General features: G+C 58.6%; 59 protein-coding genes (2 of these 59 only partly in view). 46 read left to right on the top strand and 13 right to left on the bottom strand.

The annotated features are described in order from the left end of the window. The 20 genes from mnmG to IEV40_RS11465 form a co-directional block, all read left to right on the top strand. Window positions 1–572, top strand: the final stretch of a protein-coding gene (mnmG, locus tag IEV40_RS11560; RefSeq protein WP_188421813.1) for a tRNA uridine-5-carboxymethylaminomethyl(34) synthesis enzyme MnmG. The gene continues 1,366 nt to the left of window position 1, outside the view; 572 of the gene's 1,938 nt are visible here — the last part of the coding sequence; the start codon falls outside the window, past its left edge; the stop codon is at window positions 570–572. Then, window positions 569–1,231 (top strand): 16S rRNA (guanine(527)-N(7))-methyltransferase RsmG, encoded by a 663-nt coding sequence (gene rsmG / locus IEV40_RS11555; RefSeq protein ID WP_188421811.1) that lies wholly within the window; start codon window positions 569–571, stop codon window positions 1,229–1,231. The genes mnmG and rsmG overlap by 4 nt, the downstream gene beginning before the upstream one ends. Then, window positions 1,228–1,764, top strand: a complete 537-nt coding sequence (locus tag IEV40_RS11550) for a lipocalin family protein (RefSeq protein ID WP_188421809.1) — start codon at window positions 1,228–1,230, stop codon at window positions 1,762–1,764. Before rsmG ends, IEV40_RS11550 begins: the two co-directional genes overlap by 4 nt. 13 nt (window positions 1,765–1,777) lie before the next feature. Beyond that, complete coding sequence (locus IEV40_RS11545; RefSeq protein ID WP_188421807.1) at window positions 1,778–2,548, top strand: ParA family protein; 771 nt, start codon at window positions 1,778–1,780, stop codon at window positions 2,546–2,548. A 51-nt stretch (window positions 2,549–2,599) separates the two neighbouring features. After that, window positions 2,600–3,493 carry a ParB/RepB/Spo0J family partition protein gene (locus tag IEV40_RS11540; RefSeq protein WP_188421805.1) on the top strand — a complete coding sequence of 298 codons (894 nt, stop codon included), beginning with the start codon at window positions 2,600–2,602 and terminating at the stop codon, window positions 3,491–3,493. Between the two features lie 320 nt (window positions 3,494–3,813). After that, the gene (locus IEV40_RS11535; protein ID WP_188421802.1) at window positions 3,814–4,152 is read left to right on the top strand and encodes an ATP synthase subunit I; all 339 of its coding nucleotides are present in this window, start codon (window positions 3,814–3,816) and stop codon (window positions 4,150–4,152) included. Between the two features lie 2 nt (window positions 4,153–4,154). Then, window positions 4,155–4,997 (top strand): F0F1 ATP synthase subunit A, encoded by an 843-nt coding sequence (gene atpB, locus IEV40_RS11530; RefSeq protein ID WP_229724085.1) that lies wholly within the window; start codon window positions 4,155–4,157, stop codon window positions 4,995–4,997. A gap of 50 nt (window positions 4,998–5,047) precedes the next feature. After that, a complete protein-coding gene (atpE, locus tag IEV40_RS11525; protein WP_188421800.1) occupies window positions 5,048–5,290 on the top strand; it encodes a F0F1 ATP synthase subunit C in 243 nt (80 codons plus the stop codon). Between the two features lie 74 nt (window positions 5,291–5,364). Then, the gene (locus IEV40_RS11520; RefSeq protein WP_188421798.1) at window positions 5,365–5,835 is read left to right on the top strand and encodes a F0F1 ATP synthase subunit B; all 471 of its coding nucleotides are present in this window, start codon (window positions 5,365–5,367) and stop codon (window positions 5,833–5,835) included. Between the two features lie 2 nt (window positions 5,836–5,837). Continuing rightward, window positions 5,838–6,371: a F0F1 ATP synthase subunit delta gene (locus tag IEV40_RS11515; RefSeq protein WP_188421796.1), complete on the top strand. Its 534-nt coding sequence runs from the start codon at window positions 5,838–5,840 to the stop codon at window positions 6,369–6,371. A 46-nt stretch (window positions 6,372–6,417) separates the two neighbouring features. Beyond that, window positions 6,418–7,953: a F0F1 ATP synthase subunit alpha gene (gene atpA, locus IEV40_RS11510; RefSeq protein WP_188421794.1), complete on the top strand. Its 1,536-nt coding sequence runs from the start codon at window positions 6,418–6,420 to the stop codon at window positions 7,951–7,953. 30 nt (window positions 7,954–7,983) lie between these two features. Continuing rightward, window positions 7,984–8,853 carry a F0F1 ATP synthase subunit gamma gene (gene atpG / locus IEV40_RS11505; protein ID WP_188421792.1) on the top strand — a complete coding sequence of 290 codons (870 nt, stop codon included), beginning with the start codon at window positions 7,984–7,986 and terminating at the stop codon, window positions 8,851–8,853. 67 nt (window positions 8,854–8,920) lie between these two features. After that, complete coding sequence (gene atpD / locus IEV40_RS11500; RefSeq protein WP_188421789.1) at window positions 8,921–10,321, top strand: F0F1 ATP synthase subunit beta; 1,401 nt, start codon at window positions 8,921–8,923, stop codon at window positions 10,319–10,321. A gap of 82 nt (window positions 10,322–10,403) precedes the next feature. After that, window positions 10,404–10,826: a F0F1 ATP synthase subunit epsilon gene (locus IEV40_RS11495; protein WP_188421787.1), complete on the top strand. Its 423-nt coding sequence runs from the start codon at window positions 10,404–10,406 to the stop codon at window positions 10,824–10,826. A gap of 65 nt (window positions 10,827–10,891) precedes the next feature. Next, a complete protein-coding gene (locus IEV40_RS11490) occupies window positions 10,892–11,335 on the top strand; it encodes a CoA-binding protein (RefSeq protein ID WP_188421785.1) in 444 nt (147 codons plus the stop codon). A gap of 11 nt (window positions 11,336–11,346) precedes the next feature. Then, window positions 11,347–12,162: a PPK2 family polyphosphate kinase gene (locus tag IEV40_RS11485; RefSeq protein WP_188421783.1), complete on the top strand. Its 816-nt coding sequence runs from the start codon at window positions 11,347–11,349 to the stop codon at window positions 12,160–12,162. A gap of 234 nt (window positions 12,163–12,396) precedes the next feature. Beyond that, window positions 12,397–14,541, top strand: a complete 2,145-nt coding sequence (locus IEV40_RS11480) for a TonB-dependent receptor family protein (RefSeq protein WP_188422399.1) — start codon at window positions 12,397–12,399, stop codon at window positions 14,539–14,541. Between the two features lie 70 nt (window positions 14,542–14,611). Beyond that, entirely contained in the window at window positions 14,612–15,718 is a 1,107-nt protein-coding gene (locus IEV40_RS11475) for a PepSY-associated TM helix domain-containing protein (RefSeq protein ID WP_229724084.1), read from the top strand. Between the two features lie 246 nt (window positions 15,719–15,964). Then, on the top strand, window positions 15,965–18,259 hold the full coding sequence (locus IEV40_RS11470) for a catecholate siderophore receptor Fiu (protein WP_188421781.1): 2,295 nt from the start codon (window positions 15,965–15,967) through the stop codon (window positions 18,257–18,259). 77 nt (window positions 18,260–18,336) lie between these two features. Further along, window positions 18,337–19,017, top strand: a complete 681-nt coding sequence (locus IEV40_RS11465; RefSeq protein ID WP_188421779.1) for a Fe2+-dependent dioxygenase — start codon at window positions 18,337–18,339, stop codon at window positions 19,015–19,017. A 101-nt stretch (window positions 19,018–19,118) separates the two neighbouring features. Here IEV40_RS11465 and IEV40_RS11460 read toward each other — a convergent pair whose 3' ends face one another. The 5 genes from IEV40_RS11460 to IEV40_RS11440 all read right to left on the bottom strand — a co-directional run bounded on the left by IEV40_RS11460 (window position 19,119) and on the right by IEV40_RS11440 (window position 23,592). Further along, window positions 19,119–20,483 carry a sulfite reductase subunit alpha gene (locus tag IEV40_RS11460; RefSeq protein ID WP_188421777.1) on the bottom strand — a complete coding sequence of 455 codons (1,365 nt, stop codon included), beginning with the start codon at window positions 20,481–20,483 and terminating at the stop codon, window positions 19,119–19,121. 10 nt (window positions 20,484–20,493) lie between these two features. Continuing rightward, entirely contained in the window at window positions 20,494–21,510 is a 1,017-nt protein-coding gene (locus tag IEV40_RS11455) for an FAD:protein FMN transferase (protein WP_188421775.1), read from the bottom strand. A gap of 61 nt (window positions 21,511–21,571) precedes the next feature. Further along, window positions 21,572–22,405 (bottom strand): DUF4198 domain-containing protein, encoded by an 834-nt coding sequence (locus tag IEV40_RS11450; RefSeq protein ID WP_188421773.1) that lies wholly within the window; start codon window positions 22,403–22,405, stop codon window positions 21,572–21,574. Window positions 22,406–22,423: 18 nt separating this feature from the next. Further along, a complete protein-coding gene (locus IEV40_RS11445) occupies window positions 22,424–22,933 on the bottom strand; it encodes a DUF2271 domain-containing protein (RefSeq protein WP_188421771.1) in 510 nt (169 codons plus the stop codon). A 20-nt stretch (window positions 22,934–22,953) separates the two neighbouring features. Continuing rightward, window positions 22,954–23,592, bottom strand: a complete 639-nt coding sequence (locus IEV40_RS11440; RefSeq protein ID WP_188421769.1) for a PepSY-associated TM helix domain-containing protein — start codon at window positions 23,590–23,592, stop codon at window positions 22,954–22,956. Between the two features lie 303 nt (window positions 23,593–23,895). Between IEV40_RS11440 and IEV40_RS11435 the strand changes: the two genes are divergently transcribed. Beyond that, window positions 23,896–24,348 carry an Hsp20 family protein gene (locus IEV40_RS11435; protein WP_188421767.1) on the top strand — a complete coding sequence of 151 codons (453 nt, stop codon included), beginning with the start codon at window positions 23,896–23,898 and terminating at the stop codon, window positions 24,346–24,348. Window positions 24,349–24,503: 155 nt separating this feature from the next. Here IEV40_RS11435 and IEV40_RS11430 read toward each other — a convergent pair whose 3' ends face one another. Continuing rightward, a complete protein-coding gene (locus tag IEV40_RS11430; protein ID WP_188421765.1) occupies window positions 24,504–25,706 on the bottom strand; it encodes a BamA/TamA family outer membrane protein in 1,203 nt (400 codons plus the stop codon). 80 nt (window positions 25,707–25,786) lie between these two features. Further along, window positions 25,787–27,376, bottom strand: a complete 1,590-nt coding sequence (glpD, locus tag IEV40_RS11425; protein WP_229724115.1) for a glycerol-3-phosphate dehydrogenase — start codon at window positions 27,374–27,376, stop codon at window positions 25,787–25,789. Here glpD and IEV40_RS11420 point away from each other — a divergent pair. Together IEV40_RS11420 and hemE are read left to right on the top strand one after the other, a co-directional pair. Beyond that, on the top strand, window positions 27,260–28,003 hold the full coding sequence (locus IEV40_RS11420) for a hypothetical protein (protein ID WP_229724133.1): 744 nt from the start codon (window positions 27,260–27,262) through the stop codon (window positions 28,001–28,003). The two genes, glpD and IEV40_RS11420, sit on opposite strands and share 117 nt — an antisense overlap. A 93-nt stretch (window positions 28,004–28,096) precedes the next feature. Beyond that, window positions 28,097–29,179, top strand: coding sequence for a uroporphyrinogen decarboxylase (gene hemE / locus IEV40_RS11415; RefSeq protein ID WP_188421761.1), 1,083 nt, complete (start codon window positions 28,097–28,099; stop codon window positions 29,177–29,179). A gap of 861 nt (window positions 29,180–30,040) precedes the next feature. On the opposite strand, the gene IEV40_RS11410 is transcribed toward hemE, so the two are convergent. Beyond that, on the bottom strand, window positions 30,041–30,223 hold the full coding sequence (locus IEV40_RS11410; protein ID WP_188421759.1) for a hypothetical protein: 183 nt from the start codon (window positions 30,221–30,223) through the stop codon (window positions 30,041–30,043). An 88-nt stretch (window positions 30,224–30,311) separates the two neighbouring features. Between IEV40_RS11410 and IEV40_RS11405 the strand changes: the two genes are divergently transcribed. The 9 genes from IEV40_RS11405 to IEV40_RS11365 all read left to right on the top strand — a co-directional run bounded on the left by IEV40_RS11405 (window position 30,312) and on the right by IEV40_RS11365 (window position 37,994). Further along, complete coding sequence (locus IEV40_RS11405; protein WP_188421756.1) at window positions 30,312–32,348, top strand: primosomal protein N'; 2,037 nt, start codon at window positions 30,312–30,314, stop codon at window positions 32,346–32,348. A 75-nt stretch (window positions 32,349–32,423) separates the two neighbouring features. Continuing rightward, window positions 32,424–32,840: a lysozyme inhibitor LprI family protein gene (locus IEV40_RS11400; protein ID WP_229724083.1), complete on the top strand. Its 417-nt coding sequence runs from the start codon at window positions 32,424–32,426 to the stop codon at window positions 32,838–32,840. Then, on the top strand, window positions 32,837–33,307 hold the full coding sequence (locus IEV40_RS11395) for a GNAT family N-acetyltransferase (RefSeq protein ID WP_188421754.1): 471 nt from the start codon (window positions 32,837–32,839) through the stop codon (window positions 33,305–33,307). The genes IEV40_RS11400 and IEV40_RS11395 overlap by 4 nt, the downstream gene beginning before the upstream one ends. A 198-nt stretch (window positions 33,308–33,505) precedes the next feature. Continuing rightward, entirely contained in the window at window positions 33,506–34,018 is a 513-nt protein-coding gene (locus tag IEV40_RS11390) for a MarR family winged helix-turn-helix transcriptional regulator (protein WP_188421752.1), read from the top strand. A 74-nt stretch (window positions 34,019–34,092) separates the two neighbouring features. Continuing rightward, entirely contained in the window at window positions 34,093–34,614 is a 522-nt protein-coding gene (gene ectA, locus IEV40_RS11385; protein WP_188421750.1) for a diaminobutyrate acetyltransferase, read from the top strand. Window positions 34,615–34,653: 39 nt separating this feature from the next. Further along, the gene (ectB, locus tag IEV40_RS11380; RefSeq protein WP_188421748.1) at window positions 34,654–35,946 is read left to right on the top strand and encodes a diaminobutyrate--2-oxoglutarate transaminase; all 1,293 of its coding nucleotides are present in this window, start codon (window positions 34,654–34,656) and stop codon (window positions 35,944–35,946) included. Continuing rightward, window positions 35,943–36,353 (top strand): ectoine synthase, encoded by a 411-nt coding sequence (locus IEV40_RS11375; protein ID WP_188421746.1) that lies wholly within the window; start codon window positions 35,943–35,945, stop codon window positions 36,351–36,353. Before ectB ends, IEV40_RS11375 begins: the two co-directional genes overlap by 4 nt. Before the next feature lie 26 nt (window positions 36,354–36,379). Then, window positions 36,380–37,309: an ectoine hydroxylase gene (thpD, locus tag IEV40_RS11370; protein WP_188421744.1), complete on the top strand. Its 930-nt coding sequence runs from the start codon at window positions 36,380–36,382 to the stop codon at window positions 37,307–37,309. Between the two features lie 58 nt (window positions 37,310–37,367). Then, window positions 37,368–37,994, top strand: a complete 627-nt coding sequence (locus tag IEV40_RS11365; RefSeq protein WP_188421742.1) for a MarC family protein — start codon at window positions 37,368–37,370, stop codon at window positions 37,992–37,994. Here the strand turns inward: IEV40_RS11365 and IEV40_RS11360 are convergent. Beyond that, complete coding sequence (locus IEV40_RS11360; RefSeq protein WP_188421740.1) at window positions 37,972–38,520, bottom strand: hypothetical protein; 549 nt, start codon at window positions 38,518–38,520, stop codon at window positions 37,972–37,974. The two genes, IEV40_RS11365 and IEV40_RS11360, sit on opposite strands and share 23 nt — an antisense overlap. 263 nt (window positions 38,521–38,783) lie before the next feature. Between IEV40_RS11360 and IEV40_RS11355 the strand changes: the two genes are divergently transcribed. After that, complete coding sequence (locus tag IEV40_RS11355; protein WP_188421738.1) at window positions 38,784–39,116, top strand: BON domain-containing protein; 333 nt, start codon at window positions 38,784–38,786, stop codon at window positions 39,114–39,116. 120 nt (window positions 39,117–39,236) lie between these two features. Here IEV40_RS11355 and IEV40_RS11350 read toward each other — a convergent pair whose 3' ends face one another. Next, on the bottom strand, window positions 39,237–39,710 hold the full coding sequence (locus tag IEV40_RS11350) for an SRPBCC family protein (protein ID WP_188421736.1): 474 nt from the start codon (window positions 39,708–39,710) through the stop codon (window positions 39,237–39,239). 132 nt (window positions 39,711–39,842) lie between these two features. Here IEV40_RS11350 and IEV40_RS11345 point away from each other — a divergent pair, with 132 nt between their 5' ends. The 6 genes from IEV40_RS11345 (at window position 39,843) to IEV40_RS11320 (ending at window position 46,151) form a co-directional block, all read left to right on the top strand. Continuing rightward, a complete protein-coding gene (locus IEV40_RS11345; RefSeq protein WP_188421734.1) occupies window positions 39,843–40,493 on the top strand; it encodes a potassium channel family protein in 651 nt (216 codons plus the stop codon). Window positions 40,494–40,545: 52 nt separating this feature from the next. Further along, window positions 40,546–41,907 (top strand): TrkH family potassium uptake protein, encoded by a 1,362-nt coding sequence (locus tag IEV40_RS11340; RefSeq protein ID WP_229724082.1) that lies wholly within the window; start codon window positions 40,546–40,548, stop codon window positions 41,905–41,907. Between the two features lie 124 nt (window positions 41,908–42,031). Further along, a complete protein-coding gene (locus IEV40_RS11335; protein WP_188421732.1) occupies window positions 42,032–44,086 on the top strand; it encodes a UvrD-helicase domain-containing protein in 2,055 nt (684 codons plus the stop codon). 85 nt (window positions 44,087–44,171) lie between these two features. Beyond that, window positions 44,172–45,611, top strand: coding sequence for a chloride channel protein (locus IEV40_RS11330; protein ID WP_188421730.1), 1,440 nt, complete (start codon window positions 44,172–44,174; stop codon window positions 45,609–45,611). After that, window positions 45,608–45,811 (top strand): SlyX family protein, encoded by a 204-nt coding sequence (locus IEV40_RS11325; protein WP_188421728.1) that lies wholly within the window; start codon window positions 45,608–45,610, stop codon window positions 45,809–45,811. The genes IEV40_RS11330 and IEV40_RS11325 overlap by 4 nt, the downstream gene beginning before the upstream one ends. Window positions 45,812–45,836: 25 nt before the next feature. Next, window positions 45,837–46,151, top strand: coding sequence for a DUF2288 domain-containing protein (locus IEV40_RS11320; RefSeq protein WP_188421726.1), 315 nt, complete (start codon window positions 45,837–45,839; stop codon window positions 46,149–46,151). Between the two features lie 21 nt (window positions 46,152–46,172). Here IEV40_RS11320 and IEV40_RS11315 read toward each other — a convergent pair whose 3' ends face one another. After that, on the bottom strand, window positions 46,173–46,847 hold the full coding sequence (locus IEV40_RS11315) for a hypothetical protein (RefSeq protein WP_188421723.1): 675 nt from the start codon (window positions 46,845–46,847) through the stop codon (window positions 46,173–46,175). Between the two features lie 252 nt (window positions 46,848–47,099). On the opposite strand from IEV40_RS11315, the gene IEV40_RS11310 reads away from it, so the two are divergent. The 4 genes from IEV40_RS11310 (at window position 47,100) to IEV40_RS11295 (ending at window position 50,065) form a co-directional block, all read left to right on the top strand. Further along, a complete protein-coding gene (locus IEV40_RS11310) occupies window positions 47,100–47,405 on the top strand; it encodes a hypothetical protein (RefSeq protein ID WP_188421721.1) in 306 nt (101 codons plus the stop codon). Window positions 47,406–47,553: 148 nt separating this feature from the next. Then, window positions 47,554–48,651, top strand: a complete 1,098-nt coding sequence (gene dinB, locus IEV40_RS11305; protein WP_229724081.1) for a DNA polymerase IV — start codon at window positions 47,554–47,556, stop codon at window positions 48,649–48,651. A gap of 101 nt (window positions 48,652–48,752) precedes the next feature. Next, the gene (locus IEV40_RS11300) at window positions 48,753–49,271 is read left to right on the top strand and encodes a sigma-70 family RNA polymerase sigma factor (protein WP_188421717.1); all 519 of its coding nucleotides are present in this window, start codon (window positions 48,753–48,755) and stop codon (window positions 49,269–49,271) included. A 23-nt stretch (window positions 49,272–49,294) separates the two neighbouring features. After that, on the top strand, window positions 49,295–50,065 hold the full coding sequence (locus IEV40_RS11295) for a thioesterase II family protein (RefSeq protein WP_188421715.1): 771 nt from the start codon (window positions 49,295–49,297) through the stop codon (window positions 50,063–50,065). Between the two features lie 72 nt (window positions 50,066–50,137). Here IEV40_RS11295 and IEV40_RS11290 read toward each other — a convergent pair whose 3' ends face one another. Together IEV40_RS11290 and IEV40_RS11285 are read right to left on the bottom strand one after the other, a co-directional pair. Beyond that, window positions 50,138–50,707 (bottom strand): Dps family protein, encoded by a 570-nt coding sequence (locus tag IEV40_RS11290; protein ID WP_188421713.1) that lies wholly within the window; start codon window positions 50,705–50,707, stop codon window positions 50,138–50,140. Window positions 50,708–50,890: 183 nt separating this feature from the next. Further along, window positions 50,891–51,583, bottom strand: a complete 693-nt coding sequence (locus IEV40_RS11285) for an epoxyqueuosine reductase QueH (RefSeq protein ID WP_188421711.1) — start codon at window positions 51,581–51,583, stop codon at window positions 50,891–50,893. Window positions 51,584–51,842: 259 nt separating this feature from the next. Between IEV40_RS11285 and IEV40_RS11280 the strand changes: the two genes are divergently transcribed. The 3 genes from IEV40_RS11280 to IEV40_RS11270 all read left to right on the top strand — a co-directional run. Further along, complete coding sequence (locus IEV40_RS11280; RefSeq protein ID WP_188421709.1) at window positions 51,843–52,370, top strand: sigma-70 family RNA polymerase sigma factor; 528 nt, start codon at window positions 51,843–51,845, stop codon at window positions 52,368–52,370. An 89-nt stretch (window positions 52,371–52,459) separates the two neighbouring features. Next, a complete protein-coding gene (locus tag IEV40_RS11275; RefSeq protein ID WP_188421707.1) occupies window positions 52,460–53,542 on the top strand; it encodes a FecR family protein in 1,083 nt (360 codons plus the stop codon). A gap of 129 nt (window positions 53,543–53,671) precedes the next feature. Further along, a protein-coding gene (locus IEV40_RS11270; RefSeq protein ID WP_188421705.1) for a TonB-dependent siderophore receptor crosses the window boundary here: on the top strand, window positions 53,672–55,862 show its 5' portion. Its footprint extends 191 nt past the window's final position; only the first 2,191 of its 2,382 coding nucleotides appear in the window; the start codon lies at window positions 53,672–53,674; its stop codon lies off the right edge, out of view.

The following is a 55,862-nucleotide window of genomic DNA, read 5'->3' as shown; positions in this document are numbered from 1 at the left end:
TGGGCTGTGTCGGCGATGCGCAATGGGCTGCCTTCGATACCAAACGCGAAGCAGTGGCGCGAGAACTGGAGCGGCTCCGTTCTACATGGGTCAACCCGCGCATTGTTGCGCAAGCGGAAGCGGAGCGTGTTGTTGGTAAAGCATTAGAGCGTGAGTATGCGCTAGCTGACTTACTGCGCCGGCCAAATGTACGCTACACGGAACTGATGACGCTGAAAGGCATGGAAGGCCAGGAGCTTGCGGGCCCGGGCGTGGCGGATATTGCCGTGCGCGAACAGATCGAGATCCAATTGAAGTATTCGGGCTATATCGATCGGCAGGCGAAGGAAGTCGAACGTCACGATTATTACGAAAATCTGAAACTGCCGGCCGAGTTCGACTACATGCAGGTGCAGGGACTGTCGTTCGAAGTGCGTCAGAAGCTGTGCAAGCATCGTCCCGAAACGCTGGGCCAGGCATCGCGCATTTCAGGGGTGACGCCGGCGGCGATTTCGCTGCTGCTGGTGCATCTGAAGAAGGGTGGATTCAAGGGTTTTTCCGTGGAGCCGCCAACATCCGAAGCGGCTGCATGAGGACATTCGATCGCGCGGCACTGACGGCGCAACTCGTTGCGGGCACGCAGGCATTGCAACTGGCATTTAGCGATGCGCAGCATGCCAGGCTGATCGACTATCTGGCCTTGATGGTGAAGTGGAACGGCGTCTATAACCTGACGGCCGTACGCGAACCTGCACGGATGGTGACGCAGCATCTGCTGGACTCGCTGGCCGCAATACCAGCGTTCCACAACGCGCGCCGCGTACTCGATGTTGGGGCCGGCGGTGGATTGCCTGGCATTGTATTGGCAATCTGGGCCGCGGAAGCGCGCCCGGACATGCGCGTCACGATGATCGATACCGTGCACAAGAAAACAGCCTTCCTTACACAGGTAAAAGCGGAGCTGGGTTTAAGCAATGTGGATGTGCAGACCGGTCGTGTCGAGCAATGGCAATCACCGCAGCGCTTTGACGTAATCACATCGCGCGCCTTCGCCGATCTTTCCGACTTCGTCGCATGGTCGCAACATTTGCTGGAAGAGGGGGGGTGTTATATCGCCCTCAAGGCGATTGAGCCGGAAAAAGAAGCGGCGCGATTGCCTGCCGGCTGGAATGTGAAGGAAATACGTCCGGTGCATGTTCCTGACATGGATGCCGAACGGCATCTGGTTTTCATCGAGAGGGAGGTCGCATGAAACAATGGCTGGGATTGTTGCTTTGCGTCTTGTGCAGTCTCGGCCAGGCGCAAACGGTGCAGACCGTAAAGCATGTCGACCTCAAACGATATGTTGGTACATGGTATGAAATTGCGCGTTTCCCGAATCGGTTCCAGAAGGATTGCGTTGCAAATGTGACCGCAAATTATGCGGAACGTAGCGATGGTCAGATTGATGTCGCCAACCGATGCGATGAAGCGGGTGGCGAGAAAGACGAAGCGAGTGGTCGTGCGCGCGTCGCCGATCCGGCGACCAATGCAAAGCTGGAGGTGCGCTTTGCGCCGGATTGGCTGGCATGGTTGCCTTTTGTCTGGGCGAACTACTGGATCATCGATTTGGCCGAGGACTATTCGCATGTTGCCGTCGGTGAACCGTCGCGCGAGTACCTGTGGATACTTGCTCGCAAGCCGGCGATGGATGAGGCAACATACGAAGCTTTGGTCAACCGACTGACGGCACAGGGATTCGATACAGCCAAACTGGTCAAGACCAGACAAAACATTTCGCAATAACGACAACGACAACATGGCAAAAATATTTTGCGTCGCGAATCAAAAGGGCGGCGTCGGCAAGACCACCACCGCAGTCAATCTGGCAGCAGGCCTGGCGCAACTGAATCAACGCGTGCTGCTCGTCGATCTGGATCCGCAGGGCAATGCCACGATGGGCGCAGGCATCAACAAGGCCGAGCTGCAATCGTCGATCTATGAAGTCATGCTCGGCCTGGCCGATGTGCCGACGGCACGTGTGCAATCGGAAACGGGCAGGTTCGACGTATTGCCCGCCAATCGCGAACTAGCCGGCGCCGAAGTGGAGATGGTCGAGCTCGACAACCGTGAACGCCGGCTGAAGGAAGCGCTGAATGCGGTCAACGATCAGTACGACTTCATGCTGATCGATTGCCCGCCGGCATTGTCGATGCTCACGCTGAACGGACTGTGTGCTGCGCATGGCGTCATCATCCCGATGCAGTGCGAATACTACGCACTCGAGGGCTTGTCCGATCTGGTCAACACGATCAAGAAGGTGCACGCCAAACTGAACACGGACCTGAAGATCATCGGTCTGTTGCGCGTGATGTTCGATCCACGTATGACGCTGTCGCAGCAGGTGTCGTCGCAGCTGGAAGAACATTTCGGCGACAAGGTCTTCAAGACGATCATCCCGCGCAACGTGCGTTTGGCCGAAGCGCCTTCCTACGGCATGCCGGGCATCAATTTCGATCCATCGTCCAAAGGCGCGCAAGCCTATCTTGCGTTCGGCGCCGAGATGGTGGAACGCATCAGGACACTTTGATTCGACAATAGCAACGTCGAATCGAACAGTAAAAGATCAGCGAGTAAAAATATGGCGACAAAGAAACAGAAGGGATTGGGCCGCGGCCTTGAAGCATTGCTGGGCGGCTCCAGCGACCTGACCGAAGCAGTTGCTGCGCTGCCAGGCGCGCCGACCACGCTGCTGGTGGCCGATATGCAAGCCGGCAAATATCAGCCGCGCACACGTATGGATGAAGGTGCGTTGAATGAACTGGCTGCGTCGATCAAGGCGCAGGGTTTGCTGCAGGCAATCCTCGTGCGCCCGATCGCCCCGGCCAACGGCAAACCGCGTTACGAAATCATTGCCGGCGAACGCCGTTTCCGTGCTGCGCAGATCGCAGGCCTGACGGAAGTGCCGGTGCTGATCAAGGAAGTCGACGACGAAGCGACCGCCGCAATGGCGTTGATCGAAAACATCCAGCGCGAAGACTTGAACCCGCTGGAAGAGGCGCAAGGCATTCATCGCCTGATCACCGATTTCAATTTCACGCATGAACAGGCCGCGAATTCGGTCGGCCGTTCCCGCAGCGCCGTTTCCAATCTGCTGCGGTTGTTGAATCTGGCCAAGCCGGTTCAAACCATGCTGATGGCTGGTGATATCGATATGGGGCATGCGCGTGCATTGCTGGCGGTGGATTCGGCAACGCAAATTACGCTGGCCAACCAGATCGTGGCAAAACGCCTGTCGGTACGTGAAACCGAGAAACTGGTCGTCCGCGCCACGATGGAGCAGGGTGCCGCCAAACCGCGTGGCGGCGCAAAGGAAAAGTCGCGCGACATCGTGCGGCTGGAAGAAGAATTGTCCGATACCCTGGCGACTCAGGTCTCCATCAAGGTGGGTGCGAAGAATCGCGGCCAACTGATTGTTGAATTCGCCGACCTCGATGCGCTGGACGGCATCATCGGCAAACTGCGCGTGGCATAAATACAGGCGCAGGCAGGTATCGTGAAAACGTCCGGCGAAAATCGCGACAGAAGCGGGTTTCACGCAAGGTAAGGCAGTGTGAAATCTGCCAAATGACAGGATTTTTCGAGGTATTTGTAAAGTAAAAGCGGGCGTTTGTCGATGCGGGAAAATCCGACCACACATCAGGAATGCGGGGCAGCAAATCGTTTGACGATGCTTCAGGAAAGCCCTTATAATCCCGTGGCTTCATGGAACGCACGACTTAGTTAGTATTCACCCCGGTTTCGGCGCGGCTTGATCGTGTGCGATCGCCCCGAAACTGTGTCATCTGGACAAGTATGCTGCCCGTCGTCCTCCTGCAAATAGCGACCACGGTAATCGTTAGTCTGATTGCCGGTTTGATCGCTGGAATGCCGGCATTTTATTCGGCATTGCTTGGAGGGTTGTGTTGCGTGGTGCCGAATGGTCTGTTTGCGCTACGCCTGTTTTCCGCTGCGCAAAAATCCCAGTCCGTCAATCCGATGACGTTTTTCATCGGGGAATTTATCAAGATTGCAGTGACGATTGCCCTGCTGTGGGCGGTAGTCATGTTGTACCACGAACTGAATTTGCTGGCGATGATCGCCGCGTTCATCGTGGCATTGAAAAGTTACATCATCTTATTATTTAGGCACTGAACATGGCGACAGAAATGGCTACCGCCGGCGCGGAACATCACGCACCGACAGCTTCAGAATACATCGTTCACCATCTGGGGCATCTTTCCTCCAAGCACCAGACGTCCATCGTTGATTTCTCCATCATCAACATCGATACGGTCTTCTGGTCGGTCGCAATGGGTATTCTCGGTTGCCTGGTCATGTACCTCGCGGCACGCAAGGCGACTTCCGGCGTGCCGGGCCGCTTCCAGGCTGCAGTCGAAATGATCGTCGAAATGGTCGATAACCAGGCCAAATCCATTGTTCACGGCGACCGTTCCTTCATCGCGCCGCTGGCCCTGACGGTTTTCGTCTGGGTTGCCTTGATGAACGCCCTCGATTTTCTGCCGGTTGACATGTTCTCCGCTTTCTTCCATGCCGTCGGCTGGGATAGCGTGATCAGTCATCACCGCGTGGTGCCGACCGCTGACTTGAACGGCACGATGGGCATCGCCCTCGGCGTGCTGGCTCTGATGCTGTACTACAGCGTCAAGATCAAGGGTGCAGGCGGCTTCATTCACGAATTGTTTGCCGCACCGTTCGGCATCTACCTCGCACCGTTCAACCTGCTGCTGAACATCATCGAATTCGCTGCGAAAACCGTTTCGCTGGCAATGCGACTGTTCGGCAACATGTATGCCGGCGAACTGCTGTTCCTGCTGATTGCATTGCTGGGCTCGACCGCAACCGCGTTCGGTTTCTTCGGCCATGTGCTGGCAGGTACGATTTGGGCGATCTTCCATATTCTGATCGTCGTGTTGCAAGCGTTCATTTTCATGATGCTGACCCTGGTGTACATCGGTCAGGCTCATGAGGCGCATTAAGCTGTTTTGATTTTTCACTTTTGTATTAACTTAACCTAGAAGGAACTGTCATGACCGACCTCTCATTTGTTGCACTGGCTTGTGGTTTGATTATTGGTCTGGGCGCAATCGGCGCTTGTATCGGTATCGCTATCATGGGCGGCAAATATCTTGAGGCTTCCGCACGTCAACCTGAACTGATGAACACGCTGCAGACCAAGATGTTCCTGCTGGCTGGTCTGATCGACGCTGCGTTCCTGATCGGTGTCGGTATCGCCATGTTGTTCGCATTCGCAAACCCGTTCGCTGGCTAATTCGGTTCTCGTTACCGGTTCTTACGCTGAAACATCCGTTTCGGCAGACACGTTAATTTGAGAAGGAAACAACCATGAACCTGAATGCAACCCTGATTGCGCAGTTCGTGGTCTTCTTCATCCTCGCCGGCTTCACGATGAAATTCGTGTGGCCTCCGCTGATGAATGCGCTCGATGAGCGCGCCAAGAAGATCGCGGACGGTTTGGCTGCCGCCGAACGCGGCAAGTCCGATCTGGCTGCAGCCGAGAAGCGTGCCCAGGCTGAACTGGCTTCTGCCCAAGAAGCTGGTCAAAAACGTATCGGCGATGCCGAAAAACGCGGCCAAGGCATCATCGAGGAAGCCAAGAAAACGGCGGCTGACGAAGCTGCACGCATCATCGCTGCTGCCAAGGCTGACGCGGAACAACAGATCACCCAGGCGCGCGAAGCACTGCGCGACCAGGTCGCTACCCTTGCTGTGCAGGGTGCCGAACAGATCCTGAAGCGTGAAGTCAATGCTGCGGCACATGCCGATCTGCTGAACCAATTGAAAGCCGAGCTGTAATCATGGCCGAACTCGCAACGATTGCCCGTCCATACGCCGAAGCACTGTTTCGCGTAGCGAAAGCCGCCAATCTGGCGGCTTGGTCCGATCTGGTTTCCGAAATGGCACAAGTTGCCGCGAATCCCGATGTCCAGTCGCTGGCTCACAATCCGAAGGTGTCCGACGATCAGATCAGCAGCGTTTTTCTCGCTGCGTTGAAGTCGCCGGTTGGCGCCGAAGCGAAAAACTTCGTCGACATGCTGGCACAGAACGATCGCCTGACATTGCTGCCGGAAATCGCCGAGCAGTTCCACGCATTGAAGAATGCGCAGGAAGGTGCTGCAGATGCAGAAATCACCAGCGCGTTCGAACTGTCGCAAGCGCAGGTAACGGATCTGATCGCATCGCTGGAAAAGAAATTCGGCCGTAAGCTCAATCCGACCGTCACTGTGGACAGCACGCTGATCGGTGGCGTGCGCGTCGTTGTCGGCGATGAAGTGCTCGATACCTCGGTGCGCGCCAAGCTGCAACAGATGCATGTTGCGCTGACTGCGTAATCGTCCGTGCCCATAGCCAAGCTAAGAGAAAATTTTAGGAGTTAACATGCAACTCAACCCGTCTGAAATCAGCGAGCTGATCAAGAGCCGGATCCAAGGGCTCGGCGACAACGCTGAGATTCGCAATCAAGGCACGGTGATTTCCGTGTCCGACGGTATCTGCCGCATCCACGGTCTGTCCGAGGTCATGCAAGGCGAGATGCTGGAATTCCCGGGCAACACGTTCGGCCTCGCGTTGAACCTGGAACGTGATTCCGTCGGCGCCGTTATCCTGGGCGAATACGAACACATTTCCGAAGGCGATACCGTCAAGTGCACGGGCCGCATTCTGGAAGTGCCGGTCGGTCCTGAACTGCGTGGCCGTGTGGTCAACGCACTGGGTCAGCCGATCGACGGCAAAGGTCCGGTCAACGCCAAGCTGTCCGCACCGATCGAAAAGATTGCACCGGGCGTTATCGCTCGTCAATCCGTCGACCAGCCGATGCAAACCGGTATCAAGGCAATCGATGCGATGGTGCCGATCGGCCGTGGCCAGCGTGAGCTGATCATTGGCGATCGCCAAACGGGTAAAACGGCTGTTGCGATTGATGCGATCATCAATCAAAAAGGCCAGAACATGACGTGTATCTACGTTGCCATCGGTCAGAAGGCATCGTCGATCAAGAACATCGTGCGTTCGCTGGAACAAAACGGCGCGATGGAATACACGATCGTGGTTGCTGCATCGGCTTCGGAATCGGCTGCCATGCAGTTCGTCTCCGCATACTCCGGTTGCGCAATGGGCGAATACTTCCGCGATCGCGGCGAAGACGCGCTGATCGTGTACGACGATCTGTCGAAGCAAGCGGTTGCATACCGTCAGGTTTCGCTGCTGCTGCGCCGTCCGCCGGGCCGTGAAGCATTCCCTGGCGACGTGTTCTATCTCCACAGCCGTCTGCTGGAGCGTGCAGCTCGCGTCAACGCCGACTACGTCGAAGCGTTCACCAAGGGCGCAGTCAAGGGCCAGACCGGTTCGCTGACCGCACTGCCGATCATCGAAACGCAAGCCGGCGACGTTTCCGCGTTCGTTCCGACCAACGTGATTTCGATTACCGACGGCCAGATCTTCCTGGAAACCAACCTGTTCAACTCGGGCGTGCGTCCTGCAATCAACGCAGGTATCTCGGTGTCGCGTGTTGGTGGTGCTGCTCAGACCAAGGTCATCAAGGGCCTGTCCGGCGGTATCCGTACCGACTTGGCGCAGTACCGTGAACTGGCAGCGTTTGCACAGTTCGCATCCGATTTGGATGCAGCAACCCGCAAGCAGCTGGACCGCGGTGCACGTGTGACCGAACTGCTGAAGCAGGCGCAATACTCGCCGCTGTCGATCTCGTTGATGGCTGTTTCGCTGTTCGCCGTCAACAAGGGTTACTTCGACGACATCGAAGTCAAGCGCGTACTGGCGTTCGAATCCGGCCTGCACAGCTTCATGAAGTCCAGCCACGCTGCATTGCTGCAGAAGATCGAAGATACGAAGAAGCTCGAGAAGGAAGACGAAGCGGCACTGGCTGCGGCAGTCGAAGACTTCAAGAAAACCTTCTGATTCAACTGGAGCTATAAGGAGTAGCAACTCATGGCTGCAGGCAAAGAGATACGTGGCAAGATCAAGAGCGTAGAAAATACGAAGAAGATCACCAAGGCGATGGAAATGGTCGCGGCATCCAAAATGCGCAAGGCGCAGGAGCGGATGTTTGCGGCTCGTCCGTACAGCGACAAGATTCGCAATATCACCGCGAATCTGTCGCAGGCTAATCCCGAGTACACGCATCCGTTCCTCGTGAAATCGGATATGTCGAAAACGGTCGGCCTGATCGTCGTGACGACCGACAAGGGTTTGTGTGGCGGTATGAACACCAACTCCTTGCGTAACGTGACCAACAAGCTGCGCGAGCTGGAATCGCAGGGCAAGAAAGCTGAAATCGTTGCCATCGGCAACAAGGGCTTCAGCTTTATGAATCGTATCGGCGCGAAGGTCGTGTCGCATGTCACCCAATTGGGCGACGCGCCGCACCTGGAAAAGCTGATCGGTCCGGTCAAGGTCATGCTGGACGCCTATCAGGACGGCAAGCTGGATGCGGTTCACATCGTCTATACCAAGTTCATCAACACGATGAAACAGGAAACGGTGATGGAGCAGCTGCTGCCGCTGGCGTCGGAGCGACTGCAGGCGGACGCGGATGCCCATGCTTGGGACTACATCTACGAGCCTGATGCCCAGACTGTCATCGACGAACTGCTGGTGCGCTATGTTGAGGCGCTGATTTTCCAGGGGGTTGCGGAAAATCTCGCGTCGGAACAGTCCGCCCGCATGGTGGCAATGAAGGCCGCAAGCGACAACGCTGGCAGCGTGATCGGCGAACTGAAGCTTGTCTACAACAAGACGCGTCAGGCAGCGATCACGAAGGAACTGTCGGAAATCGTCGCAGGTGCAGCCGCAGTTTGATGACACGGCGGCGACGTTGCTGCCTTGATGAACCAGATTTTAAATTTACATTATTGAAGGAACGAAAATGGCTGATGGCAAAATCGTTCAGTGTATCGGCGCTGTGGTGGACGTTGAATTCCCACGCAATGCGATGCCTAAGATTTACGATGCCTTGAAGATGGAAGGCTCCGAGCTGACGCTGGAAGTGCAGCAGCAGCTGGGTGACGGCGTGGTGCGTACGATTGCACTGGGCAGCTCCGACGGTCTGCGTCGCGGCATGATGATCCAGAACACCGGCAAGCCGATCACGGTTCCGGTCGGCCAGGCAACGCTGGGTCGTATCATGGACGTGCTGGGCAACCCGATCGATGAATGCGGTCCGGTCAGCCATGAGCAAACCGCTTCGATCCACCGCGCAGCACCGGCCTACGACGAACTGTCGCCATCGACCGATCTGCTGGAAACCGGCATCAAGGTTATCGATCTGGTCTGCCCATTTGCTAAAGGCGGTAAGGTCGGTCTGTTTGGCGGTGCAGGTGTGGGCAAGACCGTCAACATGATGGAACTGATCAACAACATCGCAAAAGCACACTCGGGTCTGTCCGTGTTCGCCGGCGTCGGTGAGCGTACCCGTGAAGGTAACGACTTCTACCACGAAATGTCGGATGCCAAGGTCGTCGATCTGGAAAACCCGGCCAACTCGAAAGTGGCGATGGTCTACGGCCAGATGAACGAGCCGCCGGGTAACCGTCTGCGCGTTGCGCTGACCGGTCTGACGATGGCTGAAGCGTTCCGTGACGAAGGCCGTGACGTTCTGTTCTTTGTCGATAACATCTACCGTTTCACGCTGGCCGGTACCGAAGTATCCGCACTGCTGGGCCGTATGCCTTCCGCCGTGGGTTACCAACCGACGCTGGCAGAAGAAATGGGCAAACTGCAAGAGCGTATTACGTCGACCAAAACCGGTTCGATCACGTCGATCCAGGCCGTCTACGTTCCTGCGGATGACTTGACCGATCCGTCGCCTGCAACCACGTTTGCTCACTTGGATTCGACCGTCGTTCTGTCGCGTGACATCGCTTCGCTGGGTATCTACCCTGCGGTTGATCCGCTGGATTCGACCTCGCGCCAGCTGGATCCGCAAATCGTCGGCCAGGATCACTACGAAACCGCACGTGCAGTGCAAGGCACGCTGCAGCGCTACAAGGAACTGCGCGACATCATCGCGATTCTGGGCATGGACGAACTGGCACCGGAAGACAAACTGGTCGTTGCTCGTGCACGTAAGATGCAGCGTTTCCTGTCGCAGCCGTTCCACGTTGCTGAAGTGTTTACCGGTGCGCCTGGTAAATACGTTTCGCTGAAAGATACGATCAAGGGCTTCAAGATGATCGCATCGGGCGAACTCGATCACCTGCCGGAACAAGCGTTCTACATGGTCGGCACGATCGAAGAAGCAATCGAAAAAGCGAAGAAATTCAACTAATCGTTGAGCCGGCCGTGCATCGCGCGGCCGGTAGTTCGTATCGGTACCCCTACCGGTCTTTGGACGAAGAAAAGGTTCTAACATGGCACACACAATGCGCGTAGACGTCGTCTCCGCCGAAGAAGAAATCTTCTCCGGCGAGGCAGAGTTCGTTGCGCTGCCGGGTGAATCGGGCGAACTCGGCATTCTGCCGGGCCACACGCCGCTGATCACGCGTATCCGCCCGGGCGCGGTGCGCATCAAGGTTTCGGAGCAGGCAGAAGACGAATTCGTGTTCGTCGCCGGCGGCATCCTGGAAGTGCAGCCGAATGCAGTAACGGTCCTGGCCGATACCGCCATTCGCGGCGCGGATCTGGACGAAGCCAAGGCAGCGGAAGCGAAACGGTTGGCTGAAGAAGCACTGGTCAACAAGGAAGCATCGATCGATTACGCACAGGCCCAGGCAGAATTGGCCAGCGCGGTCGCGCAACTGGCGGCAATTCAGAGACTGCGTCAAAAACGCTGATCGGGAATTCCCGCATACAATAAAGGGCAGCTTGGGCTGCCCTTTTTGTTTTTTTGGGAGTCTTCATGGATCACACCACAGACGTCATCACCAAACTGTTGACCGAATCGCGCGTCATCGCCGTCGTCGGCCTGTCGCCGAATCCGGAGCGCCCCAGTCATGAAGTCGCCCGATACCTGCAGCATCATGGCTACCGCATCATCCCCGTCAATCCTGCAGCGGCAGGGACGCAAATTCTTGGCGAACATTGTTATGCCACGCTGACGCTGGCTGCAGCGGCGCTGGCAGAACAGCAACTGCATATCAATCTGGTCGACGTCTTTCGCAAATCCGAAGCAGTAGGGCCGATCGCGGACGAAGCCATTGCGATCCGTGCCAATGGCCTGTGGCTGCAACTCGGCGTGGTCAATCAGGTAGCAATCGACAAGGCGCGTGCTGCCGGATTGGCGGTCGTCGCCGATCGTTGTACCAAGATCGAACATGCCGCACGTCTGATGAAAATGAAATGACGGGAGCTGCAATGTCGAAAAAATCCGTGCGTAAACTGTTGCGGGTGCGCGATGGACAGCGCGCGAGTGAAGCAGCTGCCGGCGACAAGCCTTTGTCCAGTGGCGACAAGGCGGCGGACAAACAGATCGTGGAGGAGCTGGCCAGGGAAATCTCCGATCTGCAGGATGTGCTGTATGCACAGCGTGAGCACAAGATTCTGATCGTCCTGCAGGGAATGGATACATCGGGCAAGGACGGTACGGTGCGTGGCGTGTTCGGCAAGATCGATCCGCTTGGCGTCAGCAGTGTCGCCTTCAAGGCACCGACTCTCGAAGAAAAGAGCCACGATTTTCTATGGCGTATTCATCGGCACGTTCCCGCACAAGGCGAGCTGACCATTTTCAATCGCAGTCATTACGAAGATGTATTGATCACACGCGTGCATGACTGGATCAGCGAGGCCGAATGCAAGCGACGTTACGCCCATATTCGCGATTTCGAGCGCATGCTGGCGGAGACGGGTACCGTCATCATGAAATTCTTCCTGCATATTTCAAGTCGTGAGCAGAAGAGCAGATTGGAAGAACGTATCGCCAATCCAGACAAGCACTGGAAATTCGATCCGGATGATCTGAAAGAGCGTGAGTACTGGCAGACGTATCAGCGCCTGTACATGCGCGCAATCCATGCTACGGATGCAAACCATGCGCCGTGGTATGTGATACCGGCAGATTCCAAGACGCATCGCAATCTTGCCATCGCATCCATCGTGCTGGAAACGCTGCGCGAACTCAAGCCGAGTTACCCGCCTGGAAATCCGGAATATGCGAAGCTCAAGGTCAGCTGATGTCCTGATTGGCAAGGGCGAATAAATCCAGCCATCTGCGAGGCTTGATGAAGGTGATGACGTTGCAAAACTGTCGCAGAGTGAGGGTTGTGATTTGACCCTTTAGATAGGAATAATTATCATTCTTGTTGTATCTGAATTCATTCCTTCTGCTCGCCATTCCGCTGTCTGACCGGTATCAACCCAGCTGCAGAAAAGCCCGTGCAGCAAACGTTTTTACCGGAGAAAATCATCATGCCGTCTCGACAGAGTCGCTCACCTCGCTTTACGCAACCAAAACCCCTCGTTACCGCCGTTGCCATGGCAATGCTGAGCATGTCTGGCTTGCTGCATGCGCAGGAAGCACAGCAGATTGCGCAAGATACGACCACATTGGAGGCGATCCAGGTCAGCAGCGATTGGTTGGGTAGTGGATTGCAGAACAGCGTCAAGACTTATCCAGGTGCGCGCACCGTCGTTAAAAAAGAACAAATCCAGGATAGTGGGGCAGCGAGCATCACTGACGTCATGCGTCGCATTCCAGGCGTGCAGGTAACGGAAAATGCTGCAACGGCCGGCACACCTGTTTCGTTGAACATTGGTGTGCGTGGACTGACGGGACGTTATTCGCCACGTTCGACGGTTTTGCTTGATGGCATTCCCATGTCGTTTGCTCCGTATGGTCAGCCGCAGTTGTCATTCGCACCGATCAGTTTAGCTAATATTGAGACGATCGACGTTGTGCGTGGCGGCGGTGCCGTACGTTACGGTCCACAAAATGTGGGCGGCATTATTAATTTCCGTACACGTTCTATTCCGACGACACCTGGAATGTCGGGAGATGCCAGTGTTCGTTACATCGATTACGATGGACGCCAGGCCAATACGCAATACAGCACGTTTGTTGGGGGTACGCTGGATAACGGCCTAGGTATCGCGTTGCTGTATTCCGGCGCTAGCGGTTCGAGCTGGCGTGACCATAGCGACCAGTCCGTCAATGATTTTGCCTTGAAGCTGCGCTATGAGTTGACACCGACTTCAGAGATCTACGGCAAGCTGTCATATTACGATGTCGAATCCAAGACTCCAGGTGGACTAACGCAAGCGCAATATGCTGCCGATCCATTTCAAAATACGCGTCCGCGTGACTACTGGAGCGGTGACCGTAAAGGTATTGATGTTGGTTACCTAAACTATATTTCGGATACGCAAGAGTTCGAAATTCGCAGTTATTTCAACGAAAGTTTCCGTCAAAGTACACTGGCCAAGGCTCCGGGTGACAATCCTGCGACCATGACGCATTCGCCGCGCAATTACCGCGTGTTCGGCATCGAGCCGCGGTATACGCAACGTTTCGCTTTCGATTCCGTTACGCACGATGTCACGGTTGGATATCGCTACATTAGCGAGCGTGGTGACGATACTTCCTATGATGAGAACACAACCACGGGCGTTATTAGCAATTACGAGCCTTTTATCAATGCTACCGATGCGCATGCGGTTTACATCGATGACAAAATCGCTGTCGGTTCATGGCGGATTACACCGGGAGTTCGCTACGAGCGCATTGATTCTCAACGTGAAAGCGCCGATGGTAGCGAGCGCTTCAATCGCAAGAACAACAAGGCCTTGCCACAGCTGAACATTGCCTATCTGTTGACGTCGGAACTGACAGTGTTCACAAACTACGGCAAATCTTTCGGACCTGTGCAGAACACGCAGTTGAATCAGAATTCGGCGGCCAATCCGCTGGCGCCAGAGGTTGCGACTACGACCGAACTTGGTATGCGCTGGCAGGGACGTCAGCTGTCTGCTGAGGCGACATTGTTCAATATCGATTTTGATAATCAGATTCAAATCGACCGAGGTGCGGGTGGTACAGAAGATACATACCGCAATCTCGGCAAAACCACGCATCACGGCGTTGAAACGGCTATTGACTATACGTTCGATGACGACAGTGCGTTAGCGGGTTTGAATCTGTATGCCAATTACACATACCTGCGTGCGACATTGGATAATGATGACGCTACGGACGGGAATGACCTGCCTTTCTATTCGCGTAACACGGACACAATCGGCGCACGTTATAAAACAGGTCCATGGACCTTTAATGTGTCTAGTACACATCAAAGCCGTCAGTATGCGGACGAACAAAATACAGTGGCAGAAAATGAAAACGCGAACAATGGTGTAATCCCAGGCTATCGCGTATTGAATGCTCAAGTTGGTTGGAAAGCGCAAGGCAAGAAAGGGTTTGATATTCTTGCTGGAATTAACAATCTGACTGATAGACGGTACTACACGCGCATCTATAGCAGCAAACCTACAAACACCTCGGGAGGCCGTTTGGTCGGCGCCCCCCGCACAATCTTTGTCCAGGGACGTTATTCGTTCTAAAAGCGTGCAATCCTGATCTTCAACTGGCCGGTCAATCGACCGGCCTTGTCATTTCATGTACATGGCACCCATGCAGCATACGACTCCTGCCCGCACAATGAATCTACGCCGCCTCTGGCTCAAGACACATCGATGGCTTGCGTTGTCGGTGGGGTGGATTCTTGCCATTGTCGGCCTTGTCGGTGCCATCTTGGTTATCGCGCGTCCGCTCGATGTCTGGAGTCATCCGCAGCTTTTCCAGGTGCAGCCGTCCACGATCGTGAATACGAGTGGGAAAACGGTTTCGATGGAATCGGTACGTCATTATCTTGTCTCGACATTCGGCAAGGGGTATAGCTATACATTGCGCCCCCCTCACGAAGAGGGCGAGACATTACACGTACTAGTGAATGGCCCGTGGCAAGGCACGGTTTATTTAAATCCATACACCGGCGTGGAGCAGGGGCGTCGGGGTGGCGACGAGGGTGTCGTTAACTTTCTGTTCAAACTCCACAGCTCGTTGATGCTGAAGGCGACGGGCAAGGCGATTCTCGCCTGGATCGCACTGGCTTATCTGATTCTGTTGATATCGGGATTGGTATTGTGGTGGCCGAAACGCTGGCCGCCTTCGCTGAAAATAGAATTGCGCAAAGGCGTGCTGCGCGGTTTGTTCGATACGCATCGTATCGGCGGGGCGGTTCTTGGTTTGGTAATCGCCGTCTCCGTCGCCACTGGTGCTTACATGGCTTGGCGGCCTATCGGGCAAATAATCACCGCGATGGCTGGCGACAAGGTTGTCAAACCACCCAAGGTGAAACCGGTTGCCACGACCATCGTCCCGCCTACGCTCGATGAAATGGTTGCACATGCGCAGTCGCAATTTCCAGACGATCCCGTCGGTTATATCCAGATACCTGCCAAGGCAGACCAACCGATTCGTATCCGGATGCGACTTGCCAGTGACCCGCATCCCAACGGGCGGACCGCCATCTATCTTCATCCACAAAGTGGCGAGATTCTCGCCGTCGATCGCTGGGATGAAATCGATATCGGCGCGCGACTGAATTCATACATCTATCCGCTACACACAGGCGAACTGGGCGGCCCGTTGCTCGAAGCAGTCGTCTTTCTGGCAGGCCTGGCCCTGGGCATGCTCGGCGTTACCGGTATCTGGTTATGGTGGCGCCGACGAAACTGACATGGCATGTATTTAACGAATTTTTAACGATATTCTTCTTCCAACTTCGCTCTTTTCACAAAAAACAACACTCCTAGCAGTTTAGATTGACCCTACAAAAGAGAATAATTATCATCCGCATTCTCGTCGGCATGTTTCCGCGCCGATAGCCAGCCATCTGAATCACCTCCTCCCTGTCACAGGGCCGGTTTGCAGACTAGCCAGCCTTTTAAATAAAAAACCATTTCAGGACAGAAGGAATTACAGATGGCTCATATCAAAAGCCGCAAGCATCCTATTGCTCGCCGGTTGAATTGCTCCGTGGCGGTCGCTGCTGCAGTGATGGCACTGCCAGCATATGCACAACAGACGGATGACGCCGCAAAACAGGCAGGAACATTGCCGCAGATCACGGTGCAAGGGGACGTGCCTTACAAGGCTGATGCCGTCTCCTCGCCAAAATTCACGCAACCGTTGGTCGATACGACGCAAACCGTCTCCATCATCAAGAAAGAAGTCATTCAGGATCAAGGTGCAACCACGCTGACTGAAGCGTTGCGCAGCGTACCCGGTGTAGGAACTTTCTATGCTGGTGAGAATGGAAATACCAGCACCGGTGATGCTATCTACATGCGTGGATTCGATACATCGAACAGTATTTATGTCGATGGCGTGCGTGATCTCGGTTCGATTTCCCGCGATATCTTCAACGTCGAGCAAGTGGAAGTAACTAAGGGGCCATCCAGTACCGACTATGGCCGTAGCGCACCGAGCGGTGCTATTAACTTGGTAACCAAGCAGCCGACATTGACGGATGCTACTAGTGCTAGTGTTGGTTTTGGTAGCGGTAGCTACAAGCGTACTGCCGTCGATTTGAACAAGGCATTGACGGGCATGGAAGGCACAGCGATTCGTTTGAATGCCATGGTTCAGGATGCTGGTGTGGCCGGCCGCGATGAAGTGGAAAACGATCGTTGGGCTGTTGCACCATCGATTGCATTTGGCCTAAATTCGCCGACGCGGACATACTTGAACTTCCTGCATGTCAAACAGAACAATGTGCCTGACGGCGGTGTTTATACGATTGGTCTGCCAGGTTTCGGTTCTCCTGACCCTGCTCGCCCATATTTAGGTAATGCGCCTAAAGTGGATTCAAGCAATTTCTACGGTACGAGGTCAGATCGCGATGATGTTACAGCGGATATGGCAACCCTGCGATTTGAACATGACATCAGTGCGGATACGACAATTCGCAATACAACGCGTTGGGGTCGCACGAAACAAGACTATCTGTTGACATCATTTATGGCGGCAGGTTCGGGTGCCAATCAGATATTGACGCCAAGTGCAACGGATCCCTCTACCTGGACCATGGCTCGCAATATCAATACGAAGGATCAGGTCAATACAATTATTACGAACCAGACCAACCTGACTACAAGTTTCGCAACAGGTTCGATCAAGCATGATCTGAGTGCAGGGTTTGAGCTGACGCGAGAAGAGCAGGAAAGCTATACGCGTGCTACGACTGGAACTGTACCAAGGGTAAGCGTTTATGATCCGGATTCAAGCATTTCGCTTCCTGACTATAACCGCACTGGTGCATTTGGTAAGGGATCGACCGATACAATTGCGGCATATGTATTTGACACGTTGAAATTCAACGACCAATGGCAAGCCAACCTCGGATTGCGAATTGATCATTACAAGACGAGGTACAACGCAGTAGCAGCGTGTGGTGGTCGTGGTCCAGCTTGTGGCTCGAATCCGACAGGAACGCTTATGTCAAGCGCAGATCACCTGAAAGCCTCGGACAATGTTGTGAGCTGGAAGACGGGCTTGCTCTATAAGCCTGCGCCCAACGGTAGCATCTATGTCAATTACGCTGTATCGAAACAACCACCTGGTGGCAGCAACTTCCAGTTGAGCACGTCTGATAACAGCGCGAACAATGCAAACATGGATCCACAGGAAGCCAAGACTGCAGAGATCGGCACCAAATGGGATTTGCTGAACAAACGACTGCTGTTGACTGCTGCAATCTTCCGTACCGACGTCGAAAATGAAATTTTCGAAAATGACGACGGCACGTTCGACCAAACCGGTAAGAAGCGTGTGAAGGGCTTCGAATTGTCTGCTTCTGGCCAGATCACACGGGATTGGTCCGTTATTGCTGGTTATACCTATCAGGATAGCGAGATTGTCAAAGGCGATCCTTTGACAAACGATGATTCCGACGGCCTGACCTATACGCCTAAGGATTCCTTCTCTCTGTGGACGACGTATCAATTGCCACGTGGCTTTACCGTTGGTGGTGGCGCACGTTATTCCGGTGGCCTGAAGCGCGGTAGTGACGGTGCAGTCGGCACGCCGAACTTCACGGACTCGTACTGGGTCTACGATGCAATGGCGACCTATCGACTCAGCAAGAACGTCGATCTGCAGCTCAACATCTACAACTTGTTCGACAAGGAATACGTCGCAGCGATCAACAAGAGCGGCTATCGTTACTTCCCGGGTATCGAGCGTTCCGCACGTCTGACGGCGAACATCCGGTTCTAAGTAGCAAGCACTCCACGTAGCGTTATACTTTGAGCCTCTCCTTCGGGAGAGGCTCTTTTTTTGCGAGAGACATCATCATGATGCTGCATATTCCTGAAGTATTGACCCAGACGCAGGTTGCCGAAATCCGGCGGCGGTTGGAAGAGACGGAGTGGGTCGACGGCAAGGCGACCGTCGGCACGCAAGGGGCGCAGGTCAAGAAGAACCGGCAGCTTCCGGAAACATCGCCGGTCGGGCTTGAACTGGGCAACATTATCCTGAAGGCGCTGGTCAGCAATCCGCTTTTCTTTGCTGCGGCGTTGCCGATGCGTTACATGCCGCCGCTGTTCAATCGCTACGAGGGAGGCGAGCATTACGGATTCCACATCGATGGTTCCGTACGTTCGATTCCCGGCACAAACCTGAATCTGCGCACGGATCTTTCCTGCACGCTCTTCCTGTGTGAGCCGGAGGAATACGAAGGCGGCGAACTGGTCGTGTCGGATACTTATGGCGAACATGAGGTGAAGTTGCCGGCAGGGGACATGATCCTTTATCCATCCAGCAGCCTGCACAAGGTCGAACCTGTCACGCGCGGCGCACGGGTTTGCTCCTTCTTCTGGATACAAAGCATGGTGGCGGACGACAGCAAGCGCACGATGCTGTTCGAACTGGACAAGAACATCCAGCAGTTGCGCGACAAGGTTGGCGATACGCCGGAGATCGTCGGACTGACCGGCCATTATCACAATCTGCTGCGGCAATGGGCTGCGGTATAGAGCCTGATTGATTTCCTGTCGCGATGTAGTGCGATTTTGCGACGGTAGTTTTATGGCGTTTATCGCGCCCCATCTGAGCGCGATTTTCAATTCACAGACTGTCAGTACACATCGCGCCGATAACGGCCTTGCTCGATCAGGCGTTCGACTTTTTCTTCGCCGATCATTTCCTTCAGTGCGGCTTCTACGCCGCCTGCCATGCCTTCCAGACTGCCGCAAACATACAGCGCCGCGCCTTCATCCAGCCAGACGCGTACCTCCTCGGCGCGTTCGCGCAATCTGTCCTGCACGTACAGCCGCTTTTCCTGATCTCGGGAAAAGACGATATCGGCCTGTGTCAGCAAGCCTTGCGCCTGCCACGCTTCGATCTCGTCGCGGTAATGGAAATCGTGCGCGATCTGGCGTTCGCCGAAGATCAGCCAGTTGCGCATGATGCCGTTCGCCGCGCGCGCCTTCAGATGGCTGCGCAGACCGGCCAGGCCGGTGCCGTTGCCGATCAGGATCAGCGGTCGTTGCGCGTTGTTGCCGATGCGGAAATTGCCGTGCGCGCGCAGGCGCAGATCGATTGTCGTCTCCAATGGTGCGTGTTCGGTCAGCCAGCCGGAGGCAACGCCAAGCGTGCCGTTCGGATGCCGTTCCTGACGCACCAGCAGGTGAATGCGGCCGTCGGCCGGAATGGAGGCGACCGAATATTCGCGCGGCTTGTGCGGATCGCCGGGAGCGATGATCTGCACGAGATCGCCGGCCTCCCATTGCGGCGTTTCGTCGTCCTCGGCTTCCAGTTCGAGATGGAAGACCGGGCTGCCAGCGCTGCCGGGATTCAGGTGCCGGCGTGCGGCAAGCCGCCATGGACGATAGGGCGGCCCTTGCCAGTCGGGCACGTCGCTGGTGCCGGCGATGCGGTTCAGTTGATGTTGCCAGTCGTGCAGTGCGGCCGTGTCGCCGTTGCTGACGGCAATGGCGTCGAACAGCGGTTGTGCCGCGCATGATTGCAGCCAGCCTTGCAGCGTGCGGCCGAAACCGCAGAAGTGTTTGTATTCGCGATCGCCCAGCATCAGCAGGCCGTAATGCAGATGCGCCAGCGCCGGGGTCTGACGCATCGCCTTGCCGGCAAACAGCGCGGCGTTGTCGGGCGGATCGCCTTCACCGTAGGTGCTGACGATGAACAGCGCGCGTTCGGTTTGCAGCAGGGCGTCGGTATCGATTTCGGACAACGACGCCACGCGCGCCGGAACGCCAGCCGTGTGCAGTGCGCGCGCCGTCTGCCAGGCAATCTCTTCGGCCTGGCCGGTCTGGCTGGCATAGACGACCAGCCATGGCGCGACGCCATCGGCGGCCGGGATCAGCGAGGCGGCTTCATGCGCCGCTTGCAGGCGTTTGCGGCGTTGCGCCAGCCAGGTGGTCAGGCACAGTCCCAGCCAGAGGGCGACGAGCAGGGAAGCGAACAGGATGCGGGCAGCTGTCATGGCGATGCTTCTATTCTTCCAGCAGCGCCTGCAGCGGCGTACTCAGGTATTCCTGAAAACCATCTTCGCCACGCTGCAGCATCAGTGCGCACAGGCCAAGGCGATTCGCCAGTGCGAGGCCTTCTTCGACGCCCATCACGCCAAGCGCGGTGGACCAGGCGTCGGCCAGCATGCAATCGCGATGCAGCACGGTGACGGATGCGAGGTTGTTGCGGATCGGCTGGCCGGTGCGCGGATCGATGGTGTGCGAGTGGCGCGTGCCGTCCGCTTCGAAATAGCGGCGGTAATCGCCGGAGGTGGCGATCGACCAGTCGTACAGCGCGACGATCGTTTCGATGCCGACATGCATGTCGCCCGGCAGCTCCAATGTGACCCACCACGGCTGCCCATCCGGCTTCGTTCCTTCGCCGCGCAGTTCGCCGCCGATCTCGACGAGAAAGCTGTCGATGCCGATGCGGCGCAGGCGGCGCGCTACTTGGTCGACGGCAAATCCCTTGGCGATGGCGGAGAAATCGACATAGAGTCCGCCGGCCTGGAAAGCGCGACGCGGCACGGCATCGACGACGATGCGCTGCCAGCCGCAGCATGCCTGTGCGGCGTGCAATTCTTCCGGCGTCGGCGCAGCGAAGCCTGGTTCGTTGTAACGCCGTGTCGGACCGAAGCCCCATGCGTTGACGAGTGTGCCGGCGGTCGGATCGTAGGCGCCGCCGCTGTCGCGTGCGACCTGCAGTGCGCAATTCAGGACGGTGAAAAATTCCTCCTGCAGCGTATGCCAGCTGCCGGCCGGTGCGCGATTGAAACGGCTGAGATGCGATTCCGCTTCCCAGGTACTCATCTGCGCAATGACGAGCGCGAGTTCTTCTTCGATGGCTTGCTGCAGCGGTTTCAACTCGCATGCCGGTTCGGCAGCCAGTTTGACGCTCCACGTCGTCCCCATCGTGTCGCCATGCAACGCATGCACTCCGCCGCCCAGCCGTGGAGGCTGCGGCGGAGTGCTTATACGGGGGACCAGCGTGCGTCGCGTCATCGGATCGTCAAAGAAAAAACGCCCGCTGCCGGCAGGCAACGGGCGCAGCGGAGGAACGGAATTACGGCTGCAGCACTTCGAGCGTGGCGCTGTAGCTGGCGCGTACCAGCGGCTTTTCCAGCGTGCCGGTCGAACCTTGCGGCGGGCGGCCGGTGTTGGTACCGATCCAGTACATGCCGGCGTCCGGCCACTTGATGCTGACCTTGCCGTCGCGATCGGTCTTCAGCGTGATCTCGCCGAGCGCATCGCGATAACGATTGCCGCCGCGGATGACGGTGACGGCCAGATCGGCCGCGGGTTTGCCGTTGAGCGTGAAGCGCAGCACGGTGGTGTCGCCGGCGAAGAGTTCAATCGGTGCTGTCAGCGGCGTCATCTCGAGGCCGTTGCCGTCGCTCTTCCATTCGGTCTTGCCGCTGTCATCGCCGGCGCGCACGAAGGTTTCGGCGCGGCTTTGCATGCGCGTCACGTTCAGGCCTTCGGCATTGGCCGGGACTTCCTTGGCGAAAGTCTCGGCGGTACCGCGCCAGCGTTTCATCTGGCCGTCGACCTTGTACATGGCGGAGAGGCCGTCATTGACCAGCGCAACGCGGTAGGTGCCGGCTTCCGGCAGCTTCAGTTCGAAGCTGCTGCGCTGTTTGCCTTTCCAGGTGTTTTCCGGTTGCGGGTGCGTATTGTTGGGGCCGTCGACCGTCAGTGCGCCCAGTTGCAGCGCATGGTCGGGCACGAACAATTCTTCCGAAGCGGATGCATCGAAGGTGACGACTGCACCGGCCTTGTCGGCCAGCGTCGTCGACGGCAGCAGGAAGGTGCGATGCGCGTGCGCAGCCAGCGGCAGCGTCAGCATGACGGAAGCGCCGATTGCCGCAGCGTAGTGAGTCAAGGATGGTTTGTGCATGGAAAGTCCCCTGTGTCGTTATGGTTTGACTTCGACGGAAACGGCGCCCAGTTCGTGGTCGCCTTTCGCCTGCGTGGTTTGTGCGGCTTTCGACGACCAGGCGAACGGCACGCGCACGACTTCGCGGCCGCCGGCTTCGCGCGATGCTTCCGCCACCAGCACGTAATCGCCGGCCGGCAGCTTGTCGAGGCCGGCCTTGGCGCCGAATGTCATCGTGTGTTCGCCCGGCGCACGCGTGGCGCCGCTGACGCCGTCGACCGGCATCTGCAGATCGCGGCCGCTCTTGCGCCACCATTGGCGGACATCCTTCAGCCACTTGGTGCCGACGTTGTCCTTCTTCTTGATGTCGTACCAGACCGAGAGGTTCTGCACGAAGCTCTGATCGGGCTTCTCGATCCAGAATGCGACATAAGGCTTGTGGTATTCGGCCACGTTCAGGCGCGGCACTTCCACCTTTACGTTCAGGTCGGCGGCGAAGGCGGGCGCGGTCAGTGCGGCGCCCAGCATGAAGGAATAACGGATCTGCATAGAAAAATTCCAGATAGTGGTCAGTGAATGAACAGGATGGCCAGCAGCAGCGGAATCAGCACGCCCAATCCGACGATTGGCCATGTCGTCGGCCGGTTGGTTGCATGCATCTTCAATATGAACAGGCCGGTGATCGAGAAGATCAGGCAGGAAAGCGCAAAGAGGTCGATGAACCAGCTCCATGCGGTGCCGGTATTGCGGCCCTTGTGCAAATCGTTCAGGTAGGAAATCCAGCCGCGATCGGTCAGTTCGTATTCCACTTCGCCGTTGCTGCGATCGATGCGCAGCCAGGCATCGCCGCCGGGGCGCGGCATCGCCACATAGACTTCTTCCGGCGACCATTCCGCCTCGCGCGCGCCGACATCGACTGACAATGCCGTTTCAGTCCATTGCTGCAATGCCGGCGGCAGCGGATCGTTCGCCTTGTCGTCTTCGTCAGATGCGTTGAGCGTCGCCAGCTGCGCCTGCAAGTCGGCCGGCAGCGTGGCCTTCTTCGACGTCACGACCGGGTGCGCCTCGATCTGCCCCGCATGGTTGAGCGTGAAGCCGGTCGCGGCGAACAGCAGCATGCCCAGCAGGCACAGCGCCGAACTGATCCAGTGCCACTGATGCAGCGTCTTCAGCCAATAGGCTCGTCGTTGATTGGCCGATGTTTCCATTCCAGCACCCGTTTCGCCGGATGCAGCCCGCTGCACCGGTAAATAAAAACTATTCTCATTTGGATTGTCGGCGATCCGGGGCGCGATTGCAATAGATTTAATGTAAAGAAAGATGAAGCGAAGCCAGTGGCGATGCGGTTTTCCGGCGGAAAAGGGCGGCGGATTTTTTGCCGTCCATAGGGATGGGAGGGCGATTTTTCAAGATCTTGAAACGGCTGGGACGACTCCTTATATCCGCAGTCAGCGGATGCTCGATCGAGGTCCGCCCAACCTTATCGCTTGAATTCTTGAAAGGATATGACCATGCGTACTTTTGACTTTACCCCGCTGTACCGTTCGGCAATCGGCTTCGACCGCCTGGCGAACCTGTTCGACGATGCGCTACGCACCGACGCGCAGCCCAGCTATCCGCCGTACAACATCGAACTGGTGGGCGAAGACAAGTATCAGATCACGATGGCCGTCGCCGGCTTCGATCGTTCCGAGATCGATATCGAAACCGAACGCGATGCATTGAAGATCATCGGCCGCAAGCAGCGCGAAGATGCGCCGCGTAATTTCCTGCACCGCGGCATCGCCACGCGCAACTTTGAGCACACTTTCCGTCTGGCCGACCATGTGCGTGTCGTCGGTGCGAAGCTGGATAACGGCTTGCTGAATATCGAGCTGGTGCGCGAAGTGCCGGAAGCGCTGAAGCCGCGCAAAATTAGTATTGATGCAGTGGGCGACAATGTGCAGGCATTGAAGGCCGCTTGATTGCCGGCCGGCTTTAAATGATTAAAAGGAGGCAGCTATTGCCTCCTTTTTTATCGTCCCGCTTTTTGCTTATCGATTCTGGCGCCGGGTAATCGGGCAGATACTGCTTCGCAAGCCATGCTGGAACATGGCCAAATCTGGCCGGTTGCACTTGCTCAACGCCAGGCGCTTCCCAACTGTATATAAAACGCATTGTCATCCCGGCTGTGCGCGACGTCCACGCCCAGCGACAGCCCCAGCTTGCGCGCGATCAGATAACGGAAGCCCGCTCCTACACTGGTTGCCGTCGGCGCGTCCGAGAAATCGTTCCATTTCCCGTAGGCCTTGCCGGCACCGGTGAATCCCAGCAGGGACCAGCGAGGTGTGGCCTGCCAGCGCAGTTCGACTTCCGTGACGACGGCATTCTGATCCTGATATCTGCTCTTGGATATGCCGCGCAGGTCGACATTGGGTTGCGCATAGAACGGGATGTCGCCGCTGGAGAAACGTCCGTCGGCGCGCAGGCCGAGTATCCATTCCTTCGCGAATGGTAGCCAGGTATAGCCACGCGCGTTGTACTGGTTGAAGTCTTGTTTGCTGCCGAACGCATCGCGCGCGAACTGCACTTCAAATTCCGCGTAGGTACCCTTGTTCGGATAAAAGATGTTGTCGCGAGAATCGTAGTCGACCACGATTCCCAGCTTGCCGATATTGTGGTCGTTGCCCTTGAGGTTAAGTTCGCTTGCCACTTCGCCAGTGAAGCGCGTGCTGGAGTCGAAGTAGACATAGCGTGGACCGACGTACCAGTGCGAATCGCCTATACGCGTCAGCAGTTGCTGTACCAGCAGGGAGCCATCGAGTTCATAACTGCGTGGGCGATTCAGCTGGCCGTAGTAATCGAGCCGCGCATCCATCTTGGCAATGGCGCCCAGATAACGGTAGCGGTCCCCGTCCCAGGTATGAAAGTGCGCGAGACCGGCTCCCCATGTTCCGTTGTCTGTTTTGGCGCCGCCCACGACCGTGATGTTCGGTGGCGCTATCCCCTTGCCGCTCTTCTTCGCAGTGGTGGCCGCATCGGAAATCGATTCCGAAAAGAATGCCAGGCCCAGGCCAAAACCGTAGCCGATGGCCGGCTCGGTGATAACGGTAGGGACGACAAGCGCGCCTTTGTGATTGAGCAGGAAGTCGCTCAGATCGAGTTGGCCGTCTTCGGGATCGAAAAAGGCAATGGGCTTTTTTTCTTCGGCGTATGCCTCTCTGCCGGGAATCAAGGCGAAAAGAATGCCGATCACGAGCGTGGCAAAAGGATGGCTGTATTTTGCGCTAGAGCGGTTGGTACGATGGGACGCACAGTCGGCGGTGGCGAAGTCGGCTTGCATGCAATCTACCTCCCGATGGTTGGTGCGATACATGAATATCGACCATCGCGAGGAAATCGTCCGAGGTCTTGCGGTCGATTCTAAACCGGATCGTCAATGCGGTGAGGCGAATCGGGGGCAGTCCGATCCGGGCCGGATCTGTTCCGGTTTTCTGCGATGTGGCGCGCCAGTTTCTCTACGATTTCCTCTGTTTCATCGGCGTTCATATGCAGGCCAAGTTTGGAGCGCCGCCACAGGATGTCATCGGTGCGCTGCGCCCATTCATGCTGCACCAAGTAATCCACTTCCGCAGCAAACAGGCCAGGCGCGATGTTTTCTCCCATTTCCTGCAGATTGCTGCGTTTGGCCATCAATCGTGTGATCCGCGTGCCGTATGCATGCGCGTATCGCGCGATCAGTTCGGGCGGCAGCCATGCGTATCGTCGCTGCATGTCGCATACGAAGGCATCGAATTCTTTTACCGCGCGCTTGTTCGGCGTATTACCGAAAATATCGCCGCCGGGCAGACAGGCGTCGGCGGTCCAGGCAGCGTGGCGATTGCCGAGCAGCGGCGCAAGCTGGTCGACGGCTTCTTCGGCCAGCTTGCGGAAGGTCGTGATCTTGCCGCCAAAGATCGTCAGCATCGGTGCGGCGTCGGTATCCAGCGCGAGCTTGTAGTCGCGCGTGACGTCGGAGGCGCGTTCGCTATCGTCGTCATCGGCATCTTCGACCAGCGGGCGCACGCCGGAATAGGACCAGACGACGTCGCCGGCAGAAACGGGTTTGGCGAAATAGCGGTTGGCGAGCGCGCAGAGATAATCGATTTCTTCCGCGGCTATGGTCACGCGATCGGTGTCGCCGTGGTAATCGATGTCGGTGGTGCCGATCAGCGTGTAATCCTGTTCGTACGGAATCGCGAACACGATGCGGCCGTCCGGATGCTGGAAGATGTAGGCGCAGGCATGATCGAACAGCTTGCGCACGACGATGTGGCTGCCTTTGATCAGTCGCAGCTTGCGGCCGGTGCGGCCGTGCACCGTATCGTGCAGGAAGCTGGCGGCCCATGGACCGGTGGCGTTGACCAGCGCGCGCGCCTGCACGTCGACGATGCTGCCGTCAGTCTTGCGCAACGTGGCTTGCCAATGATCGTCATGCCGCTTGATGCTGTCGCAGCAGGTGCGCGTCAGGATCGTTGCGCCATGTTCGGCGGCGTCGAGCGCATTCAGCACGACGAGCCGCGCATCGTCGACCCAGCCATCGGAATAGGCGAAACCTTTTGCGAAGTTTTTTTTCAGCGGCGCACCTGTTGCGTGCGTGCGCAGGTCGAGCGTTTCTGAGCCGGGCAAGAGTTCGCGCCTGGCGAGATGGTCGTAGAGGAACATGCCGGCGCGGATCATCCATGCCGGACGTTGGCCGGCATCATGCGGCATCACGAAGCGCAGCGGGCGCATGATGTGCGGCGCGCTGCGCAGCAGGATTTCGCGTTCGATCAGCGCCTTGCGCACCAGACCGAAATCGTATTGCTCCAGATAGCGCAGGCCGCCGTGGATCAGCTTGGTGGAAGCGGACGAGGTATGCGAAGCGAGATCGTCCTTTTCGCACAGCACGACGGAAAGTCCGCGTCCGGCGGCGTCGCGCGCGATGCCGGCGCCGTTGATGCCGCCGCCCACGATGAGAAGGTCGCACTGCAGTTGCTGTTGCATCGGGAGCCTGTCCGGAGTTCTTTCGGATATTGTAAGCGGGCGGAATATGAAGGGGTACACTCTATCCATCCACCTTTCTCCGCGGCCGCCATGTTCTTTCTATTCGATCCGTCGTTCTGGGAAACCGCCAGCTTCGTCGTCACGGTCATTGCACTACCGTTTGCCATTTTCCTGTTCCTTTTCGAGCAGCGGAAGGAAAGGGATTCGGAGGAGGAGGAGGCATATCAGCTGTTGCAGGATGCCTATAACGATTTTCTGAAAATCGTGCTGGACAATCCCGATCTGCAATTGCGCAGTGCTGTCTCGCGAATGGATCTGACGGACGAGCAGAAGGAACGCAAGCTGATCATCTTCGAAATGCTGATTGCCTTGTTCGAGCGCGCCTACATCGTGTCGTATGAACCGGATATGCGCGGCCTGCCGTTGCGGCGCTGGCATTCATGGGACGACTTCATGCGCGAATGGTGCCGCCGCGACGATTTTTACTACCAGCTTCCACATCTGCTTAGCGGCGAGGATGAAGATTTCGCCCGATATATTCGCGCGCTGGCGGATGAGGAACATGGGCGCAAGATTTCCGGAGACGTGCGCGGCCTGTCTGACGGGAAGCAATGACGAATTTTTCTGCATGAAGTTGTCGCCCGAGGATGCGATACCTCTGCTTTGGGCGATAATGATTGCCCCATTTTTCTGCGTACGTTCAGTCTGATGCCTACACCATTTGCCCCGCTCAAGAACGATACCTTCCTGCGTGCGCTGTTGCGCCAACCGACCGACTACACGCCGCTGTGGCTGATGCGCCAGGCCGGTCGTTATCTGCCGGAATATCGCGCCACGCGTGCGCGCGCCGGTTCCTTTCTCGGTCTGGCAAAGAACCCGGATTTCGCGACCGAGGTGACACTGCAGCCGCTGGATCGCTACGATCTGGATGCGGCAATCCTGTTTTCGGACATTCTGACCGTGCCGGATGCAATGGGCCTTGGTTTGTATTTCATCGAAGGCGAAGGGCCAAAGTTCGAGCGTCCGCTGCGCGATGAAAAGGGCGTGCAGGCATTGAAGGTGCCGGAAGCGGGCGAACTGCAGTACGTATTCGACGCCGTCACGCAAATCCGCACCGCGCTGAACGGGCGCGTGCCGCTGATCGGTTTTTCCGGCAGTCCGTGGACGCTGGCCTGCTACATGGTCGAAGGCGGCGGTTCCGACGATTTCCGCACGGTCAAGTCGATGCTGTACAACCGCCCCGACCTGATGCACCACATCCTGCAGACGAACGCGGTGGCGGTCGCTGCCTATCTGAATGCGCAGATCGATGCCGGCGCGCAAGCCGTGATGATCTTCGATACCTGGGGCGGTGCACTGGCCGATGGCGCCTATCAGGCGTTTTCGCTGCATTACATGCGCGAGGTCGTGCGCCGACTGAAGACCGAAAAGGACGGCGTGCCGGTGCCCAGCATCGTTTTCACCAAAGGCGGCGGCCTGTGGCTGAAGCAGATCGCCGACATCGGCACCGATGCCGTCGGCCTGGACTGGACCGTCAATCTGGGCGCCGCGCGGGCCAAGGTTGGCGATCGCGTGGCGCTGCAGGGCAATCTGGACCCGGCCATCCTGTTTGCCCAGCCGGAGCAAATTCGTGCCGAGGTGGCGCGCGTGCTCGATTCCTTCGGCAAGCACAACCAGGATTCCGGCCATGTGTTCAACCTCGGCCACGGCATTTCGCAGTTCACACCGCCGGAAGCCGTTTCCGTGCTGGTGGACGCCGTCCATGAACTGAGCCGTCCGCTGCACGCTTAAGCCCGCGTGTCGCGGAGCATGCACTTACTTTGTGCCTGTCGCCGGTAATAGTGTGAGTTGACTTTGCCAAAACGGGGCGTGACCAGGCCCCGTTCCTTGCGCTTATGCACAGAATGTGAAATGGTGTGACCTTGCATGAATGCCTACATGTCGCTCCATTTTTCTGACAACATCGGTTTTGTAACTTATTGATTTAATTGAAGAATTTTTCTGCTTTTTGTTTTGGCATTTTATTGAAACCCGCATGAAATCTAGGGCTTTGCATCGTTTTTAAAGGTTACCCACAAAGTTATCCACATGTTTTGTGGATAGCTAAAAAAGAACTTAAGAATCGGGAGCTTAGCGCGCATGCTGATAATTCACTTGAAGTCAGAAGCAAGGTGCTTTGAAGCAACTTCCCGCGCTTCCTTTTTGGAAAGATTTCCTGCCGGATAAAGGTGTATCTGCAATACAAAATAAAAAAGCTTATTCACAAAACGGTGCATGGCAGTAACGAGAACGATTGCTATCCGCCTTTTGAATCCTCTTTGGAGAGACGATATCAAGTCTTTGATTTGCAAGGGATTTATTTTTGCATCCAAAACAGGCAATGAAGTGAAGACCGCGCATTCCCTGGCGAAAACCGTGTTCCAGACAGTTTCTCCACAGAGTTATCCACAGTGTGTGTGGATAGTTGGGAAAACAGTTTGAAAACCGATATTTAGCGGGCTTTTTGGAGAAAGACTTGAGGTTGGTCCGCACGCGGTAAACAAAACGATGTATTGAGGGAAACTTTTTGCAAGCTTGCGACAAGTTCGCGGATTTGCCGGCAAAATCGGACGGATGGCAATTGGGACTCTATCCGAGGCTTCTCGCAGGGACTTATTCACACAAAGCGGGATATTGCAAAGCAACATCGATTTTTTGACGAATGATTTCAGCTTCTGCGATAGCATTTTTCAAGTCATTGTTTTTAAAAGAGTTTTTATTTGCATGGCTTTTGGGCATTTTATTGAAACCCGCGCCGGTGCTGTGCTTGCCGTCTGTCAAGAGGCTGTTATGCACAAAGTTATCCACAGCGGTTGTGGAAGAGTCGAAAAAGCACTTATGAATCGGGCAGTTAGATCATTTCTTCAACCATCACCTTAAGTTCGTGGAACACTGCATCCTGAAAGTCGTCCTCGATACGCCGCTGGACCAGCGTTTCGATTACTTGTGGACGGCGACCGGCGACGAAGCCATGCCGCAGATCGGCCAACTGGCGCTGGTGCCCTTTGGCAGGCGCGAAGCGGTCGGCCTGATCGTGGGCATCGAGCAAAGCAGTGATGTCCCGGCCGACAAGCTGCGGCAGGCGATCGCGGTACGCGCGCAATTGACGCCGTTGCTGCCGCGCTGGATGGCGCTGTGCGAATTCGCCGCAGACTATTACCAGCGTCCGCTCGGCGAAGTGGCGCTGCCGGCCTTGCCGAAAAACCTGCGGGTGGAGAAGACCGTGTCACTGGATCGCGCGCTGAAGAAGCTGGCGAAACAGGCGGCCGGTCACGATGCATCACCCGTTGCACCGCCGGCGCTGAATGCGGAGCAGCAGGCCGCGGTCGACGCGATTGCCGATGCGCAGGGATTCCTGCCGGTGCTGCTCTACGGTGTGACCGGCAGCGGCAAGACCGAGGTTTATTTGCACGCCGCCGCGCGCCTGCTTGCCGATGACGAAGCGGCGCAGATCCTGATCCTGGTGCCGGAAATCAATCTGACACCGCAACTCGAAGCGAACGTGCGGGCGCGTTTCCCCGGCGTGACGGTTGCCACATTGCACAGCGGCCTGGCAGAAGGCGAGCGCTTGCTGCACTGGCTGGCGGCGCATACAGGCCGCGCACGCATCGTGCTGGGAACGCGGCTGGCGATCCTGGCGTCGATGCCGCAACTGAAGCTGATCATCGTCGACGAAGAGCACGATCCCTCATACAAGCAGCAGGAAGGTTTGCGCTATTCGGCGCGCGATCTGGCGGTCTGGCGTGCGCATCAGATGGATATTCCGGTCGTGCTGGGTTCGGCCACGCCATCGCTGGAGACCTGGTACCACACGCAGTCGGACCGTTATCGCAAACTGGAATTGCGCGAACGTGCGGTGCAGGATGCGGTGCTGCCGAAGATCGGACTGATCGATCTGGAGCGCCGCGCGCCGCGCGAACAGGTCACGGACGGTCTAAGTGAAACGTTGTTGACGGCGCTGAAGCGGCGACTGGATTGCGGCGAACAGTCGCTGCTGTTCCTGAACCGGCGCGGCTATGCGCCTGTCATCGCCTGCGATTCCTGCGGCTGGATCAGCAATTGCGCGCGCTGCAGTGCCTTCCTCGTGCTGCACAAGCGCGATCGTCTGCTGCGCTGCCATCATTGCGGCTGGGAGCAGCGCATTCCGCGCTCGTGCCCCGATTGCGGCAACGTCGACCTGCAACCGTTGGGACGCGGCACGCAGCGCATCGAGGAAACGCTGCGGGAGTTATTCCCGGCAGCACGCGTGCTGCGCATCGATGCCGATTCGACGCGGCTGAAGGGCAGCGCACAGCAAGCCTTCGATGCCGTCCATCGCGGCGACGTCGACATCCTGATTGGCACGCAGATGGTGGCGAAGGGGCACGACTTCCGCAATCTGACATTGGTCGGTGTCTTGAACCCGGATACGGCGCTGTTCTCGCACGACTATCGTGCCGGCGAAAGGCTGTTCGCGCAGCTGATGCAGGTTGCCGGCCGCGCCGGCCGTGCCGCGCAGAAGGAAGGCGGCAATGCCAGCGAAGTGCTGATCCAGACGCGTTACCCGCAGCATCCGCTGTACGATGCGTTGCGGCGCCACGATTACGACAGCTTTGCCGGCTTGCTGCTGGAGGAGCGGCAGCAGGCGAGTTTTCCGCCCTTCATCTATCAGGCATTGCTGCGGGCAGAGGCGAAGGAATTGCAGACGGCGCTGGATTTCCTGCGTCAGGCGGCCGATTGCGTCGAGCATGACGGCATCACGTTCAACGATCCGGTGCCGATGACGATGACGCGTGTCGCCAACATGGATCGCGCACAGTTGCTGATCGAGTGTACGTCGCGGCCTGCGCTGCAGGCATTCCTGAAAACCTGGATTGCCGCGCTGCGCGAAATCAGGACGCGCGTACGCTGGTCGCTGGAAGTAGACCCCGTCGACATCTGATGTCATCACAAATCGGGCACCGACATAAATAAAGCAAAACAAAGCGCAAGGGGAGCGATGCAAAAAGGAGCAGACATGCACATTGCCATGAGGATGGTGACCGTCGTCATCGGACTTGCCGCCGCCGCAGCCGTGTCGGCGCAGACGCCGGCCGGCGCGCAACAATCGCAAGCCATGCAGGATTGCGACAAGAACCAGCAGACGATGAATCTCTGCGCGCAGCAGCGTTACGACAAGGCCGATGCGGCATTGAATCGCACCTATAACCGCAACCTGAAAGCGCAGCCGGACGAGGCGGCGCAGCAGCGCCTGCGCGAGGCGCAACGTGCATGGATCTCCTATCGTGATAAGGATTGCGCGGTGGAGGCGGGGCCGCGCGAGACATCCGGATCGATCTGGCCGTTGCAATACTACGGTTGCCTGGAGCGCCATACGATGCGGCGCACGATGGAACTGCAGCAGCAGGCCTGCGGCATCGAAGGCTGCCGATGACGATCGACTGGCAATGGGCGCGTTTCGACGCGCTCGACGGCGCGACCGTGCATGCGATGTTTGCTGTGCGCCAGCAAGTGTTCGTGCTGGAACAGCGTTGCCTGTATCCGGATATCGACGGCCGCGATCCGCAGGCGCGTCATCTACTCGGCTGGCGGACGCAGGAAGGCGCGCGCGAACTGGTCGCCTATCTGCGCTGCTTCATGCCGGTAACGACAGGCTCGCAAACATTGCATGAGGAAGCAGTGATCGGTCGCGTACTGACGACGGCGAATGTGCGCGGACAGGGCGTCGGCCGGCAATTGATGGCGGAAGGGCTGCGTCGCATCGCGGGCGAATTTCCGGATGCGCGCATCCGCCTATCGGCGCAGGCACATCTGCAGGCGTTCTATGCTGGATTCGGGTTTGCCGGCATATCCGAGGTGTATCTGGAAGACGGCATTCCGCACATCGACATGCTGCGCTAGCACTCTTGCACAGCGAAGTATTGGCAAAAACATATGATTCGATATGGCATCATTCGTATGCGAATGATTTGACATGAACTCATCAATTGCCTAAAATAAGCCCTCGTTATTCGAACAGGGAATATCAAACAAACAGGAAAACGTGAGGTTGTCGTGACGCACGCGACAGAATGTATGGATGTCGCTAAACTCGCGGTCATGAATGACATCGCCAAACTTGTTGCCGTTAATGATTCGATCCGCATCCTGCAGAGCGTTCGCCGCATTGCACAATGCGTCGAGCACCATTCGAAACGCCTGGCTGTCACGCATAACATCACGTCGCCGCAACTTGTGGCACTTCTGGCAATTGCCCAACTGGGCCCCAGCACGCTGAAGTCCATCGGGCGCGCGATCCAGCTCAGTCCCAGCACCGTGGTCGGCATTGTCGACCGGCTGGAAGAAAAAGGGCTGGTTTATCGCGAGCGCGATACCAAGGACCGCCGCAATGTTTTCGTTGCGGTCACCGCAGCCGGCCAGACGGTTCTGGCCAATGCTCCATCAGCCTTGCCGAACGGATTCGGCAGCGCACTGGGCGCATTGTCCGAAGCCGAACGGCAGACGCTGATGGTGACGCTGGAACAGTTCGCAACCCTGCTGGAAGCAAAGATTCCTGTGCCTGTGCAGGAAACGGAACCTGGCGAAGCCGCGGTTCCTGCTCCGCACCTCTGATTTCCCCTAGCTGACGAGTGTAACTGCGGCCCCTGAGGCCGCGGGGATCGCTTTTCTCGAAAAAAGGAGAAAGCATGACCGCACGAGTACTATCGCCGGCGCCGACACATGCCGTACTGCGCAAACCGACGCGCAACGACGGCGCCGCATTGCATGACCTGATCGCACGCTGTCCACCGCTCGATCTGAACTCCCGCTACGCTTATCTGCTGCTGTGCGAACACAACGCGGATACCTGTGTCGTCGCGGAACTGGACGGCAAGCTGGTTGGCGCCGTCACTGCCTATTTCGTTCCGGCGCATCCCGACATGCTGTTTGTCTGGCAGGTCGCCGTTTCGCCTGTCATGCAGGGCCAGCGTCTGGCATCGCGCATGCTCGATCGGCTGGTCGAGCGTTGCGCTACAGAACGCCCGCTGCGCGTCGTGCAGGCCACCATCAGCCCCAGCAACATTGCCTCGCGCAAGCTGTTCACCAGCCTGGCCGCACGCCATGGACTGGAAATCACCGGCAGCCTGCTGTTCTCCGCCACCGATTTCGGCGATGGTGAACACGAAGAGGAATGGCTGTACCAAATCGGTCCGTGGCCGCGTCGCTGACACGCCACGACCTTTCATTCACCCACACAAGGAGAAACCATGCGTATATTCAACCGACTGGAATCCGAGGTGCGCGGTTACATACGATCGTTCCCCACCGTATTTTCGAAGGCGCAGAATGCCGTACTCACCGATGAGAGCGGCACCGAGTACATCGACTTTCTGGCAGGTGCCGGCACGCTGAACTACGGTCACAACAATCCGCAACTGAAAAAAGCCGCTATCGAGTATCTGACCGAAGACGGCATCGTGCACGGCCTCGACATGGCCACCAGCGCGAAGAAGCAGTTCCTGCAGACCTTCGAGGATTGCATCCTCAAGCCGCGCAATCTGCAGTACAAATTCCAGTTCACCGGCCCGACCGGCACCAATGCCGTCGAAGCGGCGGTCAAGCTGGCGCGTAATGCGACCGGCCGCCGCGGCGTGATCTCGTTCACCAACGGTTTCCACGGCGTCACGCTGGGCGCGCTGGCACTGACCGGCAACAGCAAGTTCCGCGATGCCGCAGGTACCGCGCTGAACGACGTGCACCGTGCGCCGTACTCCGGTTACTACGGCATGGACGTCGACACCATCGCGATGCTGGACAAGCTGATCGCCGATCCGAGCAGCGGCGTCGATCTGCCGGCTGCCGTGATCGTCGAATGTGTGCAGGGCGAAGGCGGCCTGAACGTCGCCGGCCTGAACTGGTTGAAGCGCCTGGAGCAACTGTGCCAGCGCCACGGCATCCTGATGATCGTCGACGATATCCAGGCCGGCTGCGGCCGTACCGGCACCTTCTTCAGCTTCGAGCCGGCCGGTATCCGTCCGGATATCGTCACGCTGTCGAAATCGCTGTCGGGCTTCGGCCTGCCGATGGCGTTGCTGCTGATGAAACCGGAACTGGACGTCTGGAAACCGGGCCAGCACAACGGCACCTTCCGCGGCAACAACCTCGCCTTCGTTACCGCGACGGCGGCGCTGGAACACTACTGGCGCGACAACCGCTTCCAGACCGCGATCCAGAAGAAGGCGCAACTGATCCAGACCTTCCTCGACAAGCTGGTCAGCGGCTATCCGCAAGCCAAGCTGACGCGCCGCGGCCGCGGCATGATGCAGGGCGTGGCGTGTGCCGATCCGGCGCTGGCCGACCGCATTACATCGATCGCATTTCAGAATGGTTTGATCATCGAAACTTCCGGCGGCCGCGACGAGGTCGTCAAGCTGCTGGTGCCGCTGACGATCGAGCAGGAAACGCTGCTGAAAGGCCTGGACATTCTTGAACAGGCGGTATCCGAAGCCGTCAGCGAAGCCCGCAGCCGCGCCGTGGCAGGAAAGGCGGTGGAAGCATGATCGTTCGTCGAATGCAGGACATTCTGAATACGCCGCGCGACGTGCAGGCGAAAACCTGGTGCAGCCGCCGCCTGCTGCTGGCGGAAGACGGCATGGGTTTCTCGATGCACCACACCGTCATCTACGCCGGCACCGAAACGCACATCTGGTACCAGAACCATCTGGAAGGCGTGTATTGCGTGCAGGGCACCGGCTCGGTCGAACTGATCGACACCGGCGAAGTCTTCAAGATCGAACCGGGCACGTTGTACGCGCTGAACAAGCACGACAACCACATGCTGCGCGCCGATCCCGAAGGCGATCTGCATCTGATCTGCTCGTTCAATCCGCCACTGGTCGGCACCGAAGTGCATGACGAAAACGGTGTCTACGCCACGGCCGAGCAAATGAAACAGAAAGCCGCCTGAATCATGAACAGACAAGGAGAAAGGAGATGATCATGTTGTCGCAAGATGCCTACCCGACCCGCACGCAACAGAGCGCCGCCATTCTCGCGCGGCACGATCCGGTGGTTTACGATCGCCTGCCGCGCACGCCGCATCATCATGTGTTCCTCGACGATGCGCAGCGCGAAGCGTATCAGCGCGACGGCTTCCTGCTGATGCCGGACCTGTTCGACAAGGAAGAAATCACCTTCCTGTTCGACACGATGCAGAACATGCGCGAGGAATTCACGCATGCCGGCCGGCCGGAAGTGATTGCCGAGCCGGGCAGCGGCGAAGTGCGTTCGATTTTCAACGTGCATCGCCTGAACGAGATTTTCGCCAACCTCGTGCGCGATCCGCGCGTGCTGAACGTGGCACGCGAGATCCTGGGCAGCGAGGTCTACATTCACCAGTCGCGCATCAACTACAAGCCGGGCTTCAACGGCAAGGAGTTCTACTGGCATTCGGATTTCGAAACCTGGCACAGCGAAGACGGCATGCCGGCGATGCGCGCATTGAGCTGCTCGATCCTGCTGACTGACAACAGTGAAGCCAACGGTCCGCTGATGGTCATACCCGGTTCGCACCAGCACTATGTGTCCTGCATGGGCGAAACGCCGGACGAGAACTACAAGAAGTCGCTGAAGAAACAGGAGATCGGTGTGCCCGATGAAATTCTGCTGCGCTATCTGGCCGACATGGGCGGCATCAAGTCCTGTACCGGCAAAGCCGGCTCGGTGATCTTCTTCGACTGCAACACGATGCATGGTTCCAACGGCAACATCACGCCGTATCCGCGCAGCAATGTGTTCTTCGTCTACAACAGCATCGACAACCAGCTGGAAACGCCGCGCAATGGTCTGACGCCACGGCCGGAATTCGTCGCCGCGCGCGAGGACATCGCGCCGCTGTCGCATGCGCCGCTGGTAACAGCCTGAAGTTGTTGTCGCAACCGGCGCCTGGGGCGCCGGTTTTTCTTTGCCGGAAGGGAAAGTGATGGAAGAGACCACTCTGCGCTCGTTCGCGTTGTTCTTCGCGCTGTTCAATCCCTTCCTGATGAGCATCTACCTGCTCGACCTGATCCGGGGTTTGCCGACGCGCGTATTCACGACGGTGCTGATCCGCGGCAGCCTCATCAGCGCGACGGTCTTCACGCTGTTCGCCTGGGGCGGCGAAGCCTTCTTCCGCGATTACCTGCAGGTGCGCTTCGCATCGTTCCAGATCTTCGGCGGCATCGTCTTTTTGCTGATCGGCTTGCGCTACGTGTTTTCCGGCGCCTACGCGATCGAAAGCATGCGCGACAATCCTGCCGCCATGGCAGGCAGCGTCGCCATGCCGATCATGATCGGGCCGGGTACCGTCAGCGCCTCGGTGGTGATCGGCACGCGCCTGCCGCTGCCGAGCGCGGCAATGGTGATCGTCGGCACGCTGGCCTTGACCGTCACCATCCTCATCGTGATGAAGGTGCTGCACGACAAGCTGAAAAAACGGCACGCGGCGATGACCGATCGCTACATCGATCTGGTCGGCCGCATGTCCGCCTTGCTGATCGGCACCATCGCCATCGACATGATCCTGACCGGGCTGGCCAGCAGCGGCGTTATCCCGGGTCAGGTGCAATAAATTCGGGTGTGGACAGCGGATCGAAATCGATCCATTCGCCGTTTTCGATATGGCCTTCGGCGCGTTCGAGATCGAAGGCGCCGGCCGTGCGCAGCGTGGCTATCGCCTGCCTTTCTTCCTCATCCGACGTCGCCGTGACGGCAACCAGCATGCCCGAATGCCGCACTGGCGGCACTTCATCCGCTTCCTCCGTGCGCGAGAGCGAACCGACCAGCGAGCCGACGTGGCCACCGACCAGTGCGCCGGTAATGGCGCCAAGCGGGCCGGTCACCGGCGCCGTGGCCGTGCCTACCGCGCCGCCGATGGCGCCGCCTACGCCGATGCCGGCGGCGCTGCCCGCATCGCTATGTTCGGCACCCGGCGATTCGTCGCGGTCGCCGCCGACCGGATAGAGATCGTGCTGGCCGGGCGGATTGACGTAGAACGAGGCGATCTGGTCGTTCGGCGCACCGGCGCGCGCCAGTGCGGCGATGGCGTCCCGGACGGCGTCCTGTTGCCCGAAACGTCCTGCGATGATGGTCGTCATGGTCGCTCCTTCGGAGGCGTCTGCCCCAGTCTGTACGTTGGAGTGACAACGGCGGCGCGGCGCGAGTTCATGGATGGCAGGGACACTGTCAGACGCCGCCGCACACCGATGAAACAATCTGTTGCGGCCTCGCCATAAGTGTTGCCGACCGGATGCTTTTTTCAGAAGGCTGTGGAATACTCGTGCGCGGAAGCAAGCTCGCTTTCGCATAAAAAAGAAGTAAATACAAACGACAAACTGTTAAGACACTGGAGGAGTATTTCATGACGAACGTACAACGTGCACTGGTTCTCGCGGCTTTCTCGGCATTGCTGGCTGGTTGCGCAAGCAATGGTTCCACCGCGAAAAAAGAAGAAGCCAAGCCGGCCGCATCCGCTGCTGCCGCTGACGCAGCATTGACCAAGAACGTGCAAGGCGCACTGGCCAAGGAAGATCAGCTGAAAGGCGCCAAAATCACTGTTGCCGCCACCACGGACGGTGCTGTGACGCTGGGCGGCGAGACGAAGAACGACTGGCAGAAATACCTGGCAGGCGAAACCGCCAAGAAGACTGCCGGTGTCAAATCGGTCAAAAACTCGATCAAGGTTCCTCAGTAATGACGGAATGATCGCGGGATACCGCTGATAAAAAACGCCGGGCATGCCCGGCGTTTTTTATTGTTCATGTGTGTTTCATACGGTGTTCGCCGTATCGCGTTCATGTCTATTGCCTTGCCATTACATCGGCAATCCCAGCCGTCCTTCGCCGGCCAGCTGGCGAATCACCTTGATGGTATCGATATCCGCTTCCTGGTAGGCGGAACGGCGGAATTCGTTGTAGAACGCATCCATGTCGTCGTCGTTCTTGCCGTCGTCGTACTGAAAGCGCACGAACAGTGCGCCCGGCTGCGGCTCCTCGATCGTGACGACCAGGCTGGATTGCGGGATGTCGCCCTGTTCCGGCACGTCGTAGCGCACCGTCTGTTGCGGCGTGAACGTCACCCGGTCGCGGATGCGCAAGGCGTCGTAACGCAGTTCGCGGCGTAGCATCGCCTCTTCGCGTTCCAGCAGCGTGCATTCGTCCAGCCACGGCACGAACAGCTTCGGTGCTTCGGCGCGCATCACCAGCCCGCGCCATAATTGTTCGCGGCTCAACGGGTCGAGCAGTGGATTGAGCGGATCGTTGATTTCAACCAGATGTTCGAATTGCATGCGCGTCGGTGAATGGCAAATGATGGGTCTATTGTACTGTGCGCATCAAGGCGCGGAAGGTGCGGCAGCTCACGTTGGCGGTTTTCGTTTGTGGTTTAATGGTCAATATCCCATTTTCGCAACGATCTCTCCATGAAACGAACCTTTACCGTCGTCGGCCTCGGTGTGTTCGGCTCGACCGTGGCGCGCGAATTGTCCCGCCTGGGTAATGATGTGCTCGGTATCGACATGGATGCGCAGCGCGTCAATGCGATCGCCGACGACATCACGCAGGCAGTGGTGGCCGATGCGCGCAACGAGGATGCATTGCGCGATCTCGGCGTGCATGACTGCGATGCCGTCGTCGTCGCCATTGGCGAAGACCTGGAAGCCAACATCCTGGTGACGCTGACGATCAAGAACATGCCCAAGCCCGAAGTCTGGGCCAAGGCGCTCAATCACAATCATCACCGCATCCTGCACAAGCTCGGCGCCGACCATATCGTGCACCCGGAACACGAGATGGGCATGCGGCTGGCGCACGCGATGATGTATCCGGAAGTCGTCGATTACATCAGTCTCGGACACGACGTGTTCACGGTCGAGGTGAAGGTGTCGGAAAAGATCGTCGACCAGACGACACAGGCGTTGAAGCTGGAGGAAAACAACGTGCGGCTGCTGATGGTCAAGCATCAGCGCGAAGTCCTTGCGCCACCGCCGTCCGATTACGTTTTCCGCCTCGGCGATCAATTGGTGCTGGCGGGCCTCTTGCCCGATCTGCGGAAAATCTCGGCCTATTTATGATGCCCGTTTTATGGGGCGTACTTTATGAGGTGCGGTTCATGAGGCGCAGCTTATGAGACGCGGCTTCCAGCCGCCGATGCTGGTGCGCCAGGTCGAGCGGCAAGTGATGCAGCTGACGCCGCCGCAGGCGCTGATCCTGTCTTTCATCGGTCTGTCGCTGGTCGGCGCGCTGCTGCTGAAGTTGCCGATGTCGACGCGCATGCCGATCGACTGGATGCAGGCGTTGTTTACGGCGGTATCGGCTTCCACCATCACCGGCTTGACGGTGGTCGACGTCGGCAGCCATTTCACGCTGTTCGGCCAGTGGGTGCTGCTGGCGCTGATCCAGCTGGGCGGTATCGGCCTGCTGACTTTTGGCATGCTGATCATCCATCTAGCCAGCGGCCGGCTGACCTTGCGCAATCGCGCCGCCTTGCAGGATTCGTTCAACCAGAGCGGCCGTATCGACATGCAGCGTCTACTGCGCGTGCTGTTCCGTTTCATCATCGTCACCGAATTGCTGGGGACGCTATTGCTGGCGATCCAGTGGGTGCCGCAGATGGGATGGTCGCGCGGCCTGTTTCATAGCCTGTTCCATGCCGTGTCGGCCTTCAATAACGCGGGTTTCTCGCTGGAGCCACACAGCCTGGCATCGTATGTCGGCAATCCGCTGATCAATCTCGTGATTTCCGGCCTGTTCATTTCCGGCGGCCTCGGGTTTGCCGTGATTGCCGATTTGCGCGCGCGACGTCGCTTTCACGAAATGGCCTTGCATACGAAGCTGATGCTGATCGGCACGCTGGCGATCAACGTGATCGCGATGCTGATGCTGCTGGCGCTGGAATACGGCAATCCCGATACGCTGGGTGCGCTGCACAGCTGGGGCGATCGCTTGTGGGCGGCCTGGTTCCAGGCGGTGGCGCCGCGCTCGGCTGGCTTCACGACAATCGATACGGCGCAACTAACATCGGCTTCCGCCTTCTTCATCATGATGCTGATGTTCATCGGCGCCGGCAGCGGCTCCACCGGCGGCGGCATCAAGCTGACGACCTTCATCGTGCTGCTGGTGGCGACACGTGCCTTCCTGTTGCAACAGCAACGCCCGGTGTTGTACGGCCGCAGTATCGATCCGGCGCTGACGCTGCGTGCGCTGGCCGTCACCGTGATCGCGCTGCTGTGCGTGATCGCTGGCACCTTCCTGCTGATGCTGAGCGAGAACGCGCCGTTTCTGGATCTGGCGTTTGAAGCTGTCTCGGCAGCATCGACCACCGGGCTGTCGCGCGGCATCACGCCGATGCTGTCGCCGATCGGGCAAAGCGTGATCATGCTGCTGATGCTGGTCGGCCGCGTCGGCCCGCTGACGCTGGCGTTCACGCTGGCCAATCAGCGCCGGCCCGAAATCGAATATCCGGCCGGCCGCGTCAATATCGGCTGACTGTCGGCATGGCTGGCGCGGTCGACATGCGCGGCGGTGGCGATGCGTTGACGAATCGTCATCATCGCCCGGCGACATGCGGCAGCGCTGATACAATGGCCTGCTTTCGTCCCGCTTTGTCTCGATGTCCTCTTCCCCGAATCACACACTGCACGGCTTGAACGCGCCGCAGCGCGAAGCCATCCACTACATGGATGGCCCGTGCCTGGTGCTGGCCGGTGCAGGCTCGGGCAAGACGCGCGTGATCACGACCAAGATCGCGCAGCTGATCGAACAGTACGGTTACGACGCGCGCAACATCGCCGCGCTGACCTTCACCAACAAGGCTGCGCTGGAAATGCAGGAGCGCATCGCCAAGCTGCTGCAGCAGCCGAAGCAGGCCAAGCAGCTGACAGTCAGCACCTTCCATTCGCTGGGCGTGAAAATCCTGCGGCAGGAGGCGAAGGAGCTGGGGCTGAAGGATCGCTTCTCGATCATGGACAGCGACGACTGCTTTTCCATCGTGCAGGATCTGGCGATCACGACCGACAAGCAACTGATTCGCCGCATTCAGACCGCGATGTCGCTGTGGAAGAACGGCATGGTCGATCCCGATACCGCGCTAAAGCAGGCCAAGGATGAGGACGAAGCGCAGGCCGCACGCATCTATCGCAACTACGTCGCCACGCTGTCGGCCTACCAGGCGGTCGATTTCGACGATCTGATCCGGCTGCCGGTCGAACTGTTTCGCAACAACGAAGCGGTGCGCGACAAATGGCAGCGCCGGTTGCGTTATCTGCTGGTTGACGAATACCAGGACACCAACACCTGCCAGTACGAACTGGTGAAGCTGCTGGTCACCGGCGTCGGCAAGAAACCGATGTTTACCGCGGTGGGCGACGACGATCAGGCCATTTATGCATGGCGTGGCGCGACCATCGAAAACCTTAAGCAGCTGCAGACCGATTTCCCCGACCTGAATATCATCAAGCTGGAGCAGAACTATCGCTCCAGCACGCGCATCCTGCAGGCAGCCAATGCCGTCATCGGGAACAATCCGAAGCTGTTCGAAAAGTCGCTGTGGTCCGAGCACGGCCTCGGCGATCCGATCAAGGTGGTTGCGATGCCGGACGACGAGCAGGAAGCCGAACAGGTCGCCATCATGCTGTCGGCGCACAAGTTCGAGCGGCGCGCCAAGTTTTCCGATTACGCGATCCTCTATCGCGGCAATCATCAGGCGCGCGTGATCGAGCAGGCGCTGCGCCGCGAGCGCATTCCGTACACGATCTCCGGCGGCCAGAGTTTCTTCGACCGCGCCGAAATCAAGGACATCATCGCCTACCTGCGGCTGATCGCGAATCAGGACGATGATCCGGCCTTCATCCGCGCGGTGACCACGCCCAAGCGCGGCGTCGGCCAGGCGACATTGGAAACGCTGGGCGCGTTTGCCGGGCAGTGGCAATGTTCATTGTTCGAAGCCGTCTTCAAGGGCGGGCTGGAAGCGAAGCTGGCCGATCGCCAGCTGACGCCGCTGCGCGAATTCTGCAACTTCATCAACAATCTTGAAGCGCACGCGCATCGCGAAGGCCATGCGGCATCGCTGCTGGACGACATGATGAAGGAAATCAATTACGAAGGTTATTTGTACGACGCCTTCGACGAACGTCAGGCGCAGGGCAAGTGGCAGAACGTGATCGACTTCACGACGTGGCTGAAGGAAAAGGGCAGCGGCGGCAAGGACGGCAGCGACGACCATCGCAGCCTGCTGGACCTGACGCAGATGGTCGCGCTGATGTCGATGCTGGAAGGCAAGGATGAAGAACCGGATGCGGTGCGCATGTCCACGCTGCACGCAGCCAAGGGGCTTGAATATCCGCACGTGTTTCTGGTCGGCGTCGAGGAAGGCATTTTGCCGCACAAGGGCGATCCCGATGCGCCGGTCGATACATTGGCGGCGCGCATCGAGGAAGAGCGCCGCCTGATGTACGTCGGCATCACGCGTGCGCAGCGTTCGCTGCACGTCACTTGGTGCAAGAAGCGCAAGCGTGCGCGCGAACATGTGCATTGCGACGTCTCGCGCTTCATCAAGGAAATGAAGCTGGACGAAGGCGATGCCGTGCCGACCGAAGAAGAAACGATCACGCCGCAAAACCGCCTGGCCAATCTGAAAGCGCTGCTGCAGAAACCGAAGGCGGCATGACGGCGCCGGCAGATCATTCGTTTCCGATATTTGTCTTTCACTGAGTCGCCTTTCACTGAATCGTCATTCACTGAGCGAGCCCCATATGTCCGATGTCCCGACTTCCAATCCGTCCCCTAACCCGACGCGCCAGATCCGCCAGCGCTTGCGCCACACGGCACGCATTTCGCGCCATTCCTTCCGCACGGCGGTGTTTCTTGGCGGCGCGGCTTGCGTGGCGGCGTTTTCGCTGCTGTTCGCCGTCATCGCGGAGAAGATGCTGGAATGGAACAGCCACATCACGCAGGGTTACTGGTGGAGCGCATTGCTGATGCTGCCGCCGGCATTCGCCGTTATCCGCTGGTTGACCATGAAGCTGGCGCCGGAAGCACGCGGCAGCGGTATTCCGCAGGTGATGGCGGCGATGAGCATGCCGCAATGCCCGGAACAGTCGCGGCTGGTGTCGCTGCGGCAGGCGATGTGGAAGATCGTGCTGACGGCCGGCGGTTTGCTGGCAGGCGCTTCGATCGGCCGCGAAGGGCCGTCGGTGCAGGTCGGCGCAGCGGCGATGCTGGCATGGGGGAAATGGTGGCAGAAGCGCCCGCGGCTGGGTATCGGCTTTCGTCCTGAAGCATTGATCGCAGCCGGTGCGGCCGGCGGCCTGGCGGCGGCGTTCAACACGCCGCTGGCCGGCGTCGTGTTCGCGATCGAGGAGCTCGGCAAGGGCAGCGCCGTGCGCTGGGATCGCCTGGTGATGTCGGCCGTGCTGGGTGCGGGTTTCCTGTCGCTGGCGATCGTCGGCAACAATCCGTATTTTCAATTGCAGCAGGCGATCCATGCGATGCAGATTTCGTGGCAGGCGATCGCCGTGTGCGCCATCGTCAATGGCGCGCTGGGCGGTCTGTTCGCCAAGGCGCTGCTGGCCGGACCGGCGGCCTGGCTGCCGGCGCGCCATCGCAGCTGGGCCCAGCGCCATCCGATCTGGGTGGCCGCGATTTGCGGCTTGCTGGTGGCATTGCTCGGCATACTGACCGGCGGTGCGACATACGGCACCGGCTACGAACAGGCATCGGCGTTACTGAACGGCCAAGGCTCCGACCACATGTTGTTCGGCATCGCCAAACTGGGGGCGACGATCCTCTCTTATCTGGCAGGCATTCCGGGCGGTATCTTCACACCTTCGCTGGCGATCGGCGTGGGGGTCGGGGACAATATCGCGCATCTGTTGCCGATGGGTGTGGATGTGCGTTTGATCGCGTTGCTGTCGATGGCGGGCTTTCTTGCCGCAGCGACGCAGGCACCGATTACGGCAACGGTCATCGTGATGGAAATGACGCGCAGCCAGGAAGTGACGTTGATGCTGCTGGCGACGGCCTTGCTGGCCTCGTTCATTTCGCGGCAGTTCTGTCCGCGACCCTTCTACCATTCGGTGGGACGCAATTTCCGCCGCGAAGCGATGCACAGGCATCAGGCGGCGCAACAAGCCGCGCATCAAGCTGCATCGCAGGCAACGCAACAGGCACAATCACCGGAAACGAACAAATGAACGAAGACCGACTCGTCGATATCGAGATCAAGCTGACGCGGCAGGAAGATCTCGTCGACGCATTGAACCGTACCGTCTACGAGCAGCAGAAGAAAATCGACGAGCTGGAAGCCTTGTGCATGGCGCTGGCGCATCGCATGAAAGACCTGACCGATGCCAGCCAGCAGAATCCGCTCAACGAGCGTCCGCCGCATTATTGAACGGCATCCGAAAGAAGAATCGCAGATGAACAAGCAGGAACAGCAGCAGCCGTCGCTGCACGACAAAATCAATCTGGAAACCGCGCAGATGCCGTGGTCGGAACTGCTGCGCTATTTTGCCGGCGGCCACGTGATCTGCGTCGATGACGCGCTCGATCTGGTCGACGTGGCGACGCGTTTCTCTGCAGACGACGTGCGGGCCGTGCAGGACTGGCTGGCCGCAGGCCGCCTGTCGAAAGTGACCGACGAGCAGGCGCGCCTGTGGCTGGAAGCCGATGCCGCGCTATGGACGGTCGTCGCGCGGCCGTGGGTGCTGGTGCAGGAAAAGAAGCGGGCTTGACTGTGACTTAACCCGCGCGGCTTAACTGACTGCCTTGTGGTGCACGGCGGCCAACAGCGTCGCCAGCGTTGCCAGGACGGCATCGAAGTGTGCTTCGGGTTCCGTGTTGTCCCAGATATAGTGGGCCATCACCGATTCGAATTCTCCCTTGCGCTTTTCGGTGACTTCATGCGCCCGCGTGATCGCCTTCAGAAACTGGCGCCGCATGTTGGGCAGCACGGGAATGGTTTCCTTGTCGTCCAGAAAGGCGAAGCCGGCCGGCAAGGTTTTGCCCTTGATGCGGAATTCCAGCTGTTCGAACACGGCAGGTGGCAGGAACTTCACCAGTTCGCATCCTTCCTCGTTGAGCTTCAGCACCATGCTGAAGCCGGGCGGATAGACGACGTCATCCTCGTCGCGCTCCGACAGAAATACCGACAGATGCAATGAATAATCCGCCAGGCGCGGATCTTCGACGCCGTCTTCACCTGTCGGCCAGAACACCATCGTGCCGGGCGTGCTTTCATCGTCCCGGTTGGCGATGAAGCGGCTGTCCAGGTCGCCATCGCCGACGGCATCCAGAATGGGGCGTACCGTTTCGGCCAGATTTTCGAGTATGGATGCCGCGATCGTGATGGCGGCGTCGATGTCTGCATCGGCCAGATCTTCCACGATGTAGCCATCGAGCGGTTTCAACAGGGTGTTGGGAGCGGGCATGAAATTCCTTTTTGCTGGTTGCCGGTCGCAGCAATATAACGCAAAGGTTGCCTATCGAAAAATGCGAATGCCTTCTTTTCATCGCTTTCTGGAGATTTCCCAATGTGAAGCACCGCACATTGCGCGACAGGCGGTCTGAACTTTGCATGTTCCTGCCAGTCATTAGAGAGCAAGCGACGTCGCGCATGCGGTGATCGGCGACATCTGCTCGTGCGATCGCCACGCGGCATTTTCTATGTTGAAGGAGCTGTCATGACCAAACTGCAAACCATGTTTGCCGGCATTGCGCTGGCGCTGTTCTCGCAATTCGCCGCTGCGCAGTCGGCATCGTCGACGCCGGGTGTCACCGTGGTGCCGGCAGAAATGGCGCCGCCGCCGGGCGATCCGGCCTATACCGATCAGTCGCGTGCGAATCGCACCAACGATCCTTATGTGAAGCGACGCGCGGAGATAAGAGAAGCCAAGCAGCAATACAGGACGGAGAAGTCGGCAGCGAAGGAGGATTACAAGGCTTCGCGGAAGGATGCCAACAAGGAACTCAAGAATTCGATGCCTTGAATCAAGGATCGCGGTGGGCATGGCCGTAGTCCGGCCGTAGCCGCCGCGAACGCATCCCGCAACGGATTGCGCCGTGGCAGGAATGCCCGGCCGGTGACGCGCCCTTGCGCCTGTGCGCATGCGGCGCGTTTTGCCGTGCATCGGTAGAATGTCGCTTCTTTACCGTGTGCATGCCGTGGCGACAGCTTCCGTCAGGAAAATCATTCATTGCGATTGCGACTGCTTTTACGCGTCCGTCGAAATGCGCGATGATCCGTCGCTGCGCGACAAGCCGCTGGCTGTCGGCGGACGGCCGGAACAGCGCGGCGTGGTCGCTACCTGCAATTACGAAGCGCGCAAGTACGGCGTGCGTTCCGCCATGTCCACTGCGCAGGCGTTGCGGCGCTGCCCGGATCTGGTGATGCTGCCGCCGGCGATGGAAAAATACCGCATCGCTTCCCGCCAGATCCTTTCCATCTATCGCGATTACACCGAACTGGTGGAGCCGCTGTCGCTCGATGAAGCGTATCTCGATGTGACCGAGGCTTCGTCGCTGCATGGCAGCGCGACGGCGATCGCGCAGGAAATCCGTGCACGCATCTTCGAAACGGTCGGCATCACTGCCTCGGCCGGCATCGCGCCGAACAAGTTCATTGCCAAGATCGCCAGCGACTGGAACAAGCCGAACGGCCAATTCGTCGTCAAGCCGCAGCAGATGGATGCCTTCGTCTCGGTCCTGCCGGTGGCGCGGCTGTTTGGTGTCGGCAAGGTCACGGCGGCGCACATGAATCGGCTGGGCGTGCAGACTTGCGGCGATTTGCGCACGTGGTCGCTGCATGCATTGATGCAGGAATTCGGCAGCTTCGGTGAGCGGCTGCACGATCTGTGCCGCGGCATCGACGAACGGCCGGTCAATCCGTCGCGCGAACGCAAGTCGGTCAGCGTCGAGGAAACCTATGCGATCGATCTGCCGGACCTCGCCGCCTGCCGCCGCGAGATGGCGGAACTGCTGGTCCGGCTCGACGAGCGAATACGGCGCGCGCGCGCCGAGGGCGACATCGGCAAGCTGTTCGTCAAGCTGCGTTTCGACGATTTCACGCGGACTACGGCCGAATGCGTGGCGACGGCGGTGGAGGCGGAGACGGTGGACCAGCTGCTGGAAACCGGTTTCGGCCGCCGCCGTCGCGCGGTGCGCCTGCTCGGCGTCGGCATCCGGCTGGCAGCGCGCAGCGGCGGGGATCAGCTACACCTGTTCGGCGAAACCTGAGCGGTGGTGTCGCATGCCATCCGCAAACATCTTCCCCGCAAGCTGAAAATGATTATAATGAGAATCATTATCATTAAGGCGTTCGCCCAGGCAGGAAAATCGTGTCCGTCGTTCCCCGGCAATCACTCGAAGCCGTATTCGTTTCCCGTCACGCCGATCTGCGCCACGTGGCGCTGAACATCGTGCGCCAGGCCGATCTGGCGGACGAGATCATGCAGGACGCTTACATCAAGGTGGCCGAATGCGCGCCCGAAGGCTGCATCCTGCAGCCTTATTGCTACTGCTGCCGGATCGTTCGTAATCTGGCGATGGACCATTTCCGGCGCCAGTCCACCGAACTCGGACATCGCATCTTCAACGTTGACGTCACGCAGTTGGACGTGCCTAGCCATGCGACACCGGAAAAGGCGCTGAATCACCGGCAGATGCTGGAAGTGGTGTCGCATATTCTCGATACGCTGCCGGCGCGCACGCGGCGTGCCTTCGAATATTGTCGCTTCGAGAACATGTCGCAGCGCGAAATCGGGCGCTGCCTTGGCTGTTCGGCGACGCTGGTGAATTTCATGCTGCGCGACGCGACCAATGCGTTGCGCGGCTGTCGTCAGTTGCTCGACGACTGATGCACGATCGAAAGGAGTCACGAATGCAGTCACCACTTTCCCTGCTATGCCTGCCGTGGGCGGGCGCCAGCGCGATGACCTACATGCGGTGGCGCCGCGTGCTGCCGCAATGGATACGCATCGTGCCGCTGGAATTGCCGGGGCGCGGCAGCCGGCCGGCCGAACCGGCCGTCGAGGATTTCGCGCAATTGGTTGCGGGGCTGCATGACGACTACAACCACATGCTGCGCGGCCGTTACGCGCTGTTCGGACACGGCATGGGCGCCTTGCTGGCTTACGGTCTGGCGCAGCGCGTGCGTGACGCCGGCGGCGTACCGCCGCAGTCGCTGCTGGTCAGCGGCAGCGCCGGTCCAGTGCGCTGCAGTACGATGGCCTGCCGGCAGGGAAATTGCGGCGATGCCGAACTGATCGCCGAACTGCAGCGTCAGGGATGCACGGCGCGCCAAGTCTTCGAACTGCCCGACCTGATGCACAAGGCACTCGGCGTCATGCGCGCCGACCACTGTATCTGCAGCAGCTTCCGCCGTTCCTGCGGCATGCAGCTGTCGATGCCCATCCACGTCTTCGGTGGTCGCCAGGACGACATTCTGCCGGATGGCATGCAGGCATGGCATAGCGAAACCAGCGCGCATTGCACGATGAACTGGTTCGATGGCGGCGTTCGCTTCCTGCGTGAACAGGAAGAGACATTGCTGGCAGTGCTCGCCCACCGGCTGGTGCAGGACAGTTACGTCATTCCGGCAGCCGCCTCGTCGATGCGGATGACGATCCCTTTGATTCCCGTTGCCGGATGATATAAGACCAACGGAAGAAACAAACGGCTGCACGTCACAGAGCGTGCAGTCCGTTCGACAACCGCTATCCGATCAGTGGCCGGTCGAATCGCTGCGACGGTTCGCCTCGAACAGGAACCAGGTGCGTTCCTCGGTTTCGTCGATCCAGTTCTCGATCAGGCTGGCGGTGGCGATATCGTTGTGCTCGTCGCAGACCACGTGCGCTGCACGCAGGCTGGCAGCCAGCGCTTTATTGTCCTCCTGCAATTCGGCCAGCATGTCGCCCGGTTCCACGTATTCGGCATCGTTGTCGAGGATGCGCTGGCGCCGCGCGATGTCGCCGATGGAGCGCAGCGTCGGCTGGCCGACCTTGCGGATACGTTCGGCGATGACGTCGACCATTGCATAGACCTGCATAGCCTGATCGTCGAGCAGCAGGTGGTAATCGCGGAAGTGCGGGCCGCTCATGTGCCAGTGGAAATTCTTGGTTTTCAGGTAGAGCGCGAAGACGTCGGCCAGGATGCCGTTCATCGCGGCGGCGATGTCGCGTGTGCCGGCCGAGTGCAGATCGCTGGGGGTGGCCAATGCGGTACGGCGGATAGCCGGCTTGGCTTTTTTGGCCTTGGAAGTTGCTTTGGCTTTCGTCGTTTTCGTCGTTTTCATGGCTTTCTCCTTGATGGGCAACAGTAGAGTCGAGGAACGCCGCTTAAGTTTCTGCGGTTGCGGCGGGAATGTCTACTGATAGAGATAGAGAGTCTTGCGCGGATTGCAAGAGCAAAAAGCCCGGCGCAGGGCCGGGCTTCATCGAAAATGTTTCTATCGCAGGGATAGGCTGGCGCGACAGGGTCAACCGCCTTCGTTTTCCTTGTTCTCTCCGTAGTACAGCACGCCCAGCTGGATGCGGTCGCGGCCCTGTTCGCGGCGATGGCGATTGGTGTCGCGCAACGAATAGACGCAGCCGCAGTATTCCTGCTGATAAAAGTTCTCGCGCTTGGAGATTTCGATCATGCGTGCGGAGCCGCCTTTTTTGCGCCAGTTGTAGTCCCAGTAAATCATGTCCGGATACTTGGCGGCGGCACGCTTGCCGCAGTCGTTGATCTGGTCCATGTTTTTCCAGCGCGAAATGCCGAGCGAACTGCTGATGACCGGAAAGCCGTGCTCGTGTGCGTACAGCGCGGTGCGCTCGAAGCGCATGTCGAAGCACATCGTGCAGCGGATGCCTCGCTCCGGCTCGTCTTCCATTCCCTTGGCGCGCGCGAACCAGTTGTCGGTGTCGTAGTCGGCATCGATGAAGGGCACGCCGTGCTTTTCCGCAAAGCGGATGTTCTCCTCCTTGCGCAGCAGGTATTCCTTCTCCGGATGGATGTTCGGGTTGTAGAAGAAGATCGTGTAATCGATGCCGGAAGCCAGCATTGCTTCCATCACTTCGCCCGAGCACGGCGCGCAGCAGGAATGCAGCAGCACCTTGCCCGGTTTGGCGGGAAGGGGAATCGGTTCGCGCTTGAAGTCCGGCGCGGTGTCGTTGTTGGAGTCGGTCATGATGCGGGTTGCATGGCAGGCTGGCGGGAGATATGGAGCAAGCCGGCCGCGGTGATAAGTCAGGCTGTAATGTTAGCAGGAAGGACCGCGCCGCGCCGCGTCAATCGAGCGCGACAACGGCTGTTGCAACGATGGCAGCAGTCGTTGCTTCCGGTGTTGACTCTCTGACATAATAAGAATCATTCTTGTTTGTTCCCTTTCGGTCAGCCACGCCTCCGCGCAGCCAGCCGCTCAAACCCGTGTTTGTCCGGATAAGGCCATGGTTGCGCAATACTATCGAGAACTGCTGAATCATCTGACACGCACGATGAAGGACCGCGACAGCGCAGCCGACATCGTGCAGGAGGCGTACGTCCGCGTGCTGGCATTGCAGCAATCGGGGCAGGCGGTGTCGCAGCCGCGTGCCTTGCTGTATCACACGGCGCGCAATCTGGTCATCGACCGCCATCGACGCAACGAAGTGCGTGGCGAAAACGGCTCGGCGGACGAGACGCCGGAAGATTTCGATATGATGGCGGCGCCGCAGGCATGCGAGCCTGAAACGGCGCTCGCATCGTCGCAGGCGGTCGATGCCATGCTGCAGACGATCGATCATCTGCCGGTGCGTTGCCGGGAGGCATTCATCCTGCATCGCTTCGACGGGCTGTCTCATGCCGAGGTCGCCGAGCACATGGGCATCTCGCGCAAGATGGTGGAACAGCATATCAAGCTGGCGATGGATGCATGCCGCCGCTGCAAGGCGCAACTCGATGCGCCCGAACCGGCGGCGCCACAGGAACGCAAATGAAGATGGAAGGCATTTGCGGCGCAACACAGGGTTTTGAAGCGGTCATGCGTCTACAGGAGAAGAGCGATTCTGTGCGCGTGAGGGGGAACATGGAGTCCGGATTGTCGTTGAACGAGCGGGAAGATCAAGCGCTGGATTGGTTCGTGCGGCGCACGGACGGGCTGGATGCCGCCGAAGAGCAATCCTTCCAGGAGTGGCTGCAGGCCGATCCGGCCCATGCGGCCGCCTATGCGCAGTGGGAAGGCGACTGGCGCCAGATGGATGCCGCACCCGCGCACGGCATCGAACGACTGCGCGCCAATCTCGCGCGCGACAAGGCTGCCTTGGCGGCTGCCGAACAGGCCGTGCAGCAACAACAGACGGAACGCACATCGAGCTCGTCATGGTTTGCGCGTGCGGCGAGTGCCTTCGCAGGTACATTCTCTTCGCCGCGCGCCATGTCGGCCTTCGCCGGACTGGCGATGCTGATCGTCGGCGCGGCTGCCTGGAATTACTGGTGGCAGCCGGCCTTCAACGAAACCTACACGACGGCGCGCGGCGAACAGGCCGACATCGCCCTGCCGGACGGCAGCCGCCTGCAGCTCGATACCGCCACCAGGGCCGAGGTCGCACTCTACCGCGGGCATCGCGACCTGACCTTGCCGGAAGGACAGGTCCGCCTGCAGGTCGAGAAGGATGCCGACCGTCCCTTCGACGTGCTGGCCGGACCGCTGCGTATCACGGTGGTAGGCACGCGCTTCGCCGTGCGCTACACGCCAGAGATTCCCGGCCGCGACGGCGTGCGCGTCGCCGTTGAAGAAGGACGCGTGCGCGTGGCCCGCGCCGGCTGGTTCGGCGACAAGGGCGAAGTCGAGTTGACGGCCGGCCAGCAGATCGTTGCCAATGCCAACGGTACGCTGGGCGTGGTATCCACGGTGGCGATTGCCGACGTGGCACCGTGGCGCGACAGTCGTGTCAGTTTCGACGACGTGCCGCTGCAGCAGGTGCTGGCGGAATTCGAGCGCTACGGCGACAGCGGCATGACCGTGCGCGATCCGGCGGTCGCCGCGATGCGCATCACCGGCACCTTCGATCCGCGCCGCCTGGATAACTTCAAGCGCGTGCTGCCGCAGGCGCTACCGGTGCGGCTGGCGCACAGCGGCGGTCAGACGGAAATCGTCTCCATACGGTAAGTTTTTCCTCCGCCGAATTTTCCCCACCGTACCGGCGCGCAAAATTTTTTTGCAAATCACCTAGGGTTTTGCACGAACCATCCGTCTACCTGAGAAGGATTCTTATTTACACCTTCTTGGAGACATTGCATGACCCGTATTTCCTTCCGTCCGGCCGCCGTCGCCCTTGCCGTGGCTTTGGCATGTGGCACCGCGCCGTCCTTTGCCCAGTCCGCCGCGACCCCGGTTTCCATCAACATCGTGGCACAGCCGTTGGCGCAGGCATTGAACGAACTGGCGCGGCAGGCGCAGCTTGAACTGATCGTGCAGCCTTCGCTGGTGGCGGGCAAAACCGCACCGGCCGTATCCGGTTCACTGACGCCGCAGCAGGCGCTGAACCGCCTGCTGGCCGGCAGCGGCCTGGTGGCGACGGTCAACGGGAAAACGGCAGTCGTCAATCTGGTGCCGGCATCGTCGGGGCAGTTGCCGGCCGTGACGGTGACGGCTGCCATGGAAAACGACAGCTATGTCGCCACCCGTAGCGCATCGGGTTTTAAAACCGATACGCCGATTATCGAAACGCCGCAGTCGGTCTCGGTCGTCACTAGAAAGCAGATCGAAGACCAGAAGCCGAGAAGCGTGACGGAAGCGCTGGCCTACACGCCAGGAGCTTTTACGGGATTGGTCGGCTCTTCCAATCGCTACGATTATGTTGCGCTACGCGGCTTCAAGGACAGCAGTGTCGACAGCGCATTGCTCGACGGACTGCGCATGCTGAGCGATCAAGGTTCTTACACGTCGATGCAGGTCGATCCGTACTACCTGGAGCGCATCGATGTGATCCGCGGGCCGGCTTCGGTGATGTACGGGCGCGCGTCGCCGGGCGGCCTGGTTGCGTTGACCAGCAAGATGCCGCAATTCGAAGCCGGCCGGGAAGTACAGTTCACGCTCGGCAACAACGATCGCCGCGAAGCATCCGTCGATCTGACAGGGCCGCTCGACGAGAACGGCGTGATGGCTTTCCGTCTTACGGCCACGGCGCGCAAGAACGATACGCAAGTCAATCATGTAAAGGAAGAGCGTTACGTTCTTGCGCCTTCACTGGCCATCAATTTCTCGAAAAACACGCATCTCCTGTTGCAAGCGTATCTGCAGGACGATCCTGAAGGCAGCTATCACAGCGGGGTGCCATACGATGCCAGCGTGACCAAGGATCACAACGGTCGCAGGTTGCCGCGCGATTTCTACGATGGTGATCCGAGCGTCGATACGTATGAACGCAAGCAGCGTTTTCTCGGATATCAGTTTTCACATGCGTTCGACGACAACACGACGGTGCGGCAGAATTTCCGTTATGTATGGGCCGATGCGACGCTGCGGCAAATACATATTGCGCCGCTGACTTATCCGCCAACGCCGGCCTGGATCAGTCCTACACAATTGTTCAGGTCCTATGATGGCGCCAGCGAATCCACACGTGGCTTCACTATCGACAATCAATTCGAGAAAAAACTGAAAATCGGTACAGCCAACCATACATTCCTGGTGGGCCTGGATTATCAGAAGCGTGATGTCGAGGGTTCCTGGTCCTGGGGTTCGGTCTCGCCGATCGATGCCTTCAATCCTGTTTACGGGTCGCCTAACTTGGTGGTGACTGGCGGATACGATCCGGTCGATCGAACCCTGGAACAGACCGGATTTTATGCGCAAGACCAAATCGAATTGGGGCAGTGGCGATTCACACTGGGTGCACGACAGGACTGGGCTGACATGAAGATGCAGCGTGGGCTCGCAGATATCGCAAAATGGGATGGTTCCAAACTGACAGCGCGTGCCGGCGCGGTATATTTGTTCGAAAACGGTCTGGCACCGTACATCAGCTATTCCGATGGTTTCAATCCAAGTCTACGCAGCGATGGCAACAAAATTCTGGAGCCGGCCGAGAGCAATCAGACGGAAATTGGCATCCGCTATCAGCCGTCGGGTTCCAGGACATTACTGTCTGCGGCAATTTATAACCTGACGCAAGACAACATCTCGATATTGTTGCCGACAACCTTCGATTACATCCCTGCAGGCAAAACACGTTCGCGCGGCCTGGAACTGGAAGCACACACACAGGTAAGCGACAACGTTTCCTTGCTGGCCAGCTATACCTACAACCGAACCAAGTTCGTCGAATCTCCGGACGGCAACCTCGACAACACACCGGCACAAGCGCCACGCAATATGGCATCCATCTGGGGCGACTGGACTTTCCTTCCGGGCTACACATGGGGCGCGGGTCTGCGATACGTGGGTACGTCGTGGGTGGATAACGCCAATACGGTGAAAGTGCCGT

This window comes from Oxalicibacterium solurbis, from assembly GCF_014635845.1.
GTDB lineage: Bacteria > Pseudomonadota > Gammaproteobacteria > Burkholderiales > Burkholderiaceae_D > Oxalicibacterium > Oxalicibacterium solurbis.
The sequence above is the reverse complement of the archived record's forward strand: the minus strand, read 5'-3'. Positions and strand labels throughout refer to the sequence as shown.

What these genes read in the sequence shown, in the direction of transcription:
- rsmG (WP_188421811.1), top strand. Translation starts at nt 569, where the DNA reads ATGAGGACATTCGATCGCGCGGCACTGACGGCGCAACTCGTTGCGGGC.
- IEV40_RS11550 (WP_188421809.1), top strand. Translation starts at nt 1,228, where the DNA reads ATGAAACAATGGCTGGGATTGTTGCTTTGCGTCTTGTGCAGTCTCGGC.
- IEV40_RS11545 (WP_188421807.1), top strand. Translation starts at nt 1,778, where the DNA reads ATGGCAAAAATATTTTGCGTCGCGAATCAAAAGGGCGGCGTCGGCAAG.
- IEV40_RS11540 (WP_188421805.1), top strand. Translation starts at nt 2,600, where the DNA reads ATGGCGACAAAGAAACAGAAGGGATTGGGCCGCGGCCTTGAAGCATTG.
- IEV40_RS11535 (WP_188421802.1), top strand. Translation starts at nt 3,814, where the DNA reads ATGCTGCCCGTCGTCCTCCTGCAAATAGCGACCACGGTAATCGTTAGT.
- atpB (WP_229724085.1), top strand. Translation starts at nt 4,155, where the DNA reads ATGGCGACAGAAATGGCTACCGCCGGCGCGGAACATCACGCACCGACA.
- atpE (WP_188421800.1), top strand. Translation starts at nt 5,048, where the DNA reads ATGACCGACCTCTCATTTGTTGCACTGGCTTGTGGTTTGATTATTGGT.
- IEV40_RS11520 (WP_188421798.1), top strand. Translation starts at nt 5,365, where the DNA reads ATGAACCTGAATGCAACCCTGATTGCGCAGTTCGTGGTCTTCTTCATC.
- IEV40_RS11515 (WP_188421796.1), top strand. Translation starts at nt 5,838, where the DNA reads ATGGCCGAACTCGCAACGATTGCCCGTCCATACGCCGAAGCACTGTTT.
- atpA (WP_188421794.1), top strand. Translation starts at nt 6,418, where the DNA reads ATGCAACTCAACCCGTCTGAAATCAGCGAGCTGATCAAGAGCCGGATC.
- atpG (WP_188421792.1), top strand. Translation starts at nt 7,984, where the DNA reads ATGGCTGCAGGCAAAGAGATACGTGGCAAGATCAAGAGCGTAGAAAAT.
- atpD (WP_188421789.1), top strand. Translation starts at nt 8,921, where the DNA reads ATGGCTGATGGCAAAATCGTTCAGTGTATCGGCGCTGTGGTGGACGTT.
- IEV40_RS11495 (WP_188421787.1), top strand. Translation starts at nt 10,404, where the DNA reads ATGGCACACACAATGCGCGTAGACGTCGTCTCCGCCGAAGAAGAAATC.
- IEV40_RS11490 (WP_188421785.1), top strand. Translation starts at nt 10,892, where the DNA reads ATGGATCACACCACAGACGTCATCACCAAACTGTTGACCGAATCGCGC.
- IEV40_RS11485 (WP_188421783.1), top strand. Translation starts at nt 11,347, where the DNA reads ATGTCGAAAAAATCCGTGCGTAAACTGTTGCGGGTGCGCGATGGACAG.
- IEV40_RS11480 (WP_188422399.1), top strand. Translation starts at nt 12,397, where the DNA reads ATGCCGTCTCGACAGAGTCGCTCACCTCGCTTTACGCAACCAAAACCC.
- IEV40_RS11475 (WP_229724084.1), top strand. Translation starts at nt 14,612, where the DNA reads ATGCAGCATACGACTCCTGCCCGCACAATGAATCTACGCCGCCTCTGG.
- IEV40_RS11470 (WP_188421781.1), top strand. Translation starts at nt 15,965, where the DNA reads ATGGCTCATATCAAAAGCCGCAAGCATCCTATTGCTCGCCGGTTGAAT.
- IEV40_RS11465 (WP_188421779.1), top strand. Translation starts at nt 18,337, where the DNA reads ATGATGCTGCATATTCCTGAAGTATTGACCCAGACGCAGGTTGCCGAA.
- IEV40_RS11460 (WP_188421777.1), bottom strand. Translation starts at nt 20,483, where the DNA reads ATGACAGCTGCCCGCATCCTGTTCGCTTCCCTGCTCGTCGCCCTCTGG.
- IEV40_RS11455 (WP_188421775.1), bottom strand. Translation starts at nt 21,510, where the DNA reads ATGACGCGACGCACGCTGGTCCCCCGTATAAGCACTCCGCCGCAGCCT.
- IEV40_RS11450 (WP_188421773.1), bottom strand. Translation starts at nt 22,405, where the DNA reads ATGCACAAACCATCCTTGACTCACTACGCTGCGGCAATCGGCGCTTCC.
- IEV40_RS11445 (WP_188421771.1), bottom strand. Translation starts at nt 22,933, where the DNA reads ATGCAGATCCGTTATTCCTTCATGCTGGGCGCCGCACTGACCGCGCCC.
- IEV40_RS11440 (WP_188421769.1), bottom strand. Translation starts at nt 23,592, where the DNA reads ATGGAAACATCGGCCAATCAACGACGAGCCTATTGGCTGAAGACGCTG.
- IEV40_RS11435 (WP_188421767.1), top strand. Translation starts at nt 23,896, where the DNA reads ATGCGTACTTTTGACTTTACCCCGCTGTACCGTTCGGCAATCGGCTTC.
- IEV40_RS11430 (WP_188421765.1), bottom strand. Translation starts at nt 25,706, where the DNA reads ATGCAAGCCGACTTCGCCACCGCCGACTGTGCGTCCCATCGTACCAAC.
- IEV40_RS11420 (WP_229724133.1), top strand. Translation starts at nt 27,260, where the DNA reads ATGCGAAGCGAGATCGTCCTTTTCGCACAGCACGACGGAAAGTCCGCG.
- hemE (WP_188421761.1), top strand. Translation starts at nt 28,097, where the DNA reads ATGCCTACACCATTTGCCCCGCTCAAGAACGATACCTTCCTGCGTGCG.
- IEV40_RS11400 (WP_229724083.1), top strand. Translation starts at nt 32,424, where the DNA reads ATGCACATTGCCATGAGGATGGTGACCGTCGTCATCGGACTTGCCGCC.
- IEV40_RS11395 (WP_188421754.1), top strand. Translation starts at nt 32,837, where the DNA reads ATGACGATCGACTGGCAATGGGCGCGTTTCGACGCGCTCGACGGCGCG.
- IEV40_RS11390 (WP_188421752.1), top strand. Translation starts at nt 33,506, where the DNA reads ATGAATGACATCGCCAAACTTGTTGCCGTTAATGATTCGATCCGCATC.
- ectA (WP_188421750.1), top strand. Translation starts at nt 34,093, where the DNA reads ATGACCGCACGAGTACTATCGCCGGCGCCGACACATGCCGTACTGCGC.
- ectB (WP_188421748.1), top strand. Translation starts at nt 34,654, where the DNA reads ATGCGTATATTCAACCGACTGGAATCCGAGGTGCGCGGTTACATACGA.
- IEV40_RS11375 (WP_188421746.1), top strand. Translation starts at nt 35,943, where the DNA reads ATGATCGTTCGTCGAATGCAGGACATTCTGAATACGCCGCGCGACGTG.
- thpD (WP_188421744.1), top strand. Translation starts at nt 36,380, where the DNA reads ATGATCATGTTGTCGCAAGATGCCTACCCGACCCGCACGCAACAGAGC.
- IEV40_RS11365 (WP_188421742.1), top strand. Translation starts at nt 37,368, where the DNA reads ATGGAAGAGACCACTCTGCGCTCGTTCGCGTTGTTCTTCGCGCTGTTC.
- IEV40_RS11360 (WP_188421740.1), bottom strand. Translation starts at nt 38,520, where the DNA reads ATGACGACCATCATCGCAGGACGTTTCGGGCAACAGGACGCCGTCCGG.
- IEV40_RS11355 (WP_188421738.1), top strand. Translation starts at nt 38,784, where the DNA reads ATGACGAACGTACAACGTGCACTGGTTCTCGCGGCTTTCTCGGCATTG.
- IEV40_RS11350 (WP_188421736.1), bottom strand. Translation starts at nt 39,710, where the DNA reads ATGCAATTCGAACATCTGGTTGAAATCAACGATCCGCTCAATCCACTG.
- IEV40_RS11345 (WP_188421734.1), top strand. Translation starts at nt 39,843, where the DNA reads ATGAAACGAACCTTTACCGTCGTCGGCCTCGGTGTGTTCGGCTCGACC.
- IEV40_RS11340 (WP_229724082.1), top strand. Translation starts at nt 40,546, where the DNA reads ATGAGACGCGGCTTCCAGCCGCCGATGCTGGTGCGCCAGGTCGAGCGG.
- IEV40_RS11335 (WP_188421732.1), top strand. Translation starts at nt 42,032, where the DNA reads ATGTCCTCTTCCCCGAATCACACACTGCACGGCTTGAACGCGCCGCAG.
- IEV40_RS11330 (WP_188421730.1), top strand. Translation starts at nt 44,172, where the DNA reads ATGTCCGATGTCCCGACTTCCAATCCGTCCCCTAACCCGACGCGCCAG.
- IEV40_RS11325 (WP_188421728.1), top strand. Translation starts at nt 45,608, where the DNA reads ATGAACGAAGACCGACTCGTCGATATCGAGATCAAGCTGACGCGGCAG.
- IEV40_RS11320 (WP_188421726.1), top strand. Translation starts at nt 45,837, where the DNA reads ATGAACAAGCAGGAACAGCAGCAGCCGTCGCTGCACGACAAAATCAAT.
- IEV40_RS11315 (WP_188421723.1), bottom strand. Translation starts at nt 46,847, where the DNA reads ATGCCCGCTCCCAACACCCTGTTGAAACCGCTCGATGGCTACATCGTG.
- IEV40_RS11310 (WP_188421721.1), top strand. Translation starts at nt 47,100, where the DNA reads ATGACCAAACTGCAAACCATGTTTGCCGGCATTGCGCTGGCGCTGTTC.
- dinB (WP_229724081.1), top strand. Translation starts at nt 47,554, where the DNA reads ATGTCGCTTCTTTACCGTGTGCATGCCGTGGCGACAGCTTCCGTCAGG.
- IEV40_RS11295 (WP_188421715.1), top strand. Translation starts at nt 49,295, where the DNA reads ATGCAGTCACCACTTTCCCTGCTATGCCTGCCGTGGGCGGGCGCCAGC.
- IEV40_RS11290 (WP_188421713.1), bottom strand. Translation starts at nt 50,707, where the DNA reads ATGAAAACGACGAAAACGACGAAAGCCAAAGCAACTTCCAAGGCCAAA.
- IEV40_RS11285 (WP_188421711.1), bottom strand. Translation starts at nt 51,583, where the DNA reads ATGACCGACTCCAACAACGACACCGCGCCGGACTTCAAGCGCGAACCG.
- IEV40_RS11280 (WP_188421709.1), top strand. Translation starts at nt 51,843, where the DNA reads ATGGTTGCGCAATACTATCGAGAACTGCTGAATCATCTGACACGCACG.
- IEV40_RS11275 (WP_188421707.1), top strand. Translation starts at nt 52,460, where the DNA reads ATGGAGTCCGGATTGTCGTTGAACGAGCGGGAAGATCAAGCGCTGGAT.